The sequence below is a fragment of the Stenotrophomonas sp. STM01 genome (genome assembly GCF_014852135.1).
Lineage (GTDB): Bacteria > Pseudomonadota > Gammaproteobacteria > Xanthomonadales > Xanthomonadaceae > Stenotrophomonas > Stenotrophomonas capsici.
The window spans coordinates 1-44991 of sequence record NZ_JACVBA010000006.1 but is presented as its reverse complement, the minus strand read 5'-3'; the positions used below and the strand labels follow the sequence as shown (position 1 = coordinate 44991).

At 67.1% G+C, this 44991-nt stretch carries 35 protein-coding genes; 18 read left to right on the top strand and 17 right to left on the bottom strand.

The window, feature by feature from the left end; genetic code table 11:
- Nucleotides 1-553: 553 nt before the first annotated feature.
- Both IB227_RS18100 and IB227_RS18095 read left to right on the top strand, forming a co-directional pair.
- Complete coding sequence (locus IB227_RS18100) at nucleotides 554-1330, top strand: HipA family kinase (protein ID WP_192288536.1); 777 nt, start codon at nucleotides 554-556, stop codon at nucleotides 1328-1330.
- Nucleotides 1308-1700, top strand: a complete 393-nt coding sequence (locus IB227_RS18095) for a DUF3037 domain-containing protein (RefSeq protein WP_192288535.1) — start codon at nucleotides 1308-1310, stop codon at nucleotides 1698-1700. Before IB227_RS18100 ends, IB227_RS18095 begins: the two co-directional genes overlap by 23 nt.
- Before the next feature lie 51 nt (nucleotides 1701-1751).
- Here the strand turns inward: IB227_RS18095 and IB227_RS18090 are convergent, their stop codons facing one another.
- The 12 genes from IB227_RS18090 to rpsF form a co-directional block, all read right to left on the bottom strand.
- A complete protein-coding gene (locus IB227_RS18090) occupies nucleotides 1752-3371 on the bottom strand; it encodes an acyl-CoA synthetase (RefSeq protein ID WP_192288534.1) in 1620 nt (539 codons plus the stop codon).
- A 261-nt stretch (nucleotides 3372-3632) separates the two neighbouring features.
- Nucleotides 3633-6338 carry a DNA gyrase subunit A gene (gene gyrA / locus IB227_RS18085; RefSeq protein WP_192288533.1) on the bottom strand — a complete coding sequence of 902 codons (2706 nt, stop codon included), beginning with the start codon at nucleotides 6336-6338 and terminating at the stop codon, nucleotides 3633-3635.
- Between the two features lie 280 nt (nucleotides 6339-6618).
- Entirely contained in the window at nucleotides 6619-7680 is a 1062-nt protein-coding gene (gene mtnA / locus IB227_RS18080; protein ID WP_192288532.1) for an S-methyl-5-thioribose-1-phosphate isomerase, read from the bottom strand.
- A 34-nt stretch (nucleotides 7681-7714) separates the two neighbouring features.
- Entirely contained in the window at nucleotides 7715-8398 is a 684-nt protein-coding gene (locus IB227_RS18075) for a DUF3011 domain-containing protein (RefSeq protein ID WP_192288531.1), read from the bottom strand.
- 238 nt (nucleotides 8399-8636) lie between these two features.
- Nucleotides 8637-9581, bottom strand: a complete 945-nt coding sequence (epmA, locus tag IB227_RS18070; protein WP_192288530.1) for an EF-P lysine aminoacylase EpmA — start codon at nucleotides 9579-9581, stop codon at nucleotides 8637-8639.
- Nucleotides 9578-10060, bottom strand: coding sequence for a GNAT family N-acetyltransferase (locus IB227_RS18065; RefSeq protein WP_192288529.1), 483 nt, complete (start codon nucleotides 10058-10060; stop codon nucleotides 9578-9580). Before IB227_RS18065 ends, epmA begins: the two co-directional genes overlap by 4 nt.
- Nucleotides 10057-12531, bottom strand: coding sequence for an NAD-dependent DNA ligase LigA (gene ligA, locus IB227_RS18060; protein ID WP_192288528.1), 2475 nt, complete (start codon nucleotides 12529-12531; stop codon nucleotides 10057-10059). The genes IB227_RS18065 and ligA overlap by 4 nt, the downstream gene beginning before the upstream one ends.
- 166 nt (nucleotides 12532-12697) lie before the next feature.
- On the bottom strand, nucleotides 12698-13435 hold the full coding sequence (gene zipA / locus IB227_RS18055; protein ID WP_132864249.1) for a cell division protein ZipA: 738 nt from the start codon (nucleotides 13433-13435) through the stop codon (nucleotides 12698-12700).
- A 48-nt stretch (nucleotides 13436-13483) separates the two neighbouring features.
- Nucleotides 13484-16987, bottom strand: coding sequence for a chromosome segregation protein SMC (smc, locus tag IB227_RS18050; RefSeq protein WP_192288527.1), 3504 nt, complete (start codon nucleotides 16985-16987; stop codon nucleotides 13484-13486).
- A 228-nt stretch (nucleotides 16988-17215) separates the two neighbouring features.
- Nucleotides 17216-17665, bottom strand: a complete 450-nt coding sequence (gene rplI / locus IB227_RS18045; protein WP_192288526.1) for a 50S ribosomal protein L9 — start codon at nucleotides 17663-17665, stop codon at nucleotides 17216-17218.
- Between the two features lie 123 nt (nucleotides 17666-17788).
- On the bottom strand, nucleotides 17789-18019 hold the full coding sequence (rpsR, locus tag IB227_RS18040; protein WP_054666474.1) for a 30S ribosomal protein S18: 231 nt from the start codon (nucleotides 18017-18019) through the stop codon (nucleotides 17789-17791).
- A gap of 11 nt (nucleotides 18020-18030) precedes the next feature.
- Nucleotides 18031-18462, bottom strand: coding sequence for a 30S ribosomal protein S6 (rpsF, locus tag IB227_RS18035; protein WP_132864252.1), 432 nt, complete (start codon nucleotides 18460-18462; stop codon nucleotides 18031-18033).
- A gap of 249 nt (nucleotides 18463-18711) precedes the next feature.
- On the opposite strand from rpsF, the gene IB227_RS18030 reads away from it, so the two are divergent.
- On the top strand, nucleotides 18712-19923 hold the full coding sequence (locus tag IB227_RS18030) for an MFS transporter (RefSeq protein ID WP_192288525.1): 1212 nt from the start codon (nucleotides 18712-18714) through the stop codon (nucleotides 19921-19923).
- A gap of 108 nt (nucleotides 19924-20031) precedes the next feature.
- On the opposite strand, the gene IB227_RS18025 is transcribed toward IB227_RS18030, so the two are convergent.
- Complete coding sequence (locus tag IB227_RS18025; RefSeq protein WP_132864254.1) at nucleotides 20032-20370, bottom strand: iron-sulfur cluster assembly accessory protein; 339 nt, start codon at nucleotides 20368-20370, stop codon at nucleotides 20032-20034.
- Between the two features lie 150 nt (nucleotides 20371-20520).
- Here IB227_RS18025 and asnS point away from each other — a divergent pair, with 150 nt between their 5' ends.
- The 12 genes from asnS (at nucleotide 20521) to IB227_RS17965 (ending at nucleotide 30609) form a co-directional block, all read left to right on the top strand.
- On the top strand, nucleotides 20521-21915 hold the full coding sequence (gene asnS / locus IB227_RS18020) for an asparagine--tRNA ligase (protein ID WP_132864255.1): 1395 nt from the start codon (nucleotides 20521-20523) through the stop codon (nucleotides 21913-21915).
- 108 nt (nucleotides 21916-22023) lie between these two features.
- Complete coding sequence (locus tag IB227_RS18015; protein WP_132864256.1) at nucleotides 22024-22329, top strand: hypothetical protein; 306 nt, start codon at nucleotides 22024-22026, stop codon at nucleotides 22327-22329.
- Nucleotides 22326-22640 (top strand): hypothetical protein, encoded by a 315-nt coding sequence (locus tag IB227_RS18010; protein ID WP_192288524.1) that lies wholly within the window; start codon nucleotides 22326-22328, stop codon nucleotides 22638-22640. The genes IB227_RS18015 and IB227_RS18010 overlap by 4 nt, the downstream gene beginning before the upstream one ends.
- A 9-nt stretch (nucleotides 22641-22649) precedes the next feature.
- Nucleotides 22650-23288, top strand: a complete 639-nt coding sequence (locus tag IB227_RS18005; RefSeq protein WP_192288523.1) for an FMN-binding negative transcriptional regulator — start codon at nucleotides 22650-22652, stop codon at nucleotides 23286-23288.
- Nucleotides 23289-23365: 77 nt separating this feature from the next.
- Nucleotides 23366-24028 carry a carbonate dehydratase gene (gene can, locus IB227_RS18000; protein ID WP_192288522.1) on the top strand — a complete coding sequence of 221 codons (663 nt, stop codon included), beginning with the start codon at nucleotides 23366-23368 and terminating at the stop codon, nucleotides 24026-24028.
- A gap of 101 nt (nucleotides 24029-24129) precedes the next feature.
- Nucleotides 24130-24657, top strand: a complete 528-nt coding sequence (locus IB227_RS17995; RefSeq protein WP_192288521.1) for a 3-hydroxyanthranilate 3,4-dioxygenase — start codon at nucleotides 24130-24132, stop codon at nucleotides 24655-24657.
- Nucleotides 24658-24712: 55 nt separating this feature from the next.
- Nucleotides 24713-25987 (top strand): kynureninase, encoded by a 1275-nt coding sequence (kynU, locus tag IB227_RS17990; RefSeq protein ID WP_192288520.1) that lies wholly within the window; start codon nucleotides 24713-24715, stop codon nucleotides 25985-25987.
- A 19-nt stretch (nucleotides 25988-26006) separates the two neighbouring features.
- Nucleotides 26007-27377 (top strand): NAD(P)/FAD-dependent oxidoreductase, encoded by a 1371-nt coding sequence (locus IB227_RS17985; protein ID WP_192288519.1) that lies wholly within the window; start codon nucleotides 26007-26009, stop codon nucleotides 27375-27377.
- Nucleotides 27377-28819, top strand: coding sequence for an exodeoxyribonuclease I (gene sbcB, locus IB227_RS17980; protein ID WP_192288518.1), 1443 nt, complete (start codon nucleotides 27377-27379; stop codon nucleotides 28817-28819). Before IB227_RS17985 ends, sbcB begins: the two co-directional genes overlap by 1 nt.
- On the top strand, nucleotides 28816-29502 hold the full coding sequence (locus IB227_RS17975; protein WP_192288517.1) for a DUF2461 domain-containing protein: 687 nt from the start codon (nucleotides 28816-28818) through the stop codon (nucleotides 29500-29502). The genes sbcB and IB227_RS17975 overlap by 4 nt, the downstream gene beginning before the upstream one ends.
- A 38-nt stretch (nucleotides 29503-29540) precedes the next feature.
- Nucleotides 29541-30044: an SRPBCC domain-containing protein gene (locus tag IB227_RS17970; protein ID WP_192288516.1), complete on the top strand. Its 504-nt coding sequence runs from the start codon at nucleotides 29541-29543 to the stop codon at nucleotides 30042-30044.
- 16 nt (nucleotides 30045-30060) lie between these two features.
- Entirely contained in the window at nucleotides 30061-30609 is a 549-nt protein-coding gene (locus IB227_RS17965; RefSeq protein ID WP_192288515.1) for a DUF2939 domain-containing protein, read from the top strand.
- Between the two features lie 121 nt (nucleotides 30610-30730).
- On the opposite strand, the gene IB227_RS17960 is transcribed toward IB227_RS17965, so the two are convergent.
- The 4 genes from IB227_RS17960 to IB227_RS17945 all read right to left on the bottom strand — a co-directional run bounded on the left by IB227_RS17960 (nucleotide 30731) and on the right by IB227_RS17945 (nucleotide 39549).
- On the bottom strand, nucleotides 30731-32104 hold the full coding sequence (locus IB227_RS17960; RefSeq protein ID WP_192288514.1) for an NAD(P)/FAD-dependent oxidoreductase: 1374 nt from the start codon (nucleotides 32102-32104) through the stop codon (nucleotides 30731-30733).
- 407 nt (nucleotides 32105-32511) lie between these two features.
- A complete protein-coding gene (locus tag IB227_RS17955; protein ID WP_192288513.1) occupies nucleotides 32512-33456 on the bottom strand; it encodes a 5'-nucleotidase in 945 nt (314 codons plus the stop codon).
- 78 nt (nucleotides 33457-33534) lie between these two features.
- Nucleotides 33535-34299 carry an NAD kinase gene (locus IB227_RS17950; protein ID WP_132864269.1) on the bottom strand — a complete coding sequence of 255 codons (765 nt, stop codon included), beginning with the start codon at nucleotides 34297-34299 and terminating at the stop codon, nucleotides 33535-33537.
- Nucleotides 34300-34569: 270 nt separating this feature from the next.
- On the bottom strand, nucleotides 34570-39549 hold the full coding sequence (locus tag IB227_RS17945) for an NAD-glutamate dehydrogenase domain-containing protein (RefSeq protein ID WP_192288512.1): 4980 nt from the start codon (nucleotides 39547-39549) through the stop codon (nucleotides 34570-34572).
- Between the two features lie 238 nt (nucleotides 39550-39787).
- On the opposite strand from IB227_RS17945, the gene IB227_RS17940 reads away from it, so the two are divergent.
- From IB227_RS17940 to IB227_RS17930, 3 genes are read left to right on the top strand one after another with little or no spacing between them, the layout of a single operon-like run.
- Nucleotides 39788-40459 (top strand): TetR/AcrR family transcriptional regulator, encoded by a 672-nt coding sequence (locus IB227_RS17940; protein ID WP_132864271.1) that lies wholly within the window; start codon nucleotides 39788-39790, stop codon nucleotides 40457-40459.
- Complete coding sequence (locus IB227_RS17935; protein ID WP_132864272.1) at nucleotides 40456-41646, top strand: efflux RND transporter periplasmic adaptor subunit; 1191 nt, start codon at nucleotides 40456-40458, stop codon at nucleotides 41644-41646. The genes IB227_RS17940 and IB227_RS17935 overlap by 4 nt, the downstream gene beginning before the upstream one ends.
- Nucleotides 41647-41658: 12 nt before the next feature.
- Nucleotides 41659-44823: an efflux RND transporter permease subunit gene (locus IB227_RS17930; protein WP_132864273.1), complete on the top strand. Its 3165-nt coding sequence runs from the start codon at nucleotides 41659-41661 to the stop codon at nucleotides 44821-44823.
- Nucleotides 44824-44991 lie beyond the last annotated feature (168 nt).

Sequence of the window (44991 nt, the reverse complement as noted above, 5' to 3'; positions counted from 1 at the left end):
GCCTCGGCCGCGAAGCCACGACTCCTGCAGTCCCGCAAAAGCTCCCCCTCACCAGCCCTTTCCTTCGCTGCGCGAAAGGGAGGGAGCGCAGCACTGGCGCTCATGCACCTCGTAGGAGCAGCCTCGGCCGCGAAGCCACGACTCCTGCGGTCTCGCAGAGCCACCCCTCCCCTGCCCTCCCCTTCGCTGCGCGAAAGGGAGGGAGCGCAGCACCGGCGCTCATGCACTCCGTAGGCGTGGCCTCGGCCGCGAAGCCACCCTTTCTGCAGTCCCGCAAAGCTACCCCTCCCCAACCCTCCCCTTCGCTACGCGAAAGGGAGGGGGCGCAGCACCAGCGCTCATGCACCCCGTAGGAGCGGCCTCGGCCGCGAAGCCGCGACTCCTGCAGCCCCCGCACAAGCTCCCCTCCCCAGCCCTTTCCTTCGCCGCGCGGAAGGGAGGGAGCGCAGCAACGCCGCGCGTCCCGCATCCATCCACGCACCCAACCCGGTCACCGCCATCGCGCGCCCGATACGCTAGGCTTGTCGCCCCAACGCCAGCAACGGCACACGTCTTGAGAACCGTCCACGCAACCCGCTACATCACACCGCTGCGCGAAGGGGGGTCCCTGCCAGCCGTGATCGAGGCCGACGACGATGGCATGTACGTCATCAAATTCCGTGGCGCCGGCCAGGGACCGAAGGCGCTGATCGCCGAACTGGTCGCCGGCGAACTGGCCCGCGCGCTTGGCTTGCCCATCCCGGAGATCGTCCTGGTCGAACTGGACCGCGAATTCGCGCGCACCGAGCCGGACCCCGAGATCCAGGACCTCATCCGCGCCAGCGAGGGCACCAACCTGGGCAGCGACTACCTGCCCGGTGCGATCAACTACGATCCGGCGGCGATGCAGCCCGATGCCGCGCTGGCCTCGCGCATCGTCTGGTTCGATGCCTACACCAGCAACGTGGACCGCACCGTACGTAACCCCAACCTGATGGTCTGGCACCGCAAGCTGTACCTGATCGACCACGGTGCCGCGCTGTACTTCCACCACGACTGGGAGAACGCCGGCGAGGCCTGCGCCAAGCCCTTCGTCCTCATCCGTGACCATGTGCTGCTGCCCTTCGCCAAGGACATCGCCGGCGCCGACCGCGCACTGGCCCCGCTGCTGACCGATGCGGTCATCGACGACATCGTCGCGCTGATCCCGGATGCCTGGCTGCAGGGCGAGCCGGCGTTTGCCGATGCCGCCAGCTACCGGAAGGCCTACGCCGATTACCTCAAGCGCCGCCTGCAGCTGCGGGATGCATTCGTACAGGAGGCCATCCGTGCCCACGCTGCACACGTATGACTACGCGGTGATCCGCGTCGTGCCGCGGGTCGAGCGTGAGGAATTCATCAATGTCGGCGTGATCGTGTCCTGCCCGAGCGCCGGGCATCTGCAGGCGGCCATCGAGATCGATGAAGCACGCCTGCAGGCGTTCGCCCCGCAACTGGACCTGGAGGCATTGCGCCCCTGGCTGGACGCCATCGTCGCCATCTGCGAAGGCCGCGCCGAAGCCGGCCCGATCGCACAGCTGCCGCCGCGGGCACGCTTCCATTTCCTCACCGCCAAGCGCAGCTCGGTGGTGCAGACCTCGGTGACCCACGTCGGCCGCACCCGCGAACCGGCGGGCATCGTCGAGCACCTGCTCGAGCGGATGGTGCGCGTACCGCGCTGACCGCCAGCACGTACACGGCTGGACAATGGCCCGCATCACGCGGGCCATTGTTCATTCGGCGTCCGTCAAGGCACGCGCGGCATCGCGCAGCGCGAACTTCTGCACCTTGCCGGTGGCCGTCCGCGGCAGCGGCCCGAACACGAAGCGTTTGGGCACCTTGAAACCGGCCAGATTCTGGCGGCAATGCGCCAGGGCTGCGTCCGGGCTGAGGTCCAGTTCGTCCTTCAACTCGACGAAGGCACATGGCGTCTCGCCCCACTTCGGATCCGGCCTGGCCACCACGGCCGCGGCGAGCACCGAAGGGTGGCGGCACAGCACGTCTTCCACTTCCAGCGAGGAAATGTTCTCGCCGCCGGAAATGATCACGTCCTTGGAGCGGTCACGGATCTTCACGTTGCCGTCGGCATACACCACGGCAAGGTCACCGGTGCGGAACCAGCCACCGGAGAAGGCCGCATCGGTGGCGCGGGGGTTCTTCAGGTAGCCCTTCATGGTGATGTTGCCGCGGAACATGATTTCCCCGACGCTGGCGCCGTCCCACGGCACCGGCTGCAGGGTATCGGGGTCCAGCACCTGCATGTCTTCCTGCAACAGGCAGGCCACGCCCTGGCGACTGTTGAGCTCGGCGCGTTCGTCGATGGGCAACTGCGCCCACTCCGGCTTCGGTTGGCAGATCGATGCAGGGCCGTAGACTTCGGTGAGGCCGTAGACGTGGGTGATCTCCACGCCCATGCGCTCCATTTCTTCCAGCACCGCCGCCGGCGGCGCGGCACCGGCCACCTGCCCCTTCACGCCGGCAAGCCCCTGCTTCAGTTCCTCCGGTGCCGCCGCCAACGCGGCATGCACCACCGGCGCACCGCAGTAGTGGGTGACGCCATGTGTGCGCATCAGTTCCAGCACCTGCTTGCGGTCGAATCGCCGCAGGCAGACCTGGGTGCCTGCGACGGCAGCCATCGTCCACGGGAAACACCAGCCGTTGCAGTGGAACATCGGCAGCGTCCACAGGTAGACCGGATGCGGCGGCATGCCCCAATCGATGATGTTGGCCACCGCGTTCAAGTAAGCGCCGCGATGGTGGTAGACCACGCCCTTCGGGTCGCCGGTGGTGCCCGAGGTGTAGTTCAGCGCGATCGCATTCCATTCGTCGCCGGGCAGGCCGTAGGCGAACGTCGGGTCACCGGTTTCCAGCAACGCTTCGTACTCGATCGCACCAAGGAACTCGCCTTCCTCGATGGCCGCATCGTCCACGTCGATGACCTGCGGTGCCTCCCGGCACAGCGCCAGCGCCCGCTTCATCACCGGCGAGAACTCGCGGTCCACGAACACCACCTTGGCCTCGCCGTGGTCCAGCATGAATGCAAGCGTTTCCGCGTCCAGGCGGGTGTTGAGCGTATTGAGCACGGCACCGAGCATGGCCGGGGCGAAGTGCAGCTCGATCATCGCCGGCGTATTGGGCAGCAACGCCGCCACGGTATCGCCTTCGGCCACGCCCATGCGCTGCAATGCCGACGCCAATCGACGGCAACGCGCCTGCACCTGAGCCCAGCTCAGGCGCCGCTCGCCATGCACCACCGCCAACCGCTGCGGGTGCACGGTGGCCGCCTTGCGCAGGAAGCTCAGCGGCGACAACGGCGTGTAGTTGGCCTGGTTGCGGCCAAGATCCTGATACATCGAGGGGCCCTCTCTCCGGTGATGTGCCGGCAGAGAGTCGGGCAGGAGGCGGGGGTTTGTCGCTGCGACCTTAGTCGCAGGGAATTGGCTCATTGTTGGCGGACGGCCCGTCCTGCGTTGGGATCCGCGCCGGAGGTGGCCTCTCCGCCGGCCTGGCGCACGCGCCGTTCATCCTTCCCGGCGCAGCCCCGCAAGCAGCGTTCCCGCAAAGAGAAAGGCGCCGGCAAGCCGGCGCCTTTCTCATTCCAACCGCTGCGGCGATCAGGCTTCCGGCGTGGCCGGTGCCGTTTCATCCGCCGAGGTGTTGGCGTCGTCGTCGAGGACGTCCTCACCGTCGTCCAGCGAGGCATCCAGGCGTTCGACGGCCTGCAGCTTCTCGCCCTTGGACAGGCGGATCAGGGTCACGCCCTGGGTGTTGCGGCCCACGCGCGAGATTTCCGAACCACGGGTACGCACCAGCGTGCCGCCGTCGGAGATCAACAGCACTTCATCGCTGGTGCCCATCAGCACCGCACTGACCAGCTTGCCGTTGCGCTCGCTGGTCTGGATGCCGATCACACCCTGGGTGCCACGACCCTTGCGCGGGTAGTCGGCCAGCGGGGTGCGCTTGCCGTAGCCGTTCTCGGTCGCGGTCAGGATGTAGCGGATGCTGGCATCGTCGCTGCCGTTGTCGACGATCTCGCCGCCATCGGTTGCCACGTCCTCGACGCTGCTGCCCTCGTCCTCGTTCTCGTCCTCGGCGCCGCCGGCGCTTTCGGCCACGATCAGGCTGACCACTTCCTCGCCGTTGGCGAGCTTGATGCCGCGCACACCGGTGGCGGTACGGCCCATCGAGCGGACCCGGTCCTCGCCGAAGCGGACGGTCTTGCCGTTGGACGCGAACAGCAGCACGTCGCGCTCGCCATCGGTCAGGCCAACGCCGACCAGCGCATCGCCTTCATCGAGGTTGATGGCGATCTTGCCGCGCGCCAGACGGAACGCGAACTCGCTCAGCGGCGTCTTCTTGACCGTACCGTTGCGGGTGGCGAAGAACACGAAGTGGTTGTCGTCGTACTCGCGTACCGGCAACACCGCCTGCACGCGCTCGCCGTTCTCCAGCGCGATCCAGTTGATGATCGGGCGGCCGCGCGCGGTGGAGCCGGCCTCCGGCAACTGGTGCACCGGCAGCCAGAACACCTTGCCCGAGCTGGTGAAGGTCAGCAGCGTGTCATGCGTGTTGACCAGCCACAGCTGTTCGATCGAATCCTCGTCCTTGGTCGCCGCCGCACTGCGGCCACGGCCACCGCGACGCTGGGCGCGGTAGGCACTGACCGGCTGGCGCTTGACGTAACCGGCGCGCGACAGCGTCACCACCACGTCTTCCGGCGCGATCAGGTCGAGGATGTCCAGGTCTTCCTCGCTGTGGCGGATCTCGGTGCGGCGCTCGTCGCCGTACTCGACCTTGATGGCGACCAGTTCCTCGCGGATGACCTGGCGCAGGCGCTCCGGGTCTTCCAGGATCTCGATCAGGCCGGCGATCACCACCAGCAGCTGGCGGTATTCCTCGGTCAGGCGGTCCTGCTCCAGCCCGGTCAGGCGGTGCAGGCGCATTTCCAGGATCTGGGTGGCCTGGACTTCGGACAACTGGTAGTTGCCGTTGACCAGGCCGATGCCCTTGGGCAGGTCTTCCGGACGCGACGCCTCGGCACCGGTGGCGGCCAGCAACGAGCCCACCAGGCCCGGCTCCCACACCTTGGCCAGCATGCGCTCCTTGGCCTCGCCCGGGTTGGCCGACGTCTTGATCAGCTCGATCATCTCGTCGATGTTGGCCAATGCGACGGTCAGGCCTTCCAGCACGTGCGCGCGGGCACGGGCCTTGCGCAGTTCGAAGATGGTGCGGCGGGTAACCACTTCACGGCGATGGCGGAGGAAGGACTCCAGCATCTCCTTGAGGTTCATCAACTTCGGGCGGCCGTCGACCAGCGCCACCATGTTGATGCCGAACACCGACTCCATCTGGGTCTGCTGGTACAGGTTGTTGAGCACAACCTCGGCAGACTCACCGCGCTTGATCTCGATGTAGATGCGCATGCCGTCCTTGTCGGACTCATCGCGCAGCTCGCTGATGCCTTCGAGCTTCTTTTCCTTGACCAGCTCGGCGATCTTCTCGATCAACCGCGCCTTGTTCACCTGGTACGGGATCTCGGTGACGATGATCGACTCGCGGCCATTGTCGGCCACTTCGATATCGGCCTTGGCACGGATGCGCACGCGGCCACGGCCGGTGCGGTAGCCGGCGATGATGCCCGCGGTGCCGTTGATGATGCCGGCGGTCGGGAAGTCCGGGCCCGGGATGTATTCCATCAGGCCATCGACATCGATCGACGGGTCGTCGATCAAGGCGATGCAGGCACTGATGGACTCCGCCAGGTTGTGCGGCGGGATGTTGGTGGCCATGCCCACCGCGATGCCGGCCGAACCGTTGACCAGCAGGTTCGGGAACCGGGTCGGCATGACCGTCGGCTCCAGTTCCTTCTCGTCGTAGTTGGGCTGGAAATCGACGGTTTCCTTGTCCAGGTCGGCGATCAGCTCATGCGCCAGGCGCGACATGCGCGCCTCGGTGTATCGCATGGCCGCGGCCGAGTCACCGTCGATCGAACCGAAGTTACCCTGGCCGTCCACCAGCATGTAACGCAGCGAGAACGGCTGCGCCAGACGCACCAGCGTGTCGTACACCGACTGGTCGCCATGCGGGTGGTACTTACCGATGACGTCACCGACGATACGCGCCGACTTGTAGTAGGGCTTGTTGCTGTGCGCGCCCAGTTCGTTCATCGCGAACAGGACACGGCGATGGACCGGCTTGAGGCCATCGCGTGCATCGGGGAGTGCGCGTCCGACGATCACGCTCATGGCGTAATCGAGGTAGCTCTTGCGCATCTCGTCTTCCAGTTTTACCTGGATGATTTCCTTGGCTGTTTCTGCCATTCGGGTTCCGTTGTCTGGTGACGATCCCGTCCGGTGGAGTGGCCTTGGAGGCAACCCCGCCGGAGCCTTGAATCAACCGATGGAGTCTATCACAGACGGGGGTTTTACCGGAACAAATCAGGAACTTAGGCGCCGCTTTCTGGACGATGCCGGCGTGCCGCGCCGGCACGGGAAACACCACGGAGCCAAGCCACGCTCCGCGGGGGCCTTGCCAGGAGCCCCCTTGCCGGGCGTGGCTCGGCACTACCGGGGTGGACGCTGGCTCGGGCCGGGTGCTGGTTCAGGCGAAGGCCGCTGCCATGGCCGCGGCGTCCGGCTTCAGGATCACGCCGCGCTCGGTGACGATGGCATCGATCAGCTCGCCCGGGGTGACATCGAACACCGGGTTCCAGGCTGCAATGCCTTCGGCGACGGTGCGCACGCCACCGACGCCAAACAGCTCGCCCGGATCACGCTGCTCGATCTCGATCTGGTCGCCATGGGCGGTGTTCATGTCCACCGTCGAGGACGGCGCCACCACCATGAACTTGACGCCGTGGTGGCGCGCGGCGATGGCCAACTGGTAGGTGCCGATCTTGTTGGCGGTGTCGCCGTTGGCGCAGATGCGGTCGGCGCCGACGATCACCCACTGCACCGCACCGGTCTTCATCAGGTGCGAGGCGGCCGAGTCGGCGATCAGGGTGGCGTCGATGCCGTCCTGCTGCAGTTCCCACACGGTCAGCCGTGCACCCTGCAGCCACGGCCGGGTTTCGCCGGCAAATACGCGCGCGATGTTGCCCTGCGCCTTGCCGGCGCGGATCACGCCCAGCGCGGTGCCAAAGCCCGCGGTGGCCAGTGAACCGGTGTTGCAATGGGTCAGCACGCCGCTGCCCGGGGCGATCAACCCGGCGCCCAACGCGCCCATGTGCCGGTTGGCCGCGAGGTCCTCGTCGGCGATGGCCTGCGCTTCCAGCGCCAGCACCTGCTTCCAGTCCGCCCCGGCAGTCGCCAGCGCCCGGCGCATGCGCGCCAGCGCCCAGGCCAGGTTGACCGCGGTCGGGCGCGAGGCATTCAGGCGCTCCAGCGCCGGCTCCAGCATCACCAGCGCCGCAGCGCCATCGGCCGCCTGCACTTCACGCGCCGCCAGCACCACGCCCCAGGCCGCGGCGATGCCGATGGCCGGCGCGCCCCGCACGGTCAACGCATGGATGGCCTCGGCCACGGCGTCGCTGTCATGGCACAGCACGTGCTCCACGACGAACGGCAGCTTGCGCTGGTCCAGCAGTTCAAGGGCGTCACCCGTCCAGCGGATCGGGCGGATGTGGTCGTAACGGGCGTAATCGATGGTGGGGATGGCGTTCATCGGGCCATTGTAATCGGCCCGCCTGGCGGCCCGTTCAATCGGCGGAAAATTCCGCCCGGCAGCCTTTGTCGACCCAGATGCCGAAGCGATCCCAGCCCCAGCTGTCGCCCTCGCGGCAGGCCGCGCTGGACAGCTGTTCGACCAGGGTGACCCGGCGGGTGACGCTGACGCCGCATTCGCGGCGCAGCCCGCCCTTGGATTCGCAGACGACGCGGCGCGGGACGTCGACGAAGCCCGAGCCGTCCTCGGCGCCCACCTCGAACTGGCCCTGGCACCCGCGGCTGACCCAGATCTCGTTGCGGTCGTAGCCCCAGCTACGCCCTTCCCGGCACGGCAATACCGACTGCTGGCGCAACAGCCGCACCGGGGCACCACGCAGGACCACCGGGCAGGATTCGTAGCGCCCCTTCGACTCGCAGCGCACCACCCGCCGCGACACCCGCGAGCTGCTGCCACGGCGGGCGAACTCGGCACGACAGCCTTCGCTGACCCAGATCGCGTCGCCCTCCACGCCCCAGCTGGTTTCGCGGATGCAATCACGGCTGGAGAGCTGGCGCACCATCTGCACGCCACGGGAGACATCCATCGGACAGAACACGCGTTCCATCTCGCCGGACTCGCAGCGCACGACCAAGGGCGCCGGGGTGTCAGGCCCGCCCCCCTCCGCTGCAAGCAGCGAAGGCGACACCAGCAACAACAGGCCAAAAACTCCCTTCATCCGATGCTCACGCCCCCTTGCAGCCTTGATGGATTCCGGCACGGGCACAGTGCCCGAGTGGTTGTGATCAAAGCATCATCATCGCCATGCCGGCAAGGCAGGTCCATGACCTGAACGGGTGATTGGCCTGAAATCATCGGCATTACGGGGAATATTCAGATGATTCCCGTTCATCCCGCGATAGCGTCCTCGCCGATGAACGCCGCGTCTGTTCAGGCCATGCGCATCGCAAGACGGTTCAGGCGTTGGCGAAGTCGAACGCCAGCACGTCGGCGATGCGCGAGGTGCCGGCCAACGCCATCAGCAGGCGATCCACGCCCACCGCTACGCCCGCGCAGGCAGGCATCGACGGCAGCGCCGCCAGGAATGCCTCATCCAGCGGCAACACCTCCGCACCACGCGAAGCGCGGATCGCGAGGTCACGCTGGAAGCGCTGGCGCTGCTCCTGCGCGTCGGTCAGCTCGTGGTAGCCGTTGGCCAGTTCGAACGCCCCCAGGTACAACTCGAAGCGCTCGGCCACCGGCGGATCCTCCCTGCGGATCCTGGCCAGTGCCGCCTGGGTGGCGGGCCAGTCATGGATGACGGTGATCTGGTCAGGCAGGAAGTGGGCCTGGATGCGATGGGTCATCAGCAGGTCCAGCCAATCATCGCGGGTCAGGCCCTCGGGCTGGATGCCGACCTCACCCAGCGCCGCGCGCAGGGTGGCTTCATCGGCCAGGAAGGGATCCAGCCCGATCGTCTCCAGGAACAACTGGCGGTAGGTCAGTACGCGCACCGACGCTTCGCGACCCACCGCGGCCAGCGCTTCGCGCACCAGCGCAATGGTTTCCTCGATCAGCTGGTGATGGTCCCAGCCGACGCGGTACCACTCCAGCATGGTGAACTCGGGGTTGTGCCGGCCACCGGCTTCGCCGTTGCGGAACACCCGGCCCAGTTCGTAGCAGTCGCCCACGCCGGCGGCCAGCAGCCGCTTGAGGGGATATTCCGGCGAGGTCCGCAGCCAGCGCAGCGGCGAACCGGCATCCACGTGCCCGGTGAAGCGGGTCTGGAAGCCCTCGATGTTCGGCTCGGTGTTGCCGGCGGCGGACATGATCGGCGTTTCCACCTCCAGCACCTCCCGGCGCGCGAAGAACGCGCGGATCAGTGCATTCAGACGTGCCCGCAGGCGCAATGCCTCGATCACGAGTGCAGCTCCCCGACCGCGTCGACCAGCGGCAACGTCAGGATGTCGCGTGCGTCATCGCGATACCCGGCCGACAGGTACAGCGACTTGGCCCGCGCGTTGTGGTGATTGACCTCCAGCCGGATCACCGCCGCGCCCTGCCCTGCGGCCCAGTCCCGCGCCAGCGCCAATGCCTGCCGGCCCCAACCACGGCCACGCGCGGCGGGCGCCAGGTACAACTCGTCGAGCAGAACGAAACGCCCTCCCTGCTCGACGCTGAAACACCACCCCAGGGTCACGTAACCCGCGTCGGCAACCGCCTCGGAGGACAACAGCAGGACGGCGCCGCAGCGCTCATCCTCCAGCACCGTGCGCAGGCCGGGCTCGACCAGCGCGGGCTGGTAGGTGATGCGGTCTTCGGCGTAGAAATCACGGACCATGCCGATGATGCGCGGGAAGTCCTGCGCGTCGGCGACACGGCATTTCAGTTCGTCGCTCATGCCTGCTTCCCGTTCTCGGCGAGGAAGGCCAGCAGCCGGGCTTCATCCCACACCGCCACGCCCAGTTCATTGGCCTTGTCCAGTTTGGAACCGGCCTCGGTGCCGGCGACGACGAAGCTGGTCTTCTTCGACACGCTGCCGGCGACCTTGGCGCCCAGCGCCTCCAGCTGCGCCTTGGCGTCGTCGCGGTTCATCTGCGCCAGCGTGCCGGTCAGCACCACGGTCTGGCCTTCCAGCGGACCGGCCGCCTGCTGCTGCGCCTCGGGCGTCAGCGCCAGCAACTGCTGCAACGCAGCCCCGGCGGCGGAGAACAAGGCTGCGTTGGCATCCACGTCCAGCCATGCCACCAGCGCATTGGCGGTCTCCGCCGGCAATCCGGCGGTGACGAAGTTGTGCGCGCTTTCGTCGCGGATCGCCTCGGCCGAGGGGAACGCTTCGGCCAACTGCTTGGCCCGTACCGGCGTGACCTTGGGAATCTCCAGGTCCTGCAGCAGGTTGGCCAGGTTCAGCTCGGCGCGCAGCTTGGCGTGGGGGGCGTGTGCATCGGTGATCTGCACGCCACGCGCCAGTAACGCATCGATGGCCTGCTGGTTGCCCGGCTGCGCCATGAAGTGGCCGATCGAACGCGCGACTTCGCCACCGATGTCGGGCACCCGCTTGAACAGCGGCCACGGCATGCGGCGGATCAGCGCCAGGTCACCAAACCAGACCGACAACGCCTTGGCCGTGCTCTCGCCGACGTGCTCGATGCCCAGCGCGAACAGCAGCCGGCTGAGCGTGGTACTGCGGCTGTTGGCGATGGCGGCGATGAGGTTGTCGGCCCACTTGGTCGCGATCTTCTTCGTGTTCCATTCGAAACGGGCGGGCACCGACAATGCCTGCGCACGCCAGCCGGCGTCGGCCACGTCCAGCCGGAGGATCTGGTTCAGCGTCCCGCCGCTGCCTTCCGGTGCCAGATGCAGGCTGAGCTGCGACGCCAAGGCCTCCGGCGATTCGGCATCCAGCGCCAGCTTCAGCACCAGCAACTGGTCGCGCTGCAGCGCGTACAGGTCGGCCACGCCGCGCACGATGCCGGCATCCACCAGCGTCTCGATGTACTTGTCACCGAGCCCATCGATGTCCATGGCCTTGCGCGAGGCGAAATGGGCAATGGCCTCCTTGCGCTGCGCCGGGCAGCTCAGCTCACCGGAGCAACGCCATACCGCCTCGCCTTCCTCGCGGACGATTTCCGAACCGCACACCGGGCAGTTGGCCGGCATCTGCCACGGCGTGGTGCCCTCGGGGCGGCGGTCGGTGATGACGCTGACCACTTCCGGGATCACGTCACCGGCACGGCGCACGATCACCGTGTCGCCGACGCGCACGTCCAACCGCGCGATCTGGTCGGCGTTGTGCAGGGTGGCGTTGGTCACCACCACGCCGGCCACGTGCACCGGCTTCAGGCGGGCCACCGGCGTCGCCGCGCCGGTGCGGCCGATCTGGATCTCGATGGCCTCGACCGTGGTGGTCTGCTCCTGCGCCGGGAACTTGTGGGCGATGGCCCAACGCGGCGCGCGCGCAACGAAGCCCATTTCCTGCTGGCCTTCGCGGTCATCGAGCTTGTAGACCACGCCATCGATGTCGAAGGCCAGGCCGTCGCGGCGCGCGCCGATGTCGCGGTAATACGCCAGCAGGCCATCGGCACCTTCCACCACCTGGCACAGGTCGCTGACCGGGAAGCCCCAGCGCGCCAGCTGCGCGAGCGTGCCGGAATGGGTCGGCGGCAGTTCACCGTCCACTTCGCCCAGACCGTAGGCATAGAAGCTCAGCGGGCGTTGGGCGCTGATCTTCGGGTCCAGCTGGCGCAGCGAGCCAGCCGCGCCGTTGCGCGGGTTGGCCAGCACCTTGCCGCCGTGCAGGCGCGCCTGCTCGTTGTAGCGCTCGAAGTCCGCGCGCGGCATGTAGACCTCGCCGCGCACTTCCAGCACGTCCGGCCAGCCCTCGCCCTGCAACTGCTGCGGGATCACCTTGATCTGGCGCAGGTTGGCGCTGACGTCCTCGCCGGTGGCACCGTCGCCACGGGTCGCGCCCTGCACGAACACGCCGTTTTCGTAGCGCAGGTTGATCGCCAGGCCGTCGAGCTTGGGCTCGGCGGAGAACATCAGCGTCGGCCGGCGCAGGCGCTCGTCGATGCGGCGCACGAAGTCACGCACTTCCTCGTCGCTGAAGGCATTGCCCAGCGACAGCATCGGCACCGCATGCACGACCTCGGGAAACCGCGAGGACGCCTTGCCGCCCACCGCATGGGTCACCGAGTCGGGCGAATCCAACTCCGGATGCGCCGCCTCCAGCGCCTCCAACTCACGGATGAGGTGGTCGTACTCGGCGTCGGGAATGATCTGTTCGTCGCGCTCGTGATAGGCGCGTGAAGCGTCGGTCAGCAGCTTTCGCAGCTCGGCGACGCGCTGGGAGGCGGGGGTGTTGGAAGTCATGCGGTGATTTTAAACCGCGAGGGTGTGGATGCGATGAGGGCCGGAGCCGTTGTGGTCGCGTTGGCGGCAATACCTGCCAACGGAGGTTCTCATCTGCGGCCCGAGGAAGATGCGAAAGGCCCCCTCCCCGGCCCTCCCCTTGCCTGCGGCAAAGGGAGGGGGAAGATCACCAGCGCGGCGACTTGGTCAGCGGCGGCGCCTGGTGCTGGCGGTCGTAGGCGCGCAGCTCGTCGCGGATATGCGCGATGCGTTGGCGGCCGAGGGCGTTGCGGCTGTCATCCAGCACCACGCCGTCGAGCAGCTCGCCCATGCGCTGCACGGTCGGCAGCATCTTTTCCCAGGCATCCAGCGCGGTCATCGGCGCCGGCAAGGTCAGGAAGAAAGCAATGGCCGGGGTCTCCATCTCACGAATGTTGGCCATGTCGAAACTCCCCGGCTTCATGATGCTGGCCATCGAGAAGATCGGCCCCCGCTCCGGGTGGCCCTCGACCAAGCGGTGGAACACGCCCATGTAACCGAAGACCAGCCCGGTCTTCTCGGCAGCCACCACGATGTCTTCGCCACGCAGCACCTGGCCGGCGCGGGCGGCGACGTACAGGGAAACGATCTTGTCGAAATCCTGGCTCGGGCGCTTGCCCAGGTCGCTGCCACCGGCCGGCTCGGTGTCGGGCAGGCCCAGCTCGGCCTGGGTTACCGGTTCGCCATCGGCACCTTCGCCCGGCGCACCGCCCTCTTCCACCGCGCCCAGTACCGGCTCACGCCGCGACGGGCGCTCGGCGGTGTCCACCGGCTCCTTGCGCTTGCCCTGCGCCGCCTTGCGGGGGCGGCCAAACAGGAAGATGGCTGCAATCAGCAGCAGTCCGGCAACCAGAATGCCGATACGCAACAGTGCCATGTCGGACATGCGTGGGAATCTCCGGGTAAATCGTTCAGGTGGCTAAAGAATGGCACGTCAGGCCGCGCCCGCCAATCGCGCGGCTTCTTCCAGGTCCACGCTGACCAGACGGCTGACGCCCGGCTCGCGCATGGTCACGCCGGAGAGCTGGTGGGCAGCCTCCATGGTGGCCTTGTTATGGCTGACGAACAGGAACTGCACCTTCTCGCTCATTTCCTTGACCATGTTGGCCAGGCGGCCGACGTTGGCCTCGTCCAGCGGTGCGTCCACCTCGTCCAGCAGGCAGAACGGGGCCGGGTTGAGCTGGAAGATGGCAAACACCAGCGCCACCGCGGTCATCGCCTTCTCGCCGCCGGACAGCAGCGAGATGCTGGACACGCGCTTGCCCGGTGGGCGCGCCATGATGGTCACGCCGGTGTCGAGCAGGTCTTCGCCGGTCAGCTCCAGGTAGGCATGGCCGCCGCCGAACAGGCGCGGGTACAGTGCCTGCACGCCGGTGTTGACGCGGTCGAAGGTGTCCTTGAAACGGCCGCGGGTCTCGCGGTCGATCTTGCGGATGGCGTCTTCCAGCGTCTCCAGCGCGGTGGTCAGGTCCACGTTCTGCGCGTCCAGGTACTCCGAGCGCTGCGACGCCTCGCCGTACTCCTGGATCGCCGCCAGATTGACCGGTTCCAGCCGGCGCATGCGCGCGTCGATCTGGTGCACGGCCTGCTCCCAGTCGGACAGGCGCGCGTCCTCGGGCAGCGTGTTGATCACGTCCTGCAGGACGAACCCGGCCTTCTCGACCGCGCCGGACAACTGCTCGGCGCTGAGCACCAGCGCCTGCTGGTCCAGCTTGCGCTGGGAAATGCGTTCGCGCTGGGCCAGCGCCTGCTCGTCGCGCTGCTGGCGGGTCTGCTCCAGCTTGCGCAGCTCGGCGTCCACGCTCTCCAGCAGCGCCCGCGCCTCGCCCAGCACGCGCTCCACGCGAACCCGCTCGCCCAATGCGTTCTGGTGCTCGGCTTCCAGCGCCTGCACCGGCGTGTCACCGTCATCCAGCTGCGAATGCAGTTCGCCCAGGCGCGAATCCAGTTGCCCGCGCTGGCTGCTCATGCGCTCCAGCGCCTGGCTCAACGAGGCGATCTGGGTGCGCTGCGACTCCAGCGTCAGGGCCAATGCATGCATGTTGTCGCGCACGCTGCGCGCACCGTCGCGGGCCAGGTCACGTGCTTCGGTCAGCTGCCGGCGTTCGCTTTCCAGCGTCTGCTTGCCCGACTCCAGGTCGCCCATGCTCGACACCGCATCTTCCAGCCGCACGCGCGCCTCGCTGGCCTGCTCGCGGCTTTCATCCAGTGCTTCGAGCAGCTGGGCCAACTCGTTCTCGATGCGCTCGATGCGGGTCCGCGCAGCATCCACGCGCCCCTGCTGGCTCTGCAGTTGCCCCGCCAGTTCCGACGTCGCGCGGTGCGCCTGGTACAGGGCCCGCTGCGCTTCCTCGCGGTGCTGCTCTGCGGCCAGCAACTGCTCGCGCAGGCTGGCCAGCTGTTCGACCAGCTCACCTTCCCGGGCCTGCAGGCCCTCGATCTGCTCACGCAGGGAGACGATCTCGCGCTCACGCAGCAGCGCACCCTGCTGGGCGGCACCGGAATGGGACACCTGAAGCCAACCATCGCCCAACCGCTCGCCGTCACGGGTGATGACCGCATCGCCCGCCGGCAGCTTGGCCTGTAACGCCCGCGCCTGGGGCAGGTCCTCGGCCGCGTGCAGATGCATCAGCAGACGGCGGATGGCCAACGGCCCCTGCACCTTGGCGGCCAGCGAGGTCGCGGCGAAATCCGCCTTGCCTTCGTCGGCCGACACCAGCGTGATGCGGCCTTCGCCGAGTTCGCCCAGCGCTTCGACCAGGGTTTCCGGCGCTTCCACCAGCACGCCCTCGATCAGCTGGCCCAACGCGCTTTCCACCGCGTTTTCCCAACCGCCTTCGACACTGATGCGCTCGCCCACACGCGCCGCCGAATCCAGCCCGCGCGCCTTCAACCAGGCCACCGCGGCACCCTGCTCCTGGCCCAGCGCCGCCTGCTGCAGCGCTTCCAGCGAGGACAACCGGCCGCGCGCGGCCTGCACCTGCTGGCGCACGTCGGCCAGCTCGGACTGGCTGCCGCGCTGCGTTTCCTGCAACGTCGCGGCGGCCTCCTTGCGGGATTCGACCTGCTCGCTCAGTTCGTCGACCGTGGTCTTCTGGGTTTCATGCTGCAGTTGCAGTTGCTCGAAGGCCTCGGCCAGCGCGTCCAGGTCCAGGCTGGCACGCTCGGCGCTGAGGGCTTCGCGGCGGCGATCGGCTTCCAGGATCTGTCGATCCAGGTAGTCCACGCGGGTGCGCTCGACTTCGCCGGAACGGGTGGCTTCGGAGGTGTTGCGGGTGTGCGCCTCCCAGCGCAGCTGCCAGTCGGCCAGCCGGGCCTCGGCCTCACGCAGGGCTTCCTGGCGGAATTCGTTCTCTTCCTGCAACTGCTCCAGCTTCGGCTCGGCCTCGTCGACCGCTTCACGCAGCACGATCAGGCGGGCTTCGTCGCCGCTGATGTGCTGGCCCAGGTCGGCCAGCGCCTGCCGGGTCTCGTCACGCGCCTTGTGCAGGCGTTGCGCCATCTCGCGCTGGTGCTGGATCTGCTGTTCGAGGCGGGCCAGCGTGCTGCCCACCTGATAGACGTCGGCCTGGGCGCGATTGAGCGCCTCGGCGGCCTCCTCGCGGCGCACGCGGCCGGTCTCGATGCCGCTCTCGGCCTCGCGCTGCTCGGCGATCAGCTGCTGCAGCTTGGTTTCCTCCCGCGACAGCGCCTCGCGCAGCCCACCCAGGCGGCCATCCAGCCCACGGAACTCCAACGCCTTCCATTCGGCATCCTTGACCCGGCGCTCTTCCTGCAAGGCCTGGTACTGCTCGGCCTGCCTGGCCTGGCGCTTGAGGTGCTCCAGCTGCTTGCCGATCTCCTCGCGCAGGTCGTTCAGGCGGTCCAGGTTCTCGCGGGTGTGGCGGATGCGGGTCTCGGTTTCCTTGCGGCGCTCCTTGTACTTGGAGATGCCGGCCGCCTCCTCCAGATACACGCGCAGGTCTTCCGGGCGCGCCTCGATGATCTGGCTGATCATGCCCTGCTCGATGATCGAGTAGCTGCGCGGCCCAAGGCCGGTACCCAGGAACAGGTCGGTGATGTCGCGACGCCGGCACTTGGTGCCGTTCAAGTAATAGTTGCTGCTGCCGTCGCGGCTGACGGTGCGCTTGACCGAGATCTCGGTGAACGAGGCGTACTCGCCGGAAATGGTGTGGTCGGAATTGTCGAAGATCAGCTCGACCGTGGCCTGCGACACCGGCTTGCGCCCGGAGGCGCCGGAAAAGATCACGTCGGTCAGCGAATCGCCGCGCAGGCGGCTGGCCGAGCTCTCGCCCATCACCCAGCGCACCGCGTCGATGATGTTGGACTTGCCACAGCCGTTCGGGCCGACCACGCCGGTCATGTTGGTCGGCAGGTGCAGCGTCGTGGGATCGACGAACGACTTGAAACCAGAGAGCTTGATCGTGGATAGACGCATGGATTCGGGCTGTTGGCGGGCCCCGGCGTTCCAGCCGTTGCCCGGAGGGAAACTCCGGAGGTTCCGCTTCCGCCCCCAAGTCATTGATATCCGAGGAGATTCAATGTTCACGAGGCGGCATTGGCAACCGAGTATAGCGACACCCTTGGTTCACGGGCGGTCGGCGGCGGCCGGGCAAAAGAAACGGGCGCCTTTCGGCGCCCGTTCTTTGCAACCCGTGCGGCAGGATCAGGCGTCGGCTTCGACGATGACCTTGACGGTGGTTTCCACGTCGGCGTGCAGCTTGACGATCACGTCGTACTCGCCCACGTTGCGGAACGCGCCTTCGCCCAGGATCACTTCGCTCTTGCTCAGCTCCAGGCCGGCAGCGGTGAAGGCTTCGGCGATGTCGCGCGGGCCAACCGAACCGTACAGCTTGCCTTCGGTCGAAGCGTGCGCACCGATGGTGACGCTGGCGCCTTCGAACTTAGCAGCGCGGCCTTCGGCGCCGTCATGGGCGGCCTTGGCCTTGGCTTCGTACTCGGCGCGCTTGGCTTCGAACTCGGCAACGTTGCTCTCGGTGGCCGGGACGGCCTTGCCCTGCGGCACGAGGAAGTTGCGGCCGTAGCCCGGCTTCACGTCGACCAGGTCGCCCAGGCCGCCGAGGTTGGTCACTTTCTGCAGGAGAATCAGCTTCATTGGTAGTGCTCCGTTATTCGTTAGCGGCACCCGGGGGCGCCGCAACGCTTGCTGTCCGAATGGACGGTGTAGAGAAGACCGGAGCGCCCGAACCGGCAGGGCCGGCCAGCGCTCCGCGCCTTATCAGACGTCGTGGTTGTCCGTGTACGGGATCAGGGCCAGGAAACGGGCGCGCTTGACGGCCGTCGACAGCTGGCGCTGGTACTTGGACTTGGTGCCGGTGACGCGGCTCGGGACGATCTTGCCATTCTCGGTCAGGTACTGGCGCAGGGTGTTGAGATCCTTGTAATCGATCTCCTTCACGCCTTCGGCGGTGAACTTGCAGAACTTACGGCGACGGAAGAACTTGGACATGAAAGTGCTCCTTATTCAGCAGAAGCGGCGTCGTCGCCGGCTTCGTCGTTGTTGGAAGTGGCACCTTCTTCGTCGTCACGACGACGACGCTCGCCACGCTCGGGCTTGTCACCCTTCTCGTCCTTGCTCTTCATGATCAGCGACTGCTCGGTGTCAGCCTCGTCACGCTTGATGACCAGGTTGCGCAGCACGGCGTCGTTGAAGCGGAAGCTTTCGGTCAGCTCGTTCAGGACCGACTGGTCGGCTTCGATGTTCAGCAGAACATAGTGGGCCTTGACCAGGTTCTGGATCGGGTACGCCAGCTGGCGGCGACCCCAGTCTTCCAGACGGTGGATGGTGCCGTTGCCGGCTTCGACCAGCGCCTTGTAGCGCTCGATCATGGCGGGAACCTGTTCGCTCTGGTCCGGGTGGACCAGGAACACGACTTCGTAATGACGACTCATGTTTTCATACCTTTCGGATGTAGCCCTTGCGGGCCGGACAGCCCCCCGCCGTGGATTGCGGTGGGGCAAGGGATCCCGCGCCGGGGCGCAGGAAGCCGGCAATTATCCACCCGAACCGGCCCGCAGGCAAGTCAGGCAGTGCGTCCGGCTGAACACAGCATCCGATGCTTGCACCCGGCCCGACCAATCAACTGCTGCGCCGCAGCAAGTACACTCTGTAACCGCTTTCACGCCGCACCCGGAGCCCTCGTGCCCCCTCTGCCCTCCCTGGCCGCCTCGCTGAGCCCGCGCCAACGCACCTTCATCCTCCTCGCCCTCTCCCTCGGCGGCTTCGCCATCGGCACCAGCGAATTCGCCAGCATGGGCCTGATGCTGGAGATCAGCCGTGGCCTGGCCATCAGCGAAGCCCAGGTCGGCCACCTGATCAGCGCCTACGCGATCGGCGTGGTGGTGGGCGCGCCGGTACTGGCCTTCGCCGGCGCCAGCGTGAGCCGGCGCACCCTGCTGTTGTGGCTGATGGGCTTCTATGCCGCTGGTAACCTGGCCAGCGCCCTGGCGCCGAACTACGCCACGATGCTGCTGGCCCGCTTCGTGGCCGGCCTGCCGCATGGCGCCTATTTCGGCGTGGCGATGCTGGTGGCCGCCTCGATCAGCCCGCCCGAACAGCGCGGCTCGGCCGTCTCGCGGGTGCTGCTGGGACTGTCCATCGCCATCCTGGTCGGCAATCCATTGACGACCTGGCTGGGCCAGCAGTTCACCTGGCGCACCGCCTTCGGCCTGGTCAGCCTGCTGGCCATCGCCACCGTGCTGATGGTCGCCCGCCAGCTGGCCCCCGACCCGAACGAGGCGCGCACCACGCCGATGCGCGAGCTGCGCGCCTTCAACACGCCGCAGGTCTGGCTGGCGCTGGCGATCGGCGCGATCGGCTTCGCCGGCATGTTCTGCGTATTCACCTACCTCGCACCGACCCTGGTGCATGTCACCGGCGTGGACGAACGCTGGATGCCGGTGGCGGTCTGCCTGTTCGGCGTGGGCGCCATCATCGGCAACGTGGCCGGCGGCAAGCTGGTGGACCGGTTGCAGTTCCGCGCCGCCGGCGTGTTGCTGGCCTGGTCGATCGTGGTGTTGCTGCTGTACCCGCTGGCCGCGCACTCGGCCTGGGCGATGGTGCCGGCAGTGATCGCGGTGGGCACCATGGGCGCCCTGGCCGCGGCCCTGCAGACCCGCCTGATGGACGCCGCCGGCGAGGCCCAGACGCTGGCCGCGGCGTCGAACCATGCCGCGTTCAACACCGCCAATGCGCTGGGTCCCTGGCTGGGCGGCATGGCGATCGGTGCAGGTTTCGGCTATGGCTCGACCGGCTGGGTCGGCGCCGCGACGGCGGCGGTCGGCCTGCTGCTGTGGGGCGTGGCGGTGGCGCTGGAGCGTCGCCAGACGCCGGCAGGACAAACCTGCACGTAATGCCGAGCCATGCCCGGCACGCTTGCTGGGCACGGACGCCCGGCGGGAATCCGTCGGGCAAGGCCGCAGTGGCGCGCGGTTCGGCGCCAGCGCGGCTGGGCGGTCGACTCAGCCCAGGGCTTCGTCGGTGGTGAAGCTCTCCCCGCACCCGCATTCGGCGGCGGCGTTGGGATTGTTGAAGGTGAAGGTCTCGCTGAGGCCATGCTTGCCGAAGTCGATCTCGGTGCCATCCACCAGCGGCAGGCTCTGCGCGTCGACGTAGATGCGCACCCCGTCCTGCTCGAACACGGTATCGCCTTCACGCTGGTCCTTGGCCAGGTCGGTGATGTGCCCCCAACCGGAGCAACCCGTGCGGGTCACGCCAAAACGCAGGCCCAACGCGCCGGGCGTGGAACTGACGAAGCGCTGCACGCGCGAATGGGCGACGGGGGTCAGATGAACAGCCATGCGGGGCGACTCCAGCGGATTTACGGTCCAATTATAGATGTGGCCAGGCTCCGGGAAGCGCAAGCGTTGATAAATGCCTCGCGTGCCCGGCGTTTAGGCCGCTAAAATCACGCATTCACAGATCGAGTCGATCAACAGAGGATTCAAGTCATGACGGTGGTCAGCGTTGCACACGCCCTTGCCGGGAAGATCCCGGAAGGCGGAGAAGTCACGGTTCGCGGGTGGGTGCGCACGGTGCGCGGCTCGGCGGGGCTGGCCTTCGTCAACGTCAGCGACGGCTCGGGCTTTGCCCCGATCCAGGTCGTGGCTACCGACACGCTGTCCAATTTCGAAGAGATCAAGAGCCTGACCCCCAGCTGTTCGGTGATCGCCACCGGCACCCTGGTCAAGTCGCAGGGCAAGGGGCAGAGCTTCGAGATCCAGGCACAGACGCTGGAAGTGGTCGGCTGGGTCGAGGACCCGCTGACCTACCCGATCCAGCCCAAGCCGATGTCGCCGGAGTTCCTGCGTGAAGTGGCGCACCTGCGCCCGCGCACCAACCTGTTCGGTGCGGTCACCCGCATCCGCGACTGCCTGTCCAAGGCCGTGCACCGTTACTTCCACGAGAACGGCTTCTACTGGATCAGCACCCCGATCATCACCACCTCCGACGCCGAAGGCGCCGGCCAGATGTTCCGCGTCTCCACGCTGGACATGGCCAACCTGCCGCGCACCGGCAACGGCGAGATCGACTTCAGCCGCGACTTCTTCGGCAAGGAAACCTTCCTGACCGTGTCCGGCCAGCTCAACGTCGAGGCGTACTGCCTGGCACTGAGCAAGGTCTACACCTTCGGCCCGACCTTCCGCGCCGAGAACAGCCACACCACCCGCCACCTGGCCGAGTTCTGGATGGTGGAGCCGGAGATCGCCTTCGCCGACCTGGCCGAGGACGCGCGCGTGGCCGAGGAATTCCTGAAGTACCTGTTCCGCGCGGTGCTCGACGAGCGCGCCGACGACATGGCCTTCATCGCCGAGCGCGTGCAGAAGGACGCCATCACCCGCCTGGAGTCGTTCGTCAACGCACCGTTCGAGCGCATCGAGTACAGCGATGCGATCACCCTGCTGCAGAAGTCGGGCAAGAAGTTCGACTACCCGGTCGAATGGGGCCTGGACCTGCAGACCGAGCACGAGCGCTGGCTGACCGAGGAACACGTCGGCCGCCCGGTGGTGGTGACCAACTACCCCGAGCACATCAAGGCGTTCTACATGCGCCTGAACGACGACGGCAGGACCGTCGCGGCGATGGACGTGCTGGCCCCGGGCATCGGCGAGATCATCGGCGGCAGCCAGCGCGAAGAGCGCCTGGACGTGCTGGACGCGCGCATGGCGCAGTTCGGCCTGGATCCGGAGCACTACCAGTGGTACCGCGATTTCCGTCGCTACGGCTCGGTGCCGCACGCCGGCTTCGGCCTGGGCTTCGAGCGCCTGGTGGTCTACGTCTGCGGCCTGTCCAACATCCGCGACGCCATCCCCTACCCGCGCGCCCCGGGTTCGGCCGAGTTCTGATATCGACAGGAGCCTTGTGATGAGAAAGCAGGTCGCCGTGAACACCGTCACCGCCCATGGCACGGCCGTCCGCCCTGCCCTTGCTTGCCGTCACCGGGCTCCGCGCGCATGACCCTGTTCTTCGCCCTGTGCTTCGTCGGCGTGGCCATCGCCGGGTTCAGCGCGCTGCTGATCTTCTGGCCGCTGACCCTGGTGCATGTCCGCGACCGCCACCCGGCGGTTGCCGACGGCTTTGGCGAGTTCGCCTTCCTCGATGGCAAGGCCTTGCGCTGGCTGGTCAGCGGCCGCTACCGCGCGCTCGATGACCGCGCACTCAGCGGCCTGGCCACCCCGGCCCGGATCGCGTTGTACGTGATCTGGTTCGGGCTGGGCATGGCCGGCCTGCTTTGGCTCTATTCCCTGGTACTGAAATGAACGATTCCGACACGCCCACCGACCAGTGGTGGCTGGCCCAACTCGGCAACACCCTGATCTGGGCACGCCTGCGCGTGCGCCCGGCCGGCACCGCCGAGGTGCTGGACAGCGACGGCAACACGCTCAGCTATGACAGCGAGGACACCGCCCGCGCGCAGCTGTTCGACGCCGAATTCGTGGCCTACGACGGCCTGGACGAAGAAGATGCACTGGCACGCGGCTTCTCGCTGAGCGAGGTGCAGCCACCGCAGGCCCGCGATGACGACGCCCTGCGCGGACGCATGGTGCAACTGCTCGGCGGGCGGGCCTGATCCGGGCCGATGTTCACCCCGGCCGCCTTCGCCGAAACCGATCTGCGCTGGCTGGACCTGTTGCTGGCGCGCGACCCGTTCGTCACCGTGCTGACCCTCGGCGCCGACGGCCTGCCGGAAGCCACCCGGCTGCCGGTGCTGTACCGGCGTGAGGGCGACCGGATCGAGCTGAGCGGCCATTGGGCGCGGCCCAACCCGCAGGCCCGCCATTCCGGCGCGGCCAAGGTGCTGGTCAACGGACCGCACGGCTATGTGTCGGCCAGCTGGTACCCGGACAAGGAGGCCGCCTCGCGGGTCCCGACCTGGAACCATGCCGGCGCCGAGTTGACCGGCCAGTTGCACACCTTCAATGACGCCGACGGCCTTTCCCACCTGCTGGAACAGCTCAGCGACCATTTCGAGGCCCGCGCCGGCCAGGCCTGGCGCTTTGAACGCGACCATGCGCCCCACCAGCGCATGCTGCGCGGCATCGTCGGCTTCCGCTTCCAGGCACAGCGCACCGAACTCACGCTGAAGTTCAGCCAGAACCATCCCGAATCCAACCAGCTGGCCGTCATCGATGCCCTCGATGCGCTGGCCGATGCCGACAACCGCGAACTTGCGCAGTGGATGCGCCGGTTCCGCCGCGGACTGGCCGGCGACGACTGACGACAACGCTTCCCGCGACGTCGCACCGCCCCGCGGTGCGGCGCCCTCTCCTACCTGATCGCAAGGGAATCCCAACGATGAAAGACATCCTCAAGCTGCTTCAGAACAACCGCGAATGGGCGGACCGGATCGAACGTGAAGACCCGGAGTTCTTCCACCAGCTGGCCAAGCAGCAGAACCCCGAATACCTGTGGATCGGCTGCTCCGACTCGCGCGTACCGGCCAACCAGATCATCGGCATGGCGCCAGGCGAGGTGTTCGTGCACCGCAATGTCGCCAACGTGGTGGTGCATACCGACCTGAACTGCCTGAGCGTGATCCAGTACGCGGTGGACCAGCTCAAGATCAAGCACATCCTGATCGTCGGCCACTACGGTTGTGGCGGCGTGCATGCGGCGTTGAACAAGGTGCGCGTCGGCCTGGCCGACAACTGGCTGCGCCACGTCGGCGATGTCGCGCAGAAGCACAACGACATCCTGTCCCAGATCGAGGACCCGGAGCTGCGCCACGCCCGCCTGTGCGAACTGAACGTGATCGAGCAGGTGGTCAATGCCTGCCACTCCACCATCGTGCAGGACGCCTGGGCACGCGGCCAGAAGCTGATGGTGCACGGCTGGGTCTACAGCCTGCGCGACGGCCGGGTAAGCGAGATGGGCATCGACGTCGGTGCGCCGGAAGATCTGCAGCCGGCCTACGAGAAGGCATTGTCGTTCGTGCCGCGGCGCGGCAAGCGGCACTGAGTCGTACGTTTGGGCTTACGCAAAAGAGCCCCCTCATCCGCCCCTTCGGGGCACCTTCTCCCGTCGATGGGAGAAGGCAAACCTTCCGCCGGGACATCCGCATGCTTGCTTCCCCCATCAACCTGCCTGGCTGGATCGAGGAACACCGCCATCTGCTCAAGCCGCCGGTCGGCAACAAGATGATCGAGAACGGCGACTTCATCGTGATGGTGGTCGGCGGCCCCAACAGCCGCAGCGACTACCACTGGGACGAAGGCCCGGAGTGGTTCTACCAGCTGGAAGGCGAGATGGTGCTGCGCGTGCAGGAAGACGGCACGGTGCGCGACATCCCGATCCGGGCCGGCGAGATCTTCCTGCTGCCGCCGCGCGTGCCGCATTCGCCGCAGCGCATGCCCGGCTCGGTCGGGCTGGTGGTCGAGCGCAAGCGGCTGGAACATGAACTGGATGGATTCATGTGGTTCTGCCCAAACTGCAACCACAAGATCTACGAGGAGTTCTTCCCGTTGAAGAACATCGAGACCGACCTGCCCAAGGTCTTCGATCGCTTCCATTCCTCGCTGCAGCACCGGACCTGCACGCAATGCGGCACGCTCCATCCGCTGCCCCAGCCGGCCACCCCGGAGGCCTGAGCCGGGGCGCGGCGCCGGGGTACACTGCGGGTTCTTTCTCGACGCCCGCACACCGATGAACGAAACCCTGTCCCCGGCCCACGCCACCGCACTGGATGCTGCCGATCCGCTGCGCCACCTGCGCAACCAGTTCCTGATCCCGCAGCACGACGCCGAGGACCAGATCTACTTCGTCGGCAACTCGCTGGGCCTGCAGCCCAAGGGTGCCAAGGCGATGGTGCAGGAAGTCATGGACCTGTGGGCGAGCATTGCCGTGGAGGGCCATTTCACCGGTCCCACGCACTGGATGAGCTACCACCGGCTGGTGCGCGATTCGCTGGCCCGCGTGGTCGGCGCGCTGCCCGGCGAAGTGGTGGCGATGAACACGCTGAGCGTGAACCTGCACCTGATGATGGTCAGCTTCTACCGCCCGACCGCCGAGCGTCCGGCCATCGTGATGGAGGCCGGCGCATTCCCGACCGACCGCCATGCGGTCGAGGCGCAGATCCGCTTCCACGGCTTCAACCCGGACACCGACCTGATCGAGGTCCAGCCGGACGAGCCCAACGGCACCATTTCGATGGCCGCGATCGAGCGCGCCATCGCCGACAACGGCAAGCGCGTGGCGCTGGTGCTGTGGCCAGGCGTGCAGTACCGCACCGGCCAGGTGTTCGACCTGGACGCGATCACCCGGCTGGCGCGTGCACACGGCGCCAACATCGGCTTCGACCTGGCCCATTCGGTCGGCAATGTGCCGCTGGCGTTGCACGACATCGCCCCCGACTTCGCGGTGTGGTGCCACTACAAGTACCTCAATGCCGGCCCCGGCGCGGTCGCCGGTTGCTTCGTGCACGAGCGCCATGCCAACGACACCACGCTGCCGCGCTTTGCCGGCTGGTGGGGCCACGAGCAGGCCACCCGCTTCCAGATGGCGCCGCAGTTCGTGCCGGAAGTCGGCGCCGAAGGCTGGCAGCTGAGCAACCCGCCGGTACTCGGCCTGGCCCCGCTGCGGGCCTCGCTGGCCTTGTTCGACGAAGCCGGCATGCCGGCGCTGCGGGCCAAGTCCGAGCGGCTGACCGGCTACCTGGAAACGATGGTCCGCGCGCGCCTGGGCGAAGTGCTGCAGGTCATCACCCCGAGCGACATCGAACGCCGCGGCTGCCAGTTGTCGCTGCGCGTGAACGGCGGCCGCAGCCAGGGCCGCTCGCTGTTCGAATACCTGCAATCGGTGGGCGTGCTGGGCGACTGGCGCGAACCGGACGTGATCCGCATCTCGCCCACGCCGATGTACAACCGTTACCGCGATGTCTACCGCTTCATCGACGAAGTGGAAGCCTGGGCCGGTGTCTGAGCCTACGGAACCCCTGCATTTGACCACGACCGCTCCCCGCAGCCTTACCCTGATCGGCGCCGGCCTGGCCGGCTCGTTGCTCGCCATCCTGCTGGCGCGCCAGGGCTGGCGCATCACCATCTACGAACGTCGCGGCGATCCGCGCGTGGCCGACTACGAGTCCGGCCGCTCGATCAACCTGGCCCTGGCCGAGCGCGGCCGCAACGCACTGCGCCAGGCCGGCGTGGAAGACGCCGTGATGGCGCGCACGGTGATGATGCGCGGACGCATGGTGCATCCGCGTGGCGGCGGCGAGGAACTGCAGCGGTATGGGCGCGACGACAGCGAGGTGATCTGGTCGGTGCACCGCAAGGACCTCAATGTCACCTTGCTGCAGCTGGCCGAGCAGGCCGGTGCGCAGGTGCATTTCCACCGGCGCCTGCACACGGTGGATTTCGATGCCGGCTACGCCCGCTTCATCGATGACCGCGATGACTCGCCGCATGACATCCACTTCGACACACCGCTGATCGGCGCCGACGGCGCCGGCTCGGCGCTGCGCGCGGCGATGAACCGCAAGTCACCGCTGGGCGAGCGCATCGATTTCCTCGACCACTCGTACAAGGAACTGGAGATCCCGCCCGGTCCGGACGGCCGCTTCCTGATCGAGGGCAATGCCCTGCACATCTGGCCACGTGGCCGGTACATGTGCATCGCCCTGCCCAACGACGAGGGCACCTTCACCGTCACCCTGTTCCTGCCCAACGCCGGGGAGCCGAGCTTCGCCACGGTGCGCAGCGGTGCCGAAGCCGAGGCCCTGTTCCAGCGCGATTTCCCGGATGCGCTGGCGCTGATCCCCAACCTGCGCCAGGACTGGGAACAACACCCGCCGGGCCTGCTCGGCACGCTGTACCTGGACCGCTGGCACCAGGGTGGCAAGGCCGTGCTGATCGGTGATGCCGCGCATGCGATGGTGCCGTTCCACGGCCAGGGCATGAACTGCGCGTTCGAGGACTGCGTGGTGCTGGCCCGCACGTTGGCCGAATGCGCGACCACCGAAGACGCCTTCGCTGCGTTCGAGGCCGAGCGCAAGCCCAATGCCGCGGCCATCCAGCAGATGGCGCTGGACAACTACCTGGAGATGCGCGACCGCGTGGCCGACCCGGCCTTCCTGCTGCAGCGCGAGCTGGAACAGGCCCTGCAGGCGCGCTGGCCGACCCGCTTTGTCCCGCACTACACGATGGTCACCTTCCTGCACACGCCCTATGCGCTCGCGCTGGAACGCACCCGCATCCAGCAGCGCATCCTGGCCGATGCCACCGCCGGCCATGACACGCTGGCGCACATCGACTGGGCCGCGCTGGAGCAGGTCGTGCACGCGCAGTTGCCGGTACTGGAGGGCGCGCACTGATGGCCGACAGCTTCCTGTTCTACGACCTGGAGACCTTCGGCCAGGACCCACGCCGCACCCGCATCGCGCAGTTCGCCGCGGTCCGTACCGACCCGCAACTGCGCGTGATCGACGAGCCGGTCAGCTTCTACGTCAAGCCGGCCGATGACCTGCTGCCCTCGCCCATCGCCACGCTGATCACCGGCATCACCCCGCAGCAGGCGCTGGCCGAAGGCGTCAGCGAAGCGGAGGCGTTCGCCCGCATCCAGGAGCTGATGGCACGCCCGAAGACCTGCACGCTGGGTTACAACACGCTGCGCTTCGACGATGAATTCGTCCGTTACGGGCTGTTCCGCAACTTCCATGATCCGTACGAACGCGAGTGGCGCAGCGGCAACTCGCGCTGGGACCTGCTCGACATGCTGCGCCTGGTCCACGCGCTGCGCCCGGAGGGCATCCACTGGCCCACCCGCGAGGACGGCGCCACCTCGTTCAAGCTGGAACACCTCGCGTTGGCCAACGACGTGCGTGAGGGCGACGCCCACGAAGCGCTGTCCGACGTGTACGCCACCATCGGCATGGCACGCCGCTTCCAGCAGGCCCAGCCGCGCATGTGGGAGTACGCGCTGCGCCTGCGCGACAAGCGCTTCGTCGCCAGCCTGCTCGACGTGGTGGCGATGCAGCCGGTACTGCACATCTCCATGCGCTACCCGGCCAGCCGGCTGTGCGCGGCCCCGGTACTGCCGCTGGCCCACCATCCGCATATCAACAACCGGGTGATCGTGTTCGATCTGGAAGGCGACGTCGACGCGCTGATGGACCTGTCGGTGGAGGAGATCACCCAGCGCCTGTACACCCGCGCCGCCGACCTGCCCGAAGGCCAGCAGCGCGTACCGCTGAAAGAGGTCCACCTCAACAAGGTGCCGGCGCTGGTGGCCTGGAACCACCTGCGCGCGCCCGACTTCCAGCGGCTGGCCATCGACCCGGCCGAGGTCGAAGCCAAGGCCGAAAGGCTGCGCGCTATCGGCCCGGCACTGGCCGAGAAGGCCCGTCAGGTGTTCGCCCGCGAACGCGGCCAGGAAGGCCCGGTCGACGCCGACGCCTCGCTGTATGACGGCTTCCTGGCCGAAGGCGACAAGGGCCTGCTGAGCAAGGTCCGCACCGCCCCACCGGAGGCACTCCAGGCGCTGGAACAACGCTTCCGTGACCCGCGCCTGCCGGAGCTGCTGTTCCGCTACCGCGCCCGTAACCACCCGCAATCGCTGGATGCGACCGCGCGCTCACGCTGGGATGCGTATCGTCGCCAGCGACTGCTCGACGTGCCCGGCCTGTCCGAACAGACCTTGCCGGCGTATTTCGCGCAGATCACCGCACTCCGTTCCGAACACCAGGACAACCCGGCTCCCCTGGCCCTGCTCGACGCGCTGGACCAGTGGGGCAACGACCTGCAGACCACGCTATGACCCAGTACTTCAGCGACGCCAGCTACAAATTCCTGCGCGGCCTGGCCCGGCACAACGACAAGGTCTGGTTTGCCGAGCACAAGCAGCAGTACGAAGACCATGTACGGCAGCCGTTCCTGCGCCTGATCACCGACCTGCAACCAGACCTGACCGAGGTCAGCGCGCACTTCCGTGCCGACCCGCGCACCGTCGGTGGTTCGCTGTTCCGCATCTACCGCGACTCGCGCTTCTCCAACGACAAGACGCCATACAAGACCTGGCAGGGCGCACGGCTGTTCCACGAACGCCGCAAGGAAGTCCCCGCGCCGTCGTACTACATCCACCTGGCACCGGGCGAGAACTTCATCGGTGCCGGCATCTGGCATCCGGAACCGGACACCCAGCGCAAGCTGCGTCAGTTCATCTTCGACAACCCGGGCAGCTGGAAGGCCGCCGCGCACGCGCCGGCGGTGCGCAAGCGCTACGACTTCGAGACCAGCGAGAAACTGGTGCGCCCGCCGCGCGGGTTCCCCGCCGATTTCGAGTTCATCGACGACCTCAAGCATCGCAACTGGGTACTGTGGCGCGCCATCGACGACGACACCATGACCGGGCCGCGCCTGCGCCAGACACTGGCCAAGGACCTGGCCGCCCTGGCACCGTTCGTCGACTACCTGTGCGCGGCACTGGACCTGGAGTTCTGAGCCGGGGTTCACGCAGCCAACACGGATTTGCGGCAACCTTGCCTGCAACCCTCCCGGACCCCACCGCCATGGCCAGCATCCACCACCAGCTCTGGATCGACGCTCCCCTGGCCACCGTCTATGAAGCCCTGGCCTCAGCCGAGGGCCTGAGCCGCTGGTGGATCCCCCACCAGCACAATGTCATCGATGGCGAGCCGGTCATCAGCCACAACCCCGGTGGCGCGCATGGCGTGGTGGCGATGAAGCTGCTGGAGGCCGTACCCGGCCAACGCGTGCGGCTGGAGGTCATCAGCCATCACCCGGCGCTCAGCCCGGCCTCGTCCTGGGCCGGGACCGAAATCCGCTTCGACCTCTCGCGCCGGGCCAGCCCCGGCGCGTGGCGCGGCCTGCCGCACGAAGGCGAGCCGATGACCGTGGTGGAGTTCCAGCACCTGGGCTGGGACCCCGACAGCGAGTACTTCGGCTTCTGCAGCCAGGCGTGGGCCGAAACCCTGGTGATGCTGCGTCGTTGGGCCGAGTCCCAGGCCGGCGGACGGCAGTGAGCCGCAGGAGCAGACGATGAAGAAATGGATCCTTCCGGCGGTCATCCTGGTCGCCCTGGCACTGGCCGGCTATGTCATTGGCGGCCCTTACCTCGCCATCCACGGCATCAGCCGTGCCATCGAGGAGCGCGACACCGGCCGCCTGCAACGTCACGTCGACTTCCCGGCGTTGCGGGTCAACCTCAAGGCCCAGCTCAGCGACTACATGGTGCGCAAGGCCGGTCCCGACGCGCAGTCCAATCTTTTCGGCGCGGTGCTGCTGGGCGTAGCCAGCAACGTGACCGGCGCCGGCGTCGACACGATGGTGACCCCCATCGGCGTGGCCGCCCTGCTGCAGGGCGACAGCCTGTGGAAGCGTGCCATCGGCAACACGGCCAATGGCGATACCTGGGGCCCGCCCGCGCCGGCCAAGCCCCTGGCCAACACCCAGGGCCACTACGAATCGTTGTCGCGCTTCACCGCCACCACCCGCCTGGAGGATGGCCGCGAAGTGGTGTTCGTGCTGAGCCGGCAAGGGCTGCGCTGGCGGCTGACCAACATCCAGTTGCCGCTGCAGACGCCGTAGCCGCGCGTCCACGCGCGAAACGCCCCCTGCAACGCCGCGCGCAGCCACGCAGCGTTGCGGGTATTCCGTGCCGGGCATGGCCCGGCACTATCAGGGCGCCGGTTGTCGGCGCCCTCCCCGCTCAGGCGATACGCCGTTGCGGTTCCTCGACCACGCTGTCGGCCAGGAACGCCTCCAGCGAATCATCCATCGCCTCCATCCACGGCGTGTGGTGTGGCGGCGCGAGGGTACCGGTCAGCACCGAGCGATAGCTGCAGTTGCGGTAGCCGAGGATGTCGTCCTTCTTGTCGTGCTTCCACTGCTTGAACAGATCGGCAACCGCTTCGACGTTGAAGTCGGGATAGTCGGTCGCATCCAGCAGGTCGCGCACATAGGCGGTCTGGAAATCGATGTCCTGCTCGACCGAGGTGGTGGCCTCCTCACGGGCCACCCAGTCCTGGCTGTCGGCCCGCATCCGCGCCCCCTCCGGCAAGGCGATCCGCCCGAGGATCACGTCGCGCGCGTACCAGGCCTGCGCATCGAACATGTTGAACGTGTAGTACTGGTCCTGCATGCCCAGGTAGATCAGGTTCGGGTTGTCGATCCAGAACACGCCCTTGTACAGGTCCGGCGGGTACAGCCGGTTGCGGGTGCGCAGGGTCAGCGCATCCGGCAGGAACGGGAAGTGATGCTGGTAGCCGGTGCACAGCACGATGGCGTCCACGTCCTTGCTGCTGCCATCGGCGAAATGCGCGGTGGTGCCTTCCACGCGCAGCAGCAGCGGCCGCTCGTCGAATGCCCCCGGCCAGTCATAGCCCATCGACGCGCTGCGATAGCTGTAGGTCACCGACCTGGCACCGTACTTGTGGCATTGGGTACCGATGTCCTCGGCCGAGTAGCTGCTGCCGACCAGCAACAGGTCCTTGCCGGTGAACTCGCAGGCATCGCGAAAGTCATGCGCATGCAGCACGCGTCCCGGGAAGCGCTCCAGCCCTTCGAAGAACGGCGCGTTCGGCGTGGAGAAATGGCCGGTGGCGACGATGACGCGATCAAACTCCTCGCTTGCCAGCTCGTCCTTCTTCAGGTCACGCACGGTCACGGTGAAGCGCTGGGTCTGCTCGGAATAGTCCACCCATTGCACTGCCATGTTGAAGCGGATCTGGTCGCGCACGCCGCTCTTCTCGATGCGGCCCATGATGTAGTCGCGCAGCACGGCGCGCGGCGGGTAGGAGGCGATCGGGCGGCCAAAATGCTCTTCGAAGCTGTAATCGGCGAATTCCAGCGCTTCCTTCGGGCCGTTCGACCAGAGGTAGCGGTACATGCTGCCGTGTACAGGTTCGCCATAGGCATCCAGCCCGGTGCGCCATGTGTAGTTCCACATTCCCCCCAGATCGGACTGCTTCTCGAAGCAGACGATCTCCGGTACCTGTGCACCCGCGCGGCGGGCGGATTCAAATGCACGCAGTTGTGCAAGGCCGCTCGGGCCGGCACCAAGAATGGCGATACGCATGGTCATTCGGGTTGTTTCTCCTGTGTAGCTGCTGCCGTGCAGGCACGACAACACTGCGCAAGGGCGCGTTATGCACGGGCGGGAGAGACAATGCGTCCGGTCCCGCGCCGCGCGCGAAACACCCGGCCGCCACGCAAGGCAGCACGACGAGGGATTGGCGAATTCAAGCCACCGGTCGGGGAACAGGCCCCGCCCCTTCATCACCGGGTGGGTGCTGTGCGGGCGGGTGATCTGCCGCTTGCGTGCAGATGGAAAAGGACGCGACAGGATTGTCGCTGGGTCAAGACGAGGCCCGCGAAAGCGGTTTCATCCTAACATGCGTTGCATGGCGGGTTGCAAACCGACAATGGCCGCGCCGAGCGATGCTTGGCGAGGAGTGTTGGCCTCGCGACCGAAGTTGCTCCTGCCGCGGATCAATCGGGGTTGGCGACGCCATGCGGCACATGGCCGGCGGTCACATGCTGGCGTGCGCTGTCGATGTTGTGCTGCGAATCGTCGAAGAAGATGTCCGCGCCAAAGGCTTCCAGGAATGGCCCCTTGTGGCGGCCGCCCAGGAACAGGGCTTCATCCAGGCGCACCCCCCATTCGCGCAGGGTGCGGATCACGCGCTCATGCGCCGGCGCCGAGCGCGCGGTGACCAGCGCGGTACGGATCGGCGCCGCCTCGCCGGCCGGGAAGGCCGCCTGCAGCGCATGCAGGGCGGAAAGGAAGTTGCGGAACGGGCCGCCACTGAGCGGCTCGTGCGCGCGTTCGCGTTCGTGCCGGCCAAATGCCTCGACGCCCTGTTCGCGCGAGATGCGTTCGCTCTCGTCGCTGAAGATCACCGCGTCACCATCGAAGGCGATGCGCAGTTGGGTGCTCGGACGCCCGGTATCGGTTGCCGCGGCGGTGGCGGCGAGCACGTCGGCGGCGCTCTGCGGCAGGATCGTCGCCGCGGCGATGCCATGCACCAATGCACGCCGCACCGATTCGGGGTTGGCCGACAGGAACAGATCGGTGCCGAACGGCTTCACGTACGGCCAGGTGGGCTCGCCGGCGGTGAAGGTGGCGCGCACGATGTCCAGCCCGTAATGCTGGATCGAGTTGAAGATGCGCAGGCCGGTGTCGGCGGAGTTGCGCGACAACAGGATCACCTCCACCCGCGGGGTGTCTTCCGGTGCACCGTCGTTGAGGGCCAGCAGCTTGCGTACCACCGGGAAAGCCACGCCCGGCTTGAGGATGTCGTCCTCGTGCTCGCGCTGGTAGGCCGCGTAGGCCTCCACCCCTTCGCGTTCGAACAACGCATGCCCTTCCTCGAGGTCGAACAAGGCGCGCGAAGTCACCGCGACGGTGAGGAGCCGGGGAGTGTTGTCACCCATGAACGAGGAACCCAGTGATATCGAGGAGCGGGACCCAGTCTACCCGGAACCCCGTGCAACGGCGGTCACGCCGCCCAATCAGAACATGAACTGCTCGCTGAGGATGCGCTCTTCGAGGTTGTGCTCGGGATCGAACAGCAAGGTGACCTGGCGCTCGCGCGATTCGCGGATGGTGACTTCCACCACGTCGCGGGTTTCGTGCGAATCGGCGGTGACGCTGACCGGGCGCTTGTAGGGGTCCAGCACCCGGAAGCGCACCTCGGTGTCGGCCTTGAGGATCGCCCCGCGCCAGCGGCGCGGCCGGTAGGGGGCCAGCGGAGTCAAAGCGATGGTGTTGGAGCCCAGCGGCAGGATCGGACCATGCGCGGAATAGTTGTAGGCGGTGCTGCCGGCCGGCGTGGAGACCAGCACACCGTCGCAGATCAGCTCTTCCACCCGCTGCTGGCCATTGAGGTCGATGCCGATATGCGCGGCCTGGCGGGTCTGTCGCAGCATCGAGACATCGTTGTAGGCCAACGAGCCGGTGCTGGTACCGGATTCGGTCAGCGCGATCATCTCCAGCGGGCGCAGGTGCGCCGGCTCGGCCTGGGCCAGGCGTTCGACCAGGTCTTCGTCGCGGTGGTGGTTCATCAGGAAACCCACCGTGCCGAGCTTCATCCCGAACACCGGCTTGCCCTTGTTGCCGTGCCGGTGCAGGGTCTGGAGCATGAAGCCGTCGCCGCCCAACGGGCAGATCACGTCGGCATTTTCCGGATCATGGTCACCATAGCGGGCCGCCAGCGTGGCGCGGGCCTGCTGCGCGGCGTCGACGGAACTGGCCAGGAAAGCAATTCGGGGGGACACGGGCGTCTTCGGGTTCGGCTCTGGGGGCGAGGATAACCCGCTGCGGCTGAAGCGACAGCATTGCTTTCGTGCGTGGGGTTTCCTGTTACCGCCTCTTGCCCTCACCCCAACCCCTCTCCCGCGGGCGGGAGAGGGACTCCAGTCCGCCAAGACTGCTTCAAGCCCCTCTCCCGCCCGCGGGAGAGGGGTTGGGGTGAGGGAAAGACAAAAACACCGGAAACAAAAAAGGCCGGGCCCGCTCGCGCAGGCCCGGCCTTCAAACCGTCAGCTTCAGACGCCGTGCGCGGCCAACTGGCCCAGGCGCTGCACCGCCACCGACACGGTCGGGTAGTCCAGCGTCTTCTGCTCGGCCAACTCGGCCAGCATCGACAGCGTGAAGCGCAGGCTGCTGTCGTCCCGGTTCAACCAGGCCGCCACCTTGGCCTCGGCCGAGGCGCCCTTCATCGACAGCACTTGGCCGGTCAGGTTGCGCTGGTGCGCGGCCAGTTCGTCGCGCAGCACGCCACGGGCCACCGCATGCCAACGACCATTGACCTCCAGCGCGTCGATCTGCTCGAACAGCCACGGCATCTGCAGGGCTTCGCCCAGGCGGAAGTGGACCTTGGACACGTCCACCGGCTTGAGCTTGCGGGTACGCGCCAGCTCGATGATGTCGAACGCCGGCTCCAGGAAGTGCAGTTCGGACAGCTGCTGTGCCAGTGCCGCCGGCAGGCCCTTCTCCTTCCACTGCTTGACGCTGGCCTCGTAGGCCGGGCGCTGCGAATCCGGCAGCACGCCCGAGGCGACGCGGATGTCGTTGAACGGCCCCTGGTAGCGATCAACCGCGGCGGTGATGCCCGGCATCGCACCCGGACGGTTCAGCAGCCAACGCACGAACGAACGCTGCAGCTTCCAGATCACCTCCAGCGCATCGACCTGCACGGCCTCCGGCAGGGTGCCGTCGAGTGCGTCGATCTGCGTCCACAGCGCACGGGCATCCAGCGTCTCGCGGCTGATGGTGTAGGCCTTGGCGACCTCGGCCACGGTACGGCCGGTGTCCTCCTGCATGCGCATCAGGAAGGTGGCGCCCATGCGGTTGATGGTCTGGTTGGTCACCGCCGTGGCGATGATCTCGCGCTTCAGGCGGTGGCGGTCCATCGCATCGGCGTACTTCTTCTGCAGCGGCTGCGGGAAGTAACGCAGCAGCTCCTTGGACAGGTACGGGTCCTCCGGGATGTCCGATTCCAGCAGCTGCTGGAAGGCGACGATCTTGGAGTACGACAGCAGCACCGCCAGTTCCGGGCGGGTCAGGCCCAGGCCACGCAGCTTGCGTGCCGACAGCTCGGCGTCGGACGGCAGGAACTCGATCTGGCGATCCAGCAGGCCCTGCTGTTCCAGCGTGCGGATGAAGTGCTGCTTCGACCCCAGGCGAGTCGCGCTCATGCGCTCCATCAGGCTCAGCGCCTGGTTCTGGCGGTAGTTGTCCATCAGCACCAGCTCGGCGACCTCGTCGGTCATCGACGCCAGCAGCTTGTTGCGCTGGTCGACGGTGAGCTTCTTGGCGCGCACCACGTCGTTGAGCAGGATCTTGATGTTGACTTCATGGTCGGAGGTATCCACACCGGCCGAGTTGTCGATGAAGTCGGTGTTGAGCAGCACGCCCACCTGCGCGGCCTCGATGCGGCCCAGCTGGGTCATGCCCAGGTTGCCGCCCTCGCCCACCACCTTGCAACGCAGCTCGCCACCGTTGACGCGCAGCGCGTTGTTGGCGCGGTCGCCCACGTCGGCGTTGGTCTCGGTGGAGGACTTAACGTAGGTGCCGATGCCGCCGTTCCACAGCAGGTCCACCGGCGCCTTCAGCGCGGCGTTGATCAGGTCGGTCGGGGTCATCGCCTTGATGCTGGCGTCGATGCCCAGGGCCTCGCGCACCTGCGGGGTGATCTCGATGGACTTGAGCGAACGCGGGTAGATGCCGCCGCCCTTGCTGATCAGCTTGCTGTCGTAGTCCGCCCAGCTCGAGCGCGGCACGGTGAACATGCGCGCACGTTCCTTGAACGAGCTCGCCGCCACCGGATTCGGGTCCAGGAAGATGTGGCGGTGGTCGAACGCGCAGACCAGGCAGATGTGCTCGGACAGCAGCATGCCGTTGCCGAACACGTCGCCGGACATGTCGCCGATACCGACCACGGTGAAGTCCTGCTTCTGGCAGTCGCGGCCCAGTGCACGGAAGTGGCGCTTGACCGACTCCCACGCGCCGCGCGCGGTGATGCCCATGCCCTTGTGGTCGTAGCCGACCGAACCACCGGAAGCGAACGCGTCGTCCAGCCAGAAGCCGTGCGCGCGGGCGATGCCGTTGGCGGTGTCGGAGAAGGTCGCGGTGCCCTTGTCGGCGGCCACCACCAGGTACGGATCGTCCAGGTCATGGCGCACCACGCCCACCGGCGGCACGATCTTGTTGTTGACGATGTTGTCGGTGATGTCCAGCAGGCCGTTGATGAAGCGCTTGTAGCAGGCCACGCCCTCGGCGAACCACGCATCGCGGTCCACCGACGGGTCGGGCAGCTGCTTGGCGAAGAAGCCACCCTTCGAGCCGACCGGCACGATCACGGTGTTCTTCACCATCTGTGCCTTGACCAGGCCCAGCACCTCGGTGCGGAAGTCCTCGCGGCGGTCGGACCAGCGCAGGCCGCCACGGGCCACCGGGCCGAAGCGCAGGTGGGTACCTTCCACGCGCGGGCCGCACACGAAGATCTCGCGGTACGGGCGCGGCTTGGGCAGGTCCGGCACCTTGGCGGCATCGAACTTGAAGCTGATGTAGTCGGCCGGGCCGCCATCGGCACGCAGGCCGTCCTTGCGCGGCATGTAGTAGCTGGTGCGCAGGGTGGCTTCGATCACGCCGATGAAGCTGCGCAGGATGCGGTCCTCGTCCAGGCTGGAGACGCCGTCGAGCAGCTTGACCAGCACCTCGTGGACCAGCGCCATGCGTGCATCGCGGCTGCCCTTGCGCGCCTTGACCACGCCGTCGAGCAGCTTGAGGGTGGCCGCGTCGCCACCGGCCAGCGCCTTGAACTGGGCCAGCTGGGCGTCCAGCGCGGCGGCGTCCACGGCCGGGGTCGGGTCGAAGCGGGCTTCAAACAGCTCCACGATCAGGCGGGCCAGCAGCGGGTAGCGGCTGAAGGTGCCTTCCACGTAGGACTGCGAGAACGGTACGCCGATCTGCAGCAGGTACTTGCAGTAGCCACGCAGCATCGAGACCTGGCGCCAGTCCAGGCCGGCGGCCAGCACCAGGCGGTTGAAGCCGTCGTTCTCGGCGTCGCCGCGCCACACGCGGGCGAAGGCATCGCTGAAACCGGCATTGGCCGCGGCCGCATCGATGCCCGGCACGGTCGATTCGACCTCGAAGTCCTGCACGTAGACCGGCGCGTCATCGACCATCAGCCGGTACGGGCGCTCGGCGACCACGCGCAGGCCCATGTTCTCCATCATCGGCAGCACGTCCGACAGCGGGATGTCGTCGAGCTGGCGGTACAGCTTCAGGCGAAGGCCATCGACGTCGTCGCGGCGGATCGACTGCAGGCTCAGGCGCAGGTCTTCCGGACCGGTCAGCGCGTCCAGCTGGGCCACGTCGGCCGCGGCGATCTCGGCGCTGGAGTCCTCGATGTAGCCGGCCGGCAGTGCCTTGCCGATGCGGGCGGCGATGCGCAGGCCTTCGGTTTCACCGTGGCTTGCGACCAGCGCTTCACGCAGGTCGTCCTGCCAGTTGCGCAGCACGTGGGCCAGGCGCTTTTCCAGGCCTTCGGTATCCAGCTCCAGGCTCTGGCCGGCCTTCGGGCGCACGATCAGGTGCACCTGGGCCAGCGGCGAGTCGCCCAGCACCACGCTGGAGTCCACGTGCTCGCCCTGCAGCGCATCCTTGAGCAGGCTCTCGATGCGCAGGCGCACGTCGGTGTTGAAGCGTTCGCGCGGCAGGAACACCAGCGCGGAAATGAAACGGCTGAACTTGTCGCGGCGCAGGAACAGGCGGCTGCGCACGCGCTCCTGCAGGCCCAGCACGCCGATGGCGGTGCGGAACAGCTCGTCCTGGCTGGACTGGAACAGCTCTTCGCGCGGCAGCGACTCCAGGATGTGGCGCAGTGCCTTGCCGCTGTGGCTGGACAGGCTCAGGCCCGAGCGCTGCATCACGCCTTCATAGCGCTGGCGCACCAGCGGGATTTCCCACGGGCGACGGTTGTAGGCGCTGGAGGTGAACAGGCCCAGGAAGCGCTGCTCGCCGATGATCTTGCCCTTGGCGTCGAACTCCAGCACGCCGATGTAGTCCATGTAGCCGCCGCGGTGGATGCGCGAGCGGGCATTGGTCTTGGTCAGGATCAGCGCATCGTCCAGGCCACCGCTGGTGTTCAGGCCCTGCGCGGCCAAGCCCTTGACCGGGCGCGCCACCGAGGTGTCCTTGCCGCGCATCAGGCCCAGGCCGGTGCCGTTCTGGGCGACCAGCACTTCTTCCTTGCCCTGCTTCTCGACCTTGTACTCGCGGTAGCCGAAGAAGGTGAAATGGTTGTCCGCAGCCCAGCGCAGGAACTCCTGCGCCTCCACGCGCGAGGCCTTGCTGACCGGCAGCGCACGCTTGCCCAGGTCATCGGCCAGCGCCTGTGCCTTGGCCTTCATCGGCTCCCAGTCCTTGACGATGGCACGCACGTCGTCCAGCGCTTCGGACACGCGCTTGGCCACTGCGTCCAGCTCGGCCGCCGGCTGGCGGTCGATTTCCAGCAGCATCACCGATTCCAGCGCGCCCTCACCCACGCCGGCCAGCTTGCCGGCCTTGTCGCGGGAAATGGCGATCACCGGGTGGCCCAGCACGTGCACGCCGACGCCCTGCTCGGCCAGCGCCAGGGTCACGGTGTCGACCAGGAACGGCATGTCGTCGTTGACGATCTGCAGCACGGTGTGCGCCGACTCCCAGCCATCGGCCTTCAGGGTCGGGTTGAACACGCGGACGTTGGCCTTGCCCGCCTTGCGGGTACGTGCGAACTCCAGCATGCCGGCGGCCAGCACGGCCCAGTCATCGGCCGAGTGCAGCTTGAACTCGTCCCCTTCCATGCGCTTGTAGAAGGCCGAGGCGAATGCGACCGCCTGGGCCTGCGCCGCGGCGGGATAGCGCTTGCGCAGGGCAGCGAAGACCGGCTCCAGCGACAGCGCAGCGTCGGCGGGGACGTGCTTGGCCAGGGGCGTGCTCTTCGGTTTGACGGACTTTGCAGCAGGCTTTTGCGATTTCATGTCGGAGCTTCGGGTAGGGCTCGTTGAAGGTGCGGCGATTGTATCCCCGGCAACAAAAATAGCTGTGCTGCATGGCCGCAATCACGGCGCCAAGTTTGCAATGAAGATGTAACGAAACCGCTGTTTTCAAGGGATATTCTTCATCCTGAAGCCTTTCCCAACCAATTTTTGGCCATGCCGATTCCGTCGGGTTTCGCGCCGCTGTACTAATTGTGTACTGGACGGTATAGTCCAGAAAGTGAACACCCCGCCCTCCTCTCCGCCGCGCACCCAGGCACGGGACCAACCCGTGTTCGCTGCCGTGGGCGAGTTGCTGGCCACCCACGGCATGCAATTGAGCATGGATGCGGTGGCCGCCCATGTCGGCTGTTCCAAGCAGACCCTGTACAGCCGCTACGGCTCCAAGACCAACCTGCTGCGGCTGGTGATGCAGCAGCACGTGGCCACCACCACCGCGCAGCTGATCAAGGGCGACAGCCGGCCGCTGCGGCAGATCCTGGTGGAATTCGCCATCCACTACCTGGAACACCGCAACCAGCCCCGCATCCGCCAGACCGCGCAATTGCTGGCCATCAGTGCAAACCAGTTTCACGAGGAGGCGCGTACCCTGTACAACCTCAGCGCGGACGCGGTGCGCAGTCAGATAACTGAATGGTTACGAACCGAGATGGCGAGAGGCCGCCTGATCCATGACGATCCGCAGTTCATGGCCGAACTGCTGATCAGCATGCTTGCCGGTCAGGACTTCGAACGCCAACGCTTTCACGCCCCCCATCGCGATACGCCGGAAAAGCGCCGCCGTTGGGCCGAATTCGCCATCGATGCCTTCCTGCGCGCCTTTCCGGTACCGCCGACTGGCATTCCTGGTTCCGTCAACAAATCAAGAACCCCCGGAGTTTTCCCCCGATGACTGCCCCGCTCCGTCTCCTCGCCCTTACCTGCGCCGCGACAATTTCGCTGGCGGCCTGCAAAAAGCCGCAGGAGCAGGCCGCTCCCCCGCCTCCGGAAGTCGGCGTGGTCGAGGCCAAGCCGCAAACCCTGCCGCTGCAGCGCGAGCTGGTGGGCCGCCTGTCCCCGTACCGTTCGGCCGACGTGCGCGCGCGCGTGGCCGGCGTGCTGCAGAAGCGCGTCTATGAGGAAGGCAGCAACGTCAAGGAAGGCCAGGAGCTGTTCCTGATCGACCCGGCCCAGCTGCGTGCCGCCCTCAACGAGGCCGAAGGCGCCCTTGCCTCGGCCCGGGCCACCCTGGCCAACGCCCGCGCCACCGCCACCCGCGCCCGCTCGCTGGCACCACAGAAGTATGTGTCGCAGTCGGACCTGGACAACGCCGTGGCCGCCGAGCGCAGTGCCGCCGCCGCCGTGCAGCAGGCCGAGGCCGCGGTGGCCAATGCCCGCATCAACCTGGGCTATGCCCGCGTCACCTCGCCGATCACCGGCCTGGCCGGCAAGGCGCAGGTGACCGAAGGCGCGCTGGTGGGCCAGGGCGATGTGACCCTGCTGACCACGGTCGACCAGATCGACCCGCTGTACGTGAACTTCTCGATGACGGCCGATGAGCTGAGCGCCCTGCGTGCCGCCCAGGACAAGGGCGCGCTGGCACTGGCCGGCGACGGCAAGACCACCGTGCAGGTCAACCTGCCCGACGGCAGCGCCTACGCCCACGAAGGCACGCTGGACTTCTCCTCGCCGACGGTCGACCCGGCCACCGGCGCGGTGTCGCTGCGCGCGGTGCTGCCGAACCCGGACCGCATCCTGCTGCCGGGCTCGTTCGTCAGCTTCAAGGCCAACCTGGGCGCGCGCAACAACGCCTTCCTGCTGCCGCAGCAGGCGGTGCAGCGCGACACCCGCGGCGGCTACGTGATGGTCGTCGGCGCCGATGGCAAGGTCGTGCGCAAGGACGTGGTGCTCGATGGCCAGCAGTCGGGCAGCTGGCTGGTCTCCTCCGGCCTGGCCGGCGGCGACAAGGTCATCGTCTCGGGCCTGCAGAAGGTCAAGGAAGGTGCCCCGGCCACGACCAAGCCGTGGCAGCCGCAGGCCGCCGCCCAGCCGGGTGCCCCCGCACAGGCGCCGGCACCGGCACCGGCGAAGAAGGACTAACGGAACTCCGTCATGCCTAAATTTTTCATCGAACATCCGGTCTTTGCCTGGGTGGTGGCGATCCTGATCTCGCTGGGTGGCGTGATCTCGATCCTCAACCTGGGCATCGAGTCCTATCCCAGCGTGGCCCCGCCACAGGTCACCGTCACCGCCAACTACCCGGGCGCCAGCGCGTCGACCACGGAAAAATCGGTCACCCAGGTGATCGAGCAGCAGCTGACCGGCATCGACAACCTGATGTACTTCAGCTCGTCGTCCTCGTCCAACGGCCGCGCCACCATTACGCTGACCTTCGACAGCGGCACCGACCCGGACATCGCCCAGGTGCAGGTGCAGAACAAAGTGTCGCTGGCGACCCCGCGCCTGCCCTCGGAAGTGACCCAGCAGGGCGTGGTGGTGGCCAAGGCCAACGCCGGCTTCCTGATGGCCATCGGCGTGCGCTCCGATGACGGCAGCGTGGACCGCGATGCCCTGAACGACATCGTCGGTGCACGCGTGCTGGAACAGGTATCGCGCGTGCCGGGCGTTGGCAGTACCCAGCAGTTCGGCTCCGAGTACGCCATGCGCGTGTGGCTGAACCCGGAAAAGCTGCAGGGTTACCACCTGGCCGCCAGCGACGTGTACAACGCCATCGGCACCCAGAACCTGCAGTTCGCCGCCGGCTCGGTGGGCGGCGACCCGACCCCGTCCGACCAGGCCTTCACCGCCACGGTGGTCGCCGAAGGCCGCTTCAGCACCCCGGAAGACTTCGAGAACGTCATCCTGCGCGCCAACGCGGACGGCAGCGTGGTGCGCCTGAAGGACGTCGCCCGCGTCGCCTTCGGCGCGAGCAACTACGGCTTCGACACCCGTTACAACGGCAAGCCGGTGGCCGTGTTCGCCATCCAGCTGCTGCCCGGCGCCAACGCCCTGGACGTGTCCAAGGCGGTGCGCTCCAAGATGGACGAGCTGGCCCCGAGCTTCCCGCCGGGCGTGAGCTGGTTCACCCCGTATGACAGCACCACCTTCGTCAACATCTCCATCAAGGAAGTGATCCACACGTTGATCGAAGCCATCGTGCTGGTCTTCCTGGTGATGCTGATCTTCCTGCAGAACTTCCGCGCCACGATCATCCCCACCCTGGTCATCCCGGTGGCGCTGCTCGGCACGTTCATGGGCATGCTGGCGATCGGCTTCACGATCAACCAGCTGACCCTGTTCGCGATGGTGCTGGCGATCGGCATCGTGGTCGACGACGCGATCGTGGTGATCGAGAACGTCGAGCGCATCATGAGCGAGGAAAAGCTCGACCCCAAGCCGGCCACGCAGAAGGCGATGGGCCAGATCACCGGCGCGGTGGTGGCCATCACCGTCGTGCTGGCCGCGGTGTTCATCCCCAGCGCCCTGCAGCCGGGCGCCTCCGGCGAGATCTACAAGCAGTTCGCCCTGACCATCGCCATGTCGATGGCATTCTCGGCGCTGCTGGCGCTGACCTTCACCCCGGCATTGTGCGCGGCCTTCCTCAAGCCGACCCACAACGACAACCCGAACTGGGTCTACCGCACCTTCAACAAGTACTACGGCAAGCTGGAGAAGAGCTACGTCGGCACGGTCGGCGGCGTCATCAAGCACAGCCCACGCTGGCTGATGGTGTTCGCGCTGCTGCTGGTGCTGTGCGGCTTCCTGTTCACCCGCCTGCCGGGCAGCTTCCTGCCCGAGGAAGACCAGGGCTACGCACTGGCCATCGTGCAGCTGCCGCCGGGCGCCACCAAGAGCCGCACCAGCGCCGTGTTCGACCAGCTGCTTGGCACGCTGGAGAAGGAAGAAGCCTTCGAAGGCCTGATGCAGATCACCGGTTTCAGCTTCATCGGCTCCGGTGAGAACGTGGGCATGGCCTTCGTCCGCCTGAAGGACTGGGACGCCCGCAAGGAGACCGCGCCGGAGTTCATCCAGAAGATGAACCAGAAGGCGTATGGCATCAAGGACGCGCAGATCTTCTTCGTCAACCTGCCGACCGTGCAGGGCCTGGGCCAGTTCGGTGGTTTCGACATGTGGCTGCAGGACCGTGCCGGGGCCGGCCAGGATGCGCTGATGGATGCGCGCAACACCCTGCTCGGCGCCGCGTCACAGGACAAGTCGCTGACCGCGGTGCGTCCCAACACGCTGGAGAACTCGCCGCAGCTGCAGCTGCACGTGGACCGCGTGCAGGCGCAGACCATGGGCGTGAAGGTCAACGACGTCTACACCGCCATCCAGATGATGCTGGCGCCGGTGTACGTCAACGACTTCTTCTACGCCGGCCGCATCAAGCGCGTGAACATGCAGGCCGACGCGGCCTACCGCACCGGCCCGGAATCGCTGCGCAGCTACTACGTGCCCAGCTCGCTGAGCAAGGACGCCGACGGGCAGTCGTCGATGATCCCGCTCAGTGCGGTGGTCAAGTCCGAGTGGATCTACGCCCCGCCCGCGCTGAACCGCTACAACGGCTATTCGGCGGTCAACATCGTCGGCTCGCCGGCACCGGGCGGCAGTTCGGGCCAGGCCATGGCGACGATGGAACGGCTGGTGCAGGACGACCTGCCGGCCGGCTTCGGCTTCGACTGGAGCGGCATGTCCTACCAGGAAATCCTGGCGGGCAACGCGGCCACCCTGCTGATGGTGCTGTCCATCGTGGTGGTATTCCTGTGCCTGGCCGCGCTGTATGAAAGCTGGTCGATCCCGGTCGCGGTGCTGCTGGTGGTGCCGATCGGCATCCTCGGTGCGGTGGTGTTCTCGTTGATGCGCGGCCTGCCGAACGACCTGTACTTCAAGATCGGCATGGTGACGGTGATCGGCCTGGCGGCGAAGAACGCGATCCTGATCGTGGAATTCGCGGTCGAGCAGCGCGCCATGGGCAAGACCCTGCGCGAGGCCACGATCGAAGCGGCGCACCTGCGCTTCCGCCCGATCCTGATGACCTCCTTCGCCTTCATCCTGGGCGTCCTGCCGATGGCGATCTCCACCGGTGCCGGCGCCAACGCCCGTCACTCGCTGGGTACCGGCGTGATCGGTGGCATGCTGTTCGCCACCCTCATCGGCGTGTTGCTGATCCCGCTGTTCTTCGTGTGCGTACGCCGCGTGCTCGGCGACAAGCTCGACGAACCGTCGAAGGAGTACCTGGAGCAGCACAAGGTACGCACGGCGCAGGTGGATCGCTGATCCTCCCGCTGTACCGGCAAACAAAAAGCCCCGGCAATGCCGGGGCTTTTTTTGGGCACGCTGTAGGAGCGACCTCGGTCGCGAAGCCGTCGATGAAGAACGGCGGCATTGATTGCAATTGCAGACGACTTCCGCAGTTTCCGCCTAGATCAGCTTCGCGACCAAGGT

Coding starts and splice junctions, on each gene's coding strand:
- rpsR (WP_054666474.1), bottom strand. CDS start 18,019: ATGTCCAAGTTCTTCCGTCGCCGTAAGTTCTGCAAGTTCACCGCCGAA.
- IB227_RS17995 (WP_192288521.1), top strand. CDS start 24,130: ATGCTTGCTTCCCCCATCAACCTGCCTGGCTGGATCGAGGAACACCGC.
- IB227_RS18005 (WP_192288523.1), top strand. CDS start 22,650: ATGTTCACCCCGGCCGCCTTCGCCGAAACCGATCTGCGCTGGCTGGAC.
- IB227_RS18025 (WP_132864254.1), bottom strand. CDS start 20,370: ATGGCTGTTCATCTGACCCCCGTCGCCCATTCGCGCGTGCAGCGCTTC.
- IB227_RS17960 (WP_192288514.1), bottom strand. CDS start 32,104: ATGACCATGCGTATCGCCATTCTTGGTGCCGGCCCGAGCGGCCTTGCA.
- IB227_RS18010 (WP_192288524.1), top strand. CDS start 22,326: ATGAACGATTCCGACACGCCCACCGACCAGTGGTGGCTGGCCCAACTC.
- IB227_RS17945 (WP_192288512.1), bottom strand. CDS start 39,549: ATGAAATCGCAAAAGCCTGCTGCAAAGTCCGTCAAACCGAAGAGCACG.
- gyrA (WP_192288533.1), bottom strand. CDS start 6,338: ATGGCAGAAACAGCCAAGGAAATCATCCAGGTAAAACTGGAAGACGAG.
- asnS (WP_132864255.1), top strand. CDS start 20,521: ATGACGGTGGTCAGCGTTGCACACGCCCTTGCCGGGAAGATCCCGGAA.
- IB227_RS17975 (WP_192288517.1), top strand. CDS start 28,816: ATGACCCAGTACTTCAGCGACGCCAGCTACAAATTCCTGCGCGGCCTG.
- rpsF (WP_132864252.1), bottom strand. CDS start 18,462: ATGAGTCGTCATTACGAAGTCGTGTTCCTGGTCCACCCGGACCAGAGC.
- IB227_RS18065 (WP_192288529.1), bottom strand. CDS start 10,060: ATGAGCGACGAACTGAAATGCCGTGTCGCCGACGCGCAGGACTTCCCG.
- IB227_RS18090 (WP_192288534.1), bottom strand. CDS start 3,371: ATGTATCAGGATCTTGGCCGCAACCAGGCCAACTACACGCCGTTGTCG.
- IB227_RS17930 (WP_132864273.1), top strand. CDS start 41,659: ATGCCTAAATTTTTCATCGAACATCCGGTCTTTGCCTGGGTGGTGGCG.
- sbcB (WP_192288518.1), top strand. CDS start 27,377: ATGGCCGACAGCTTCCTGTTCTACGACCTGGAGACCTTCGGCCAGGAC.
- rplI (WP_192288526.1), bottom strand. CDS start 17,665: ATGAAGCTGATTCTCCTGCAGAAAGTGACCAACCTCGGCGGCCTGGGC.
- can (WP_192288522.1), top strand. CDS start 23,366: ATGAAAGACATCCTCAAGCTGCTTCAGAACAACCGCGAATGGGCGGAC.
- IB227_RS17955 (WP_192288513.1), bottom strand. CDS start 33,456: ATGGGTGACAACACTCCCCGGCTCCTCACCGTCGCGGTGACTTCGCGC.
- ligA (WP_192288528.1), bottom strand. CDS start 12,531: ATGACTTCCAACACCCCCGCCTCCCAGCGCGTCGCCGAGCTGCGAAAG.
- IB227_RS17965 (WP_192288515.1), top strand. CDS start 30,061: ATGAAGAAATGGATCCTTCCGGCGGTCATCCTGGTCGCCCTGGCACTG.
- IB227_RS18075 (WP_192288531.1), bottom strand. CDS start 8,398: ATGAAGGGAGTTTTTGGCCTGTTGTTGCTGGTGTCGCCTTCGCTGCTT.
- IB227_RS18015 (WP_132864256.1), top strand. CDS start 22,024: ATGACCCTGTTCTTCGCCCTGTGCTTCGTCGGCGTGGCCATCGCCGGG.
- kynU (WP_192288520.1), top strand. CDS start 24,713: ATGAACGAAACCCTGTCCCCGGCCCACGCCACCGCACTGGATGCTGCC.
- mtnA (WP_192288532.1), bottom strand. CDS start 7,680: ATGAACGCCATCCCCACCATCGATTACGCCCGTTACGACCACATCCGC.
- zipA (WP_132864249.1), bottom strand. CDS start 13,435: ATGTCCGACATGGCACTGTTGCGTATCGGCATTCTGGTTGCCGGACTG.
- IB227_RS17935 (WP_132864272.1), top strand. CDS start 40,456: ATGACTGCCCCGCTCCGTCTCCTCGCCCTTACCTGCGCCGCGACAATT.
- smc (WP_192288527.1), bottom strand. CDS start 16,987: ATGCGTCTATCCACGATCAAGCTCTCTGGTTTCAAGTCGTTCGTCGAT.